At 69.2% G+C, this 55,175-nt stretch carries 58 protein-coding genes and 2 pseudogenes (1 of these 60 running past the window's edge); 40 read left to right on the plus strand and 20 right to left on the minus strand.

The features are described 5' to 3' along the window. Nucleotides 1-36 precede the first annotated feature (36 nt). The gene (locus P7A99_RS02790; protein ID WP_277792417.1) at nt 37-372 is read right to left on the minus strand and encodes a PRC-barrel domain-containing protein; all 336 of its coding nucleotides are present in this window, start codon (nt 370-372) and stop codon (nt 37-39) included. Between the two features lie 87 nt (nt 373-459). Between P7A99_RS02790 and P7A99_RS02795 the strand changes: the two genes are divergently transcribed. Then, on the plus strand, nt 460-885 hold the full coding sequence (locus tag P7A99_RS02795) for a (deoxy)nucleoside triphosphate pyrophosphohydrolase (protein WP_277792418.1): 426 nt from the start codon (nt 460-462) through the stop codon (nt 883-885). A 45-nt stretch (nt 886-930) separates the two neighbouring features. Next, on the plus strand, nt 931-2,334 hold the full coding sequence (locus tag P7A99_RS02800; protein ID WP_277792419.1) for a glycoside hydrolase family 43 protein: 1,404 nt from the start codon (nt 931-933) through the stop codon (nt 2,332-2,334). On the opposite strand, the gene P7A99_RS02805 is transcribed toward P7A99_RS02800, so the two are convergent. Together P7A99_RS02805 and P7A99_RS02810 are read right to left on the minus strand one after the other, a co-directional pair. Beyond that, on the minus strand, nt 2,327-3,385 hold the full coding sequence (locus P7A99_RS02805) for a winged helix-turn-helix domain-containing protein (protein ID WP_277792420.1): 1,059 nt from the start codon (nt 3,383-3,385) through the stop codon (nt 2,327-2,329). The two genes, P7A99_RS02800 and P7A99_RS02805, sit on opposite strands and share 8 nt — an antisense overlap. A gap of 195 nt (nt 3,386-3,580) precedes the next feature. After that, entirely contained in the window at nt 3,581-4,495 is a 915-nt protein-coding gene (locus tag P7A99_RS02810) for a methyltransferase domain-containing protein (RefSeq protein WP_277792421.1), read from the minus strand. A 52-nt stretch (nt 4,496-4,547) separates the two neighbouring features. Between P7A99_RS02810 and P7A99_RS02815 the strand changes: the two genes are divergently transcribed. The 5 genes and pseudogenes from P7A99_RS02815 to P7A99_RS25170 form a co-directional block, all read left to right on the plus strand. Next, the gene (locus tag P7A99_RS02815; protein WP_277792422.1) at nt 4,548-5,273 is read left to right on the plus strand and encodes a ComF family protein; all 726 of its coding nucleotides are present in this window, start codon (nt 4,548-4,550) and stop codon (nt 5,271-5,273) included. Between the two features lie 29 nt (nt 5,274-5,302). Further along, nucleotides 5,303-5,557, plus strand: a complete 255-nt coding sequence (grxC, locus tag P7A99_RS02820) for a glutaredoxin 3 (protein ID WP_101718258.1) — start codon at nt 5,303-5,305, stop codon at nt 5,555-5,557. Next, nucleotides 5,554-6,387, plus strand: a complete 834-nt coding sequence (locus tag P7A99_RS02825; protein ID WP_277792423.1) for a carbon-nitrogen hydrolase family protein — start codon at nt 5,554-5,556, stop codon at nt 6,385-6,387. The genes grxC and P7A99_RS02825 overlap by 4 nt, the downstream gene beginning before the upstream one ends. 18 nt (nt 6,388-6,405) lie before the next feature. Then, nucleotides 6,406-6,840 carry a DUF1178 family protein gene (locus tag P7A99_RS02830; RefSeq protein WP_277792424.1) on the plus strand — a complete coding sequence of 145 codons (435 nt, stop codon included), beginning with the start codon at nt 6,406-6,408 and terminating at the stop codon, nt 6,838-6,840. Nucleotides 6,841-6,853: 13 nt separating this feature from the next. Continuing rightward, a pseudogene (locus P7A99_RS25170) lies at nt 6,854-6,980 on the plus strand (hypothetical protein); the annotation flags it as partial. A 41-nt stretch (nt 6,981-7,021) separates the two neighbouring features. Here the strand turns inward: P7A99_RS25170 and P7A99_RS02835 are convergent. From P7A99_RS02835 to ubiG, 7 genes are all read right to left on the minus strand, one after another. Continuing rightward, entirely contained in the window at nt 7,022-7,720 is a 699-nt protein-coding gene (locus P7A99_RS02835) for a dienelactone hydrolase family protein (protein WP_277792425.1), read from the minus strand. A gap of 166 nt (nt 7,721-7,886) precedes the next feature. Then, nucleotides 7,887-8,198 carry a glycine zipper 2TM domain-containing protein gene (locus tag P7A99_RS02840; protein ID WP_277792426.1) on the minus strand — a complete coding sequence of 104 codons (312 nt, stop codon included), beginning with the start codon at nt 8,196-8,198 and terminating at the stop codon, nt 7,887-7,889. A 107-nt stretch (nt 8,199-8,305) separates the two neighbouring features. After that, a complete protein-coding gene (locus P7A99_RS02845) occupies nt 8,306-9,358 on the minus strand; it encodes a glycine zipper 2TM domain-containing protein (RefSeq protein WP_277792427.1) in 1,053 nt (350 codons plus the stop codon). A 120-nt stretch (nt 9,359-9,478) separates the two neighbouring features. Beyond that, complete coding sequence (locus P7A99_RS02850; RefSeq protein ID WP_277792428.1) at nt 9,479-9,856, minus strand: hypothetical protein; 378 nt, start codon at nt 9,854-9,856, stop codon at nt 9,479-9,481. A 50-nt stretch (nt 9,857-9,906) separates the two neighbouring features. Continuing rightward, nucleotides 9,907-10,311, minus strand: a complete 405-nt coding sequence (locus P7A99_RS02855; RefSeq protein ID WP_277792429.1) for a type II toxin-antitoxin system VapC family toxin — start codon at nt 10,309-10,311, stop codon at nt 9,907-9,909. Next, entirely contained in the window at nt 10,308-10,574 is a 267-nt protein-coding gene (locus P7A99_RS02860) for a type II toxin-antitoxin system VapB family antitoxin (RefSeq protein WP_277792430.1), read from the minus strand. The genes P7A99_RS02855 and P7A99_RS02860 overlap by 4 nt, the downstream gene beginning before the upstream one ends. A gap of 35 nt (nt 10,575-10,609) precedes the next feature. Next, on the minus strand, nt 10,610-11,386 hold the full coding sequence (gene ubiG, locus P7A99_RS02865; RefSeq protein WP_277792431.1) for a bifunctional 2-polyprenyl-6-hydroxyphenol methylase/3-demethylubiquinol 3-O-methyltransferase UbiG: 777 nt from the start codon (nt 11,384-11,386) through the stop codon (nt 10,610-10,612). Between the two features lie 172 nt (nt 11,387-11,558). Here ubiG and P7A99_RS02870 point away from each other — a divergent pair, with 172 nt between their 5' ends. From P7A99_RS02870 to P7A99_RS02930, 13 genes are all read left to right on the plus strand, one after another. Continuing rightward, entirely contained in the window at nt 11,559-12,806 is a 1,248-nt protein-coding gene (locus P7A99_RS02870; protein WP_277792432.1) for an aspartate kinase, read from the plus strand. Between the two features lie 101 nt (nt 12,807-12,907). Next, nucleotides 12,908-13,372 carry a hypothetical protein gene (locus P7A99_RS02875; RefSeq protein WP_101715045.1) on the plus strand — a complete coding sequence of 155 codons (465 nt, stop codon included), beginning with the start codon at nt 12,908-12,910 and terminating at the stop codon, nt 13,370-13,372. A gap of 155 nt (nt 13,373-13,527) precedes the next feature. After that, the gene (locus P7A99_RS02880) at nt 13,528-14,313 is read left to right on the plus strand and encodes an AraC family transcriptional regulator (protein WP_277792433.1); all 786 of its coding nucleotides are present in this window, start codon (nt 13,528-13,530) and stop codon (nt 14,311-14,313) included. A 69-nt stretch (nt 14,314-14,382) separates the two neighbouring features. Next, complete coding sequence (locus P7A99_RS02885) at nt 14,383-15,327, plus strand: DMT family transporter (RefSeq protein WP_277792434.1); 945 nt, start codon at nt 14,383-14,385, stop codon at nt 15,325-15,327. Between the two features lie 132 nt (nt 15,328-15,459). Continuing rightward, nucleotides 15,460-15,858 (plus strand): hypothetical protein, encoded by a 399-nt coding sequence (locus P7A99_RS02890; protein ID WP_277792435.1) that lies wholly within the window; start codon nt 15,460-15,462, stop codon nt 15,856-15,858. A gap of 179 nt (nt 15,859-16,037) precedes the next feature. Further along, nucleotides 16,038-18,302, plus strand: a complete 2,265-nt coding sequence (gene ptsP / locus P7A99_RS02895) for a phosphoenolpyruvate--protein phosphotransferase (RefSeq protein WP_277792436.1) — start codon at nt 16,038-16,040, stop codon at nt 18,300-18,302. 155 nt (nt 18,303-18,457) lie between these two features. Further along, the gene (locus tag P7A99_RS02900; RefSeq protein ID WP_277792437.1) at nt 18,458-19,525 is read left to right on the plus strand and encodes a helix-turn-helix domain-containing protein; all 1,068 of its coding nucleotides are present in this window, start codon (nt 18,458-18,460) and stop codon (nt 19,523-19,525) included. Between the two features lie 65 nt (nt 19,526-19,590). Continuing rightward, nucleotides 19,591-20,730, plus strand: coding sequence for a flavodoxin-dependent (E)-4-hydroxy-3-methylbut-2-enyl-diphosphate synthase (gene ispG, locus P7A99_RS02905; RefSeq protein ID WP_277792438.1), 1,140 nt, complete (start codon nt 19,591-19,593; stop codon nt 20,728-20,730). 88 nt (nt 20,731-20,818) lie between these two features. Further along, nucleotides 20,819-21,439, plus strand: coding sequence for a YajG family lipoprotein (locus P7A99_RS02910; RefSeq protein WP_277792439.1), 621 nt, complete (start codon nt 20,819-20,821; stop codon nt 21,437-21,439). Between the two features lie 133 nt (nt 21,440-21,572). After that, the gene (locus tag P7A99_RS02915) at nt 21,573-22,400 is read left to right on the plus strand and encodes a CsgG/HfaB family protein (protein WP_277792440.1); all 828 of its coding nucleotides are present in this window, start codon (nt 21,573-21,575) and stop codon (nt 22,398-22,400) included. Continuing rightward, nucleotides 22,400-22,702, plus strand: a complete 303-nt coding sequence (locus P7A99_RS02920; protein ID WP_277792441.1) for a hypothetical protein — start codon at nt 22,400-22,402, stop codon at nt 22,700-22,702. Before P7A99_RS02915 ends, P7A99_RS02920 begins: the two co-directional genes overlap by 1 nt. Beyond that, nucleotides 22,699-23,070 (plus strand): DUF4810 domain-containing protein, encoded by a 372-nt coding sequence (locus P7A99_RS02925; RefSeq protein ID WP_277792442.1) that lies wholly within the window; start codon nt 22,699-22,701, stop codon nt 23,068-23,070. Before P7A99_RS02920 ends, P7A99_RS02925 begins: the two co-directional genes overlap by 4 nt. Next, nucleotides 23,067-23,750 carry a DUF799 domain-containing protein gene (locus P7A99_RS02930; protein WP_277792443.1) on the plus strand — a complete coding sequence of 228 codons (684 nt, stop codon included), beginning with the start codon at nt 23,067-23,069 and terminating at the stop codon, nt 23,748-23,750. The genes P7A99_RS02925 and P7A99_RS02930 overlap by 4 nt, the downstream gene beginning before the upstream one ends. A 35-nt stretch (nt 23,751-23,785) precedes the next feature. Here P7A99_RS02930 and P7A99_RS02935 read toward each other — a convergent pair whose 3' ends face one another. Next, a complete protein-coding gene (locus tag P7A99_RS02935) occupies nt 23,786-25,168 on the minus strand; it encodes a PLP-dependent aminotransferase family protein (protein ID WP_277792444.1) in 1,383 nt (460 codons plus the stop codon). A gap of 96 nt (nt 25,169-25,264) precedes the next feature. On the opposite strand from P7A99_RS02935, the gene P7A99_RS02940 reads away from it, so the two are divergent. From P7A99_RS02940 to prfA, 5 genes are all read left to right on the plus strand, one after another. Continuing rightward, nucleotides 25,265-25,933: a LysE family translocator gene (locus tag P7A99_RS02940; protein ID WP_277792445.1), complete on the plus strand. Its 669-nt coding sequence runs from the start codon at nt 25,265-25,267 to the stop codon at nt 25,931-25,933. Nucleotides 25,934-26,002: 69 nt separating this feature from the next. After that, on the plus strand, nt 26,003-26,242 hold the full coding sequence (locus tag P7A99_RS02945) for a hypothetical protein (protein WP_277792446.1): 240 nt from the start codon (nt 26,003-26,005) through the stop codon (nt 26,240-26,242). Between the two features lie 55 nt (nt 26,243-26,297). Beyond that, nucleotides 26,298-26,774, plus strand: a complete 477-nt coding sequence (locus P7A99_RS02950; protein WP_277792447.1) for a molybdopterin-dependent oxidoreductase — start codon at nt 26,298-26,300, stop codon at nt 26,772-26,774. Nucleotides 26,775-26,832: 58 nt separating this feature from the next. After that, nucleotides 26,833-27,675, plus strand: coding sequence for an alpha/beta hydrolase (locus P7A99_RS02955; protein WP_277792448.1), 843 nt, complete (start codon nt 26,833-26,835; stop codon nt 27,673-27,675). Between the two features lie 113 nt (nt 27,676-27,788). Continuing rightward, complete coding sequence (gene prfA, locus P7A99_RS02960) at nt 27,789-28,850, plus strand: peptide chain release factor 1 (RefSeq protein WP_277792449.1); 1,062 nt, start codon at nt 27,789-27,791, stop codon at nt 28,848-28,850. A 166-nt stretch (nt 28,851-29,016) separates the two neighbouring features. Here prfA and P7A99_RS02965 read toward each other — a convergent pair whose 3' ends face one another. The 3 genes and pseudogenes from P7A99_RS02965 to P7A99_RS02975 form a co-directional block, all read right to left on the minus strand. Beyond that, nucleotides 29,017-29,541, minus strand: a complete 525-nt coding sequence (locus P7A99_RS02965) for a GNAT family N-acetyltransferase (RefSeq protein WP_277792450.1) — start codon at nt 29,539-29,541, stop codon at nt 29,017-29,019. A gap of 57 nt (nt 29,542-29,598) precedes the next feature. Further along, a pseudogene (locus P7A99_RS02970) lies at nt 29,599-29,690 on the minus strand (hypothetical protein); the annotation flags it as partial. A 6-nt stretch (nt 29,691-29,696) separates the two neighbouring features. Further along, nucleotides 29,697-30,944: a YihY/virulence factor BrkB family protein gene (locus P7A99_RS02975; protein ID WP_277792451.1), complete on the minus strand. Its 1,248-nt coding sequence runs from the start codon at nt 30,942-30,944 to the stop codon at nt 29,697-29,699. Nucleotides 30,945-31,030: 86 nt separating this feature from the next. Between P7A99_RS02975 and P7A99_RS02980 the strand changes: the two genes are divergently transcribed. Continuing rightward, nucleotides 31,031-31,795 carry an MOSC domain-containing protein gene (locus P7A99_RS02980; RefSeq protein WP_277792452.1) on the plus strand — a complete coding sequence of 255 codons (765 nt, stop codon included), beginning with the start codon at nt 31,031-31,033 and terminating at the stop codon, nt 31,793-31,795. Here the strand turns inward: P7A99_RS02980 and P7A99_RS02985 are convergent. Continuing rightward, nucleotides 31,792-32,745, minus strand: a complete 954-nt coding sequence (locus P7A99_RS02985) for a DUF1028 domain-containing protein (RefSeq protein WP_277792453.1) — start codon at nt 32,743-32,745, stop codon at nt 31,792-31,794. The genes P7A99_RS02980 and P7A99_RS02985 overlap by 4 nt on opposite strands. 256 nt (nt 32,746-33,001) lie before the next feature. Here P7A99_RS02985 and prmC point away from each other — a divergent pair, with 256 nt between their 5' ends. From prmC to P7A99_RS03025, 8 genes are all read left to right on the plus strand, one after another. Continuing rightward, a complete protein-coding gene (gene prmC / locus P7A99_RS02990; protein WP_277792454.1) occupies nt 33,002-33,871 on the plus strand; it encodes a peptide chain release factor N(5)-glutamine methyltransferase in 870 nt (289 codons plus the stop codon). A 253-nt stretch (nt 33,872-34,124) separates the two neighbouring features. Beyond that, nucleotides 34,125-35,225 carry a DUF4167 domain-containing protein gene (locus tag P7A99_RS02995; RefSeq protein ID WP_277792455.1) on the plus strand — a complete coding sequence of 367 codons (1,101 nt, stop codon included), beginning with the start codon at nt 34,125-34,127 and terminating at the stop codon, nt 35,223-35,225. 74 nt (nt 35,226-35,299) lie between these two features. Further along, entirely contained in the window at nt 35,300-36,331 is a 1,032-nt protein-coding gene (locus P7A99_RS03000) for a sensor histidine kinase (RefSeq protein WP_277792456.1), read from the plus strand. After that, nucleotides 36,331-36,669, plus strand: coding sequence for a response regulator (locus P7A99_RS03005; RefSeq protein ID WP_277792457.1), 339 nt, complete (start codon nt 36,331-36,333; stop codon nt 36,667-36,669). The genes P7A99_RS03000 and P7A99_RS03005 overlap by 1 nt, the downstream gene beginning before the upstream one ends. Before the next feature lie 61 nt (nt 36,670-36,730). Then, nucleotides 36,731-37,324 (plus strand): DUF4893 domain-containing protein, encoded by a 594-nt coding sequence (locus P7A99_RS03010; RefSeq protein WP_277792458.1) that lies wholly within the window; start codon nt 36,731-36,733, stop codon nt 37,322-37,324. A 203-nt stretch (nt 37,325-37,527) separates the two neighbouring features. Continuing rightward, nucleotides 37,528-38,277 (plus strand): M48 family metallopeptidase, encoded by a 750-nt coding sequence (locus P7A99_RS03015; protein ID WP_277792459.1) that lies wholly within the window; start codon nt 37,528-37,530, stop codon nt 38,275-38,277. Nucleotides 38,278-38,377: 100 nt separating this feature from the next. Continuing rightward, the gene (gene clpB, locus P7A99_RS03020; RefSeq protein WP_277792460.1) at nt 38,378-40,963 is read left to right on the plus strand and encodes an ATP-dependent chaperone ClpB; all 2,586 of its coding nucleotides are present in this window, start codon (nt 38,378-38,380) and stop codon (nt 40,961-40,963) included. A 430-nt stretch (nt 40,964-41,393) separates the two neighbouring features. Next, nucleotides 41,394-41,972 (plus strand): OmpA family protein, encoded by a 579-nt coding sequence (locus P7A99_RS03025; RefSeq protein WP_277792461.1) that lies wholly within the window; start codon nt 41,394-41,396, stop codon nt 41,970-41,972. Between the two features lie 121 nt (nt 41,973-42,093). Here P7A99_RS03025 and P7A99_RS03030 read toward each other — a convergent pair whose 3' ends face one another. After that, entirely contained in the window at nt 42,094-42,570 is a 477-nt protein-coding gene (locus P7A99_RS03030) for a tRNA (cytidine(34)-2'-O)-methyltransferase (protein WP_277792462.1), read from the minus strand. A gap of 203 nt (nt 42,571-42,773) precedes the next feature. Between P7A99_RS03030 and petA the strand changes: the two genes are divergently transcribed. From petA to P7A99_RS03045, 3 genes are read left to right on the plus strand one after another with little or no spacing between them, the layout of a single operon-like run. Continuing rightward, nucleotides 42,774-43,319, plus strand: a complete 546-nt coding sequence (petA, locus tag P7A99_RS03035; protein ID WP_277792463.1) for a ubiquinol-cytochrome c reductase iron-sulfur subunit — start codon at nt 42,774-42,776, stop codon at nt 43,317-43,319. 5 nt (nt 43,320-43,324) lie between these two features. After that, nucleotides 43,325-44,644, plus strand: a complete 1,320-nt coding sequence (locus P7A99_RS03040) for a cytochrome b (RefSeq protein WP_277792464.1) — start codon at nt 43,325-43,327, stop codon at nt 44,642-44,644. Between the two features lie 5 nt (nt 44,645-44,649). Then, complete coding sequence (locus P7A99_RS03045) at nt 44,650-45,504, plus strand: cytochrome c1 (protein ID WP_277792465.1); 855 nt, start codon at nt 44,650-44,652, stop codon at nt 45,502-45,504. A 207-nt stretch (nt 45,505-45,711) separates the two neighbouring features. On the opposite strand, the gene P7A99_RS03050 is transcribed toward P7A99_RS03045, so the two are convergent. The 4 genes from P7A99_RS03050 to P7A99_RS03065 all read right to left on the minus strand — a co-directional run bounded on the left by P7A99_RS03050 (nt 45,712) and on the right by P7A99_RS03065 (nt 50,502). Then, entirely contained in the window at nt 45,712-46,113 is a 402-nt protein-coding gene (locus P7A99_RS03050; RefSeq protein ID WP_277792466.1) for an OsmC family protein, read from the minus strand. Between the two features lie 28 nt (nt 46,114-46,141). Beyond that, complete coding sequence (locus tag P7A99_RS03055) at nt 46,142-46,885, minus strand: hypothetical protein (RefSeq protein WP_277792467.1); 744 nt, start codon at nt 46,883-46,885, stop codon at nt 46,142-46,144. A gap of 246 nt (nt 46,886-47,131) precedes the next feature. Then, complete coding sequence (locus tag P7A99_RS03060; protein ID WP_277792468.1) at nt 47,132-49,399, minus strand: beta-glucosidase family protein; 2,268 nt, start codon at nt 49,397-49,399, stop codon at nt 47,132-47,134. 65 nt (nt 49,400-49,464) lie between these two features. Next, entirely contained in the window at nt 49,465-50,502 is a 1,038-nt protein-coding gene (locus tag P7A99_RS03065; RefSeq protein WP_277792469.1) for a LacI family DNA-binding transcriptional regulator, read from the minus strand. A 105-nt stretch (nt 50,503-50,607) separates the two neighbouring features. Here P7A99_RS03065 and P7A99_RS03070 point away from each other — a divergent pair, with 105 nt between their 5' ends. The 3 genes from P7A99_RS03070 to P7A99_RS03080 all read left to right on the plus strand — a co-directional run. Continuing rightward, nucleotides 50,608-50,817 (plus strand): hypothetical protein, encoded by a 210-nt coding sequence (locus P7A99_RS03070; RefSeq protein ID WP_277792470.1) that lies wholly within the window; start codon nt 50,608-50,610, stop codon nt 50,815-50,817. 353 nt (nt 50,818-51,170) lie between these two features. Next, on the plus strand, nt 51,171-54,314 hold the full coding sequence (locus tag P7A99_RS03075; protein WP_277792471.1) for a TonB-dependent receptor: 3,144 nt from the start codon (nt 51,171-51,173) through the stop codon (nt 54,312-54,314). Nucleotides 54,315-54,481: 167 nt separating this feature from the next. Further along, nucleotides 54,482-55,175: the 5' portion of a tryptophan halogenase family protein gene (locus P7A99_RS03080; RefSeq protein WP_277792472.1), read on the plus strand. 845 nt of this gene lie beyond the right edge of the window; 694 of the gene's 1,539 nt are visible here — the first part of the coding sequence; its start codon is at nt 54,482-54,484; the stop codon falls past the right edge of the window.

Raw genomic sequence — 55,175 nt, forward strand, 5'->3', positions numbered from 1 at the left:
GGGGCGACAGCTCCCCCTTCAGGGGGAGCATCTTTTCTACCCCTCGAAATATCGCTCCACCTGCTCGGCCCAGCCGTAGGAGGTCTTCGACAGCTGGTCGCGGTCGTAGGCGGGGCTGTCCTTGAAGCGGTCCTTCGACAGGTCGGTGGCGTAGGCCTGGGCCTTGTCGTCGAAGGTCAGCATCCGCCAGGGCAGGGGGTGGTACTTGCCTCCGGTGAACAGGCCCGACGGCTCGACGGCGACATAGCGGCCGATCCCGGCGTCGCGGTCGACGAAGACCTCGCGGATGACGCCCAGCTTGTGGCCCTTGGGATCGGTGACCGCGACCCCGATCAGGTCGCCGCTCTTCACCAGCCGATCGTCCAGCGACATGGCGTTCCTCCTTGGCAATGCTCTCTGGGCAACGTTCGTCGCGCGCAGGGAGTTGCCAGGCTGGGCAAAGCCCGCGATGGATCGGGCATGACCATCGCCGCACCGCCCACCGACCGCCCCATCGTCCTGGTCGCCGCCGCCGCCCTGATCGACGTCGACGGGCGGGTGCTGATCTGCCAGCGCCCTGAGGGCAAGTCGCTGGCCGGCCTGTGGGAGTTTCCGGGCGGCAAGGTCGAGAAGGGCGAGGCGCCCGAGGAGTGCCTGATCCGCGAACTGCACGAGGAGCTGGGCATCACGGTGGCCCAGGCGTGTCTGGCGCCCTTCGTCTTCGCCTCGCACACCTACGAGAAGTTCCACCTCTTGATGCCGCTCTATCTGCTGCGGCGCTGGGAGGGGCTGGTCACGGCCAAGGAGCACAAGGCCATGGCCTGGGTGAAGCCCGACAAGTTGTCGGACTACGAAATGCCGCCGGCCGACATTCCCCTGGTCGCCTGGCTGCGGGACGTGCTTTAACTCAGACAAATCGCGCGAAGGCGCGAAGCGTTTGAGGAAACGACCGTGACGAACTTCGACCCCCAGCCTTCGCGACGCATTCTTCTAGCCGGCGCGGGGGCCCTGGGTCTGAGCGGCGTTGCGGGCGGCGCGCAGGCGGCGGAGGCCGCGCCGCTGCTCAATCCCATGGTGCGCCAGCGGGCCGACGCCCAGGTCTTCAAGCACACGGACGGCTACTACTACCTGACCGGCTCAGTGCCCGAGTACGACCGCCTGATCGTGCGCCGCTCGCGCACCCTGGCGGGCCTGGCGACCGCGCAAGAGGCGGTGATCTGGCGGCGGCCGACCGAGGGCAAGCTGGGCGGCTACATCTGGGCGCCCGAACTGCACTGGATCGACGGCGCCTGGCACATGTATTTCGCTGCCGGCGACAAGGGCCAGCCGTTCCGCATCCGCACCTACGTGCTGCGCTGCCAGGGCAGGAACGCCCTGACCGGAAGCTGGAGCCTGCTGGGCGAGGTTGCGACCCCTTGGGACAGCTTCAACCTCGACTCCACGATCTTCCACCACAAGGGCGTGCGCTGGTTCTGCTGGGCGCAGAAGGAGCCGGGGATCGAGACCAACAGCAACCTCTACCTCGCGCCGCTGGCCACGCCGCTGACCCTGGGCCGGCCGCCGGTGCGCCTGACCGTGCCGACGCTGGACTGGGAGGTGCGCGGCTTCAAGGTGGCGGAGGCGCCGGCCGTGCTGATCCGCAACGGCAAGGTCTTCATCGCCTACTCCGCCAGCGCCACCGACGACCGTTACTGCCTGGGCCTGCTGACCGCCGACGCGAACGCCGACTTGATGGCGCAGGCCTCGTGGGCCAAGTCGCCGGTCCCGGTGTTCGTCTCGTCGGAGGAAACCGGCGTCTGGGGACCCGGCCACAACTCCTTCACCGTCGACGAGCAGGGCCGCGACGTCCTCGTCTTCCACGGCCGCGACTACAAGACGATCAAGGGCAATCCGCTGTTCGACCCCAACCGCCACACGCGGGTGCAGCGCCTCTACTACAAGCCCGACGGAACGCCCGATTTCGGCGTGCCGGCCGGGGCGGGCGAGATCCCCGACCGCCTGTCGCCGCTGAACCGGCCGGGCGCGTTCCTGCGCGTCGAGGGCGATGTCGTGAGCGTAGGCGAGGGCGCGCTGGCGACCACGCAGGTGCGCCTGAAGGCCGGGGCCGGCGGCGCGGTGCGGCTGGAGCCGATCCTGCGGCCAGGCCAGGCGCTGGGGGTCAGGTCGGGCGAGGTTGTGGTCGCACCAGGCGACGAGGCCATCCCCTTCAAGCGCGTGCGGGGTCTGGCGGGCGGCAAGGGCGTGTCGTTCCAGACCCCGGGCGGCGGCTACCTGATGTACCGCGACGGCGCGATGCTCGTCGCGGTGGCGACCGACGCCAAGGCGCGTGCGGCGGCGACTTGGCTGGTCAGCTGACGGAGCGGGAACGGCGCGCGGCGAGCGTCATCGCGCCCACCACGCAGGCGCTAAACAGCAGGCCCTCCAGCGCGCCGGTCAGCACCAGGCTGATCGGCCCCAGGCCCTGCTCGCCCAGCAGTGCGCCGATAACGTCGAGGCGCAGGCGCGAGCCGGGGAAGCTGTCGGACAGCAGGTCCAGGCTGCCGGCCATCAGGCGTCCGCCCAGCAGGGTGACGACGGCGCCGGCGATCGCGCCGCACAGGCCGGCCAGGGCCATGCCGCGCCGCAGGCTCCGCTGACGCGCCAGACCCGCGCCGAGGCCGACCGCCGCGCCGATCGCCAGGCCTTCGAAGGCGCCGGCGATGCCGCCCGGCGCGCGGCCCAGCAGCAGATTGAAGGCGTCCAGACCCAGAAGCTTGAAGGCCGCGCCGATCAGCAGGCCGCCGATCGCGCCGCCGACGGCGTCTCGCCACCAGGGGCCGGGCGCGCGCCTGGAAATGGCGATCCCGAAGCCAACGCCCAGGCCGCCGGCCAGGCCCACCAGCACGCACAGGATCAGCATGACCAGCAGCACCGAGGCCGCGCCGGCCTGCGAGGCCTGGGCCGCGCCGGCGAAACCGTAGGCGATCCCGCCGATCGCGCCCGCCGCGCCGCCGCCGCCGGTCCCGGCCGCGCCCAGCAGCAGGGTGGAGGTCCAGGCGGGCCTGACGGCCGCTTGCGCTTGCGTCGCGGAGGCGACGACGGCGTCCCGCTCAAGTTGCTCGACCGGCGCCACGAAACGGTAGCCATGCTTGGGCACGGTGGCGATGAAACGCGGGGCGGCGGCGGGGTCGTCGAGCAGGCGGCGCAGGGTGCGCACGCACTGGGTAAGGGCTTCGTCGGTGACCGGAACGCCGGCCCAGACCTCGTCGAGGAACCGCTCCTTGCTGACCAGCCGCCCCTCCTCGCGGACCAGCAGGGCCAGGGCGTCGAGATAACGGGCGTTGAGCGCCAGGGTCTCGCCGTCACGGGTCAGCCGGCGGTCATCGAGATCGAGGGTGAAGCGCTCGAAGCGATAGCGGCCGGGCAAGGCGGGGTCCTGGAGTAGCGGGTCGCGGGGAGTATGCACGGGAAGGGGCGTGGCTCCAGACCCTCCCCCTGAAGGGGGAGGTGGCCCGGAGGGCCGGAGGGGGAAGTTTCTGCTGACGATGAGGCGGCGGCGGGCTCACAGGCCACGTCCCCCTCCGTCGGCTTCGCCGACACCTCCCCCTTCAGGGGGAGGGTCTTAAGACCCCGCCTTGTCGCCCGCCGGTTGCTCCTTCACCCCCAGCGCGTCGGCCAGGCGCATCTTGGCCGAGCCGGGGCGCAGGGGCTTTTGCTGGCTGTCGTGGGGCGCCCAGCCGGTGGCGGTGACGATCTCGAAGGTGGCGGGCACGCGGCCGTCGGCCTCGGCGAAACGCTCCTGGTAGATCTCCAGCGCCCGGAACAGCAGCTTGCGGGTCAGGGGCTTGCGCGAGCGGTCCAGCAGCACGCTGGTCTCGCCCATGCGGCGCAGGTCCTGCAGCAGGGCGATGGGGTGGGCGTAGCGCACCTTGACCCGGTCGACGTCGGCCACCGGCAGGGTGAAGCCGGCGCGTTGCAGCAGGCCCGCGGCGTCCACCGTGTCGGCGAAGGGCGAGACGCGCATGGAGACGCCGCCGGCGATCTCGTCCTCGGCGGCCATCAGCGACTGGCGAAGCTCGGTCAGGGTGGCCCCGCCGAACAGCGCGCCGATGAACAGGCCGTCGGGCCTCAGGGCGCGGCGGATCTGGATCAGGGCGCCCACCAGGTCGTTGGTCCAGTGCAGGGCGAGGGTCGAGACCACGAGATCCAGCGTCTCGTCGCCGAACGGCAGGCGCTCCTCGTCGGCGACCACCGTGGCGCCGCCGCGCCCGGCCAGCATCCGGGCCGACAGGTCGGTGTCGATCAGGAGGTCGATCTTGCCGGCCGCGTCGCTTTCCGACAGCGCCGCGCGGAAAGCGCCGTCTCGGCTTCCGAGATCGACGGCGACCGGAAACTCCCGCAGGATCGCCTCAAGCCGCATGACCGCGTCACCCGCGGCGCGCGCCTTGAGGAAGCCGGCCTGGCCGAAGTGCGGCGCGGCGCGATCGAGGCGGGCCCGCAGAAGGTCGCGGTCGAAGAGGAGGGGCGAACTGGTCATGCGGGCGGAACATGGCGATTCCTTCTCCCGATGGAAACCCGGGCCACGTCTTATGGGGCTCGGACGCGGTCTTCTGGACCTGATCCTGCCGCCACGGGCCTTCGATGGCGAGCCGGCCCTAACGCCGGGCCTTGCGGCCGGAGCGTGGAGTCGTATCGCCTTTCTCGATGGACCGGTCTGCGACGGCTGCGGCGCGCCGTTTCCGTTCGACCAGGGCGAGCCGCTGTGCGCCCTGTGCCTGGCGCGGCCCAGGGCCTTCGCGCGGGCCAGGGCCGCCTGCCTCTATGACGAACATTCCCGCGACCTCGTCCTGAAGCTCAAGCACGCCGATCGCACCGACCTGTCGGCCCTGTTCGCCCGCTGGATCTCGCGCGCCGCGCCCGACCTGCTGGAGGCCGCCGACGCGGTGGTTCCGGTGCCGATGCACCGCACGAGGCTTCTGCGCCGCCGCTACAACCAGGCCGCCGAGATCGCCCGGCCGCTGGCCCGTGCGGCGGGGCGGCCCTACCTGGCCGACGCCCTGGTGCGAAAGCGCGACACCGCCAGCCAGGGCGGCAAGTCGGCCGACGGCCGTCGCCGCAACGTCGCCGCCGCCTTCGCCGTGCCCGAGGCCAAGCGGCCCCTGGTCGAGGGAAAACGGGTGCTGCTGGTCGACGACGTGCTGACCACGGGGGCCACGGCGGAGGGCTGCGCGCGAGCTCTTCTGGCGGCCGGAGCATCGGCTGTCGATCTGACTGTCGTCGCGCGCGTTACAGAAATGAGAAGCCGTCCTATATGAGGGCGGGAATCCAACCCTTTGGAACCGAAATGGCCAAGGTCACCATCTACACCCGTCCCTTCTGCGGCTACTGCGCCCGCGCCCTGAAGCTGCTCAACGACAAGGGCGCCGACTTCACCGAGATCGAAGCCGGCATGGACCCCAAGCTGCGTCAGGAAATGATGGACCGCTCGGGCCGCAACACCTTCCCGCAGATCTTCGTGGGCGAGCAGCACATCGGCGGCTGCGATGACATGATGGCCCTCGAGCGCGAGGGCAAGCTGGACGGTCTTCTCGCCGCATGAGCCCGTCCGCGCCCCTGCGAGTCGGCCTGGTCCAGACCCGCACGCCCGCGACTCACGAAGCGGCGCTGGCCCATGTGGCCCCGCTGGTGCGTGAAGCGATCGGGCAGGGCGCGCGCTTCGTGCTGACGCCGGAGTGCACCAACGTCCTGCAGAAGGACCGCGCCAGGCTGCTGCCGACGCTGACGGCGCTGGAGGACGATCCGGTGGTGGGTGGCCTGCGGGCCATCGCCGCCGAGACCGGAACCTGGATCGACGTCGGCTCGGCCCTGGTGCTGCGCGAGGACGGCAAGGCTGCGAACAGGCAGGCCGTCCTCGACCCGACTGGCGCGATCGTCGCCACCTACGACAAGCTGCACATGTTCGACGTGCAGCTGCCCAACGGTGAGACGGCGAAGGAATCGGCGACCTACACCCCCGGCGAGCGGGCGGTGGTGGTCGACACGCCCCTGGCCGCCTTCGGCCTGACCATCTGCTACGACATGCGCTTTCCGGCCCTGCACCGGGCCCTGGCCCTGGCGGGGGCCAAGGTGATCACGGCGCCGGCCGCATTCACCCGTCCGACGGGCGAGGCTCACTGGGAGGTGCTGCTGCGCGCCCGGGCCATCGAGACCGGCTCGTTCGTGATCGCCGCCGCGCAAGGCGGTTTCCACGAGGACGGGCGCGGCACCTGGGGACGCTCGATCGCCATCGGTCCGTGGGGCGAGGTGCTCGGCAAACTCGATCACGACGAGCCGGGCGTGCTGATCGCCGACCTCGACCTTTCCGCCGCCGACAAGGCCCGCGCGGCCATCCCGGTCCTGGCCAACGCCCGTGCATTCACGGGTCCCTGACCCCATATCCGTAAGGCCATGATCAAGTACGCGCTCGCCTGTGACCACGCGCACGAGTTCGAAGGCTGGTTCGGCTCGTCCAGCGACTATGACGACCAGGCCGCCCGCGGCCTCGTCGAATGCCCGGTGTGCGGTTCGACCGGCGTGCGCAAGCAGATCATGGCCCCGGCCGTTGCAGGGACGAAGGCCCAGCGCTCGGCCCCCGAGCCCGACGCCCGCATGCGCGAGATGATGATGACAGCCATGAGCGAGGTGCGCCGCGAGGTCGAGGAGAACTTCGACTATGTCGGCGACCGCTTCGCCAAGGAGGCCCGCGACATCCACGAGGGCAAGTCCGAGGAACGCGGCATCTACGGCGAGGCCTCGCCCAAGGAGGTCAAGAGCCTGCTGGAGGACGGCGTCAGGATCGCCGCCCTGCCGCCCGCGCCGCCGAAGAAGACGGATGTGAACTGAACCTCGCCAACCCAATGCTCGTCATCCCGGCCGAAGCGCGCAGCGCGTAGAGCCGGGACCCAGGGGCCGCCGCTATGCGCCGGCAAGTGTTGGGGCGGACAGCCCAGCCGCCGCGCCCAGTCCCCCTGGGTCCCGGATAAGCCCTGAGGGCTTTCCGGGATGACGATAGAGGCGCGTGCGGCTAGCCCAGCTTTTCCTTGAAGAACGCCAGGGTGCGGCCGTTGGCCGTCTCGGCGTCGGTCTTGTCGTAGTGATTGCCGCCGGGGCGGGCGAAGGCGTGGTTACGGCCGGGATAGACGTGGACCTCGACGTTCGGGCGGCCGGCCAGAGCCTCGACGATGGTCGCGCGGGCTTCCGGGCCGATGAACTCGTCCTCGCCGGCCAGGTGCATCAGCAGCGGGGCCTTCACGCCGTCCGCCTCGCCGACATAGCGCTCGGTGCCGCCGCCGTAATAGGCCACGGCCGCGTCGGGCGCGCCGCGGGCCGCGCCGAGAAAGGTCATCAGCCCGCCCAGGCAGTAGCCCGTGAGGCCCACCTTGCCGTTTCCACCCTTGATGCCGCGAGCGGCCTCGACCGTCTTGAGCACGTCGACCGCGCCCTGGTCGAAGTCGTAGGCGGTGTAGATGTCGATGGCCTTCTTCCAGTTCTCCTCGCTGTTCTCCGACATCGAGAGGCCCGGCTCGACGCGCCAGAAAAGGTCGGGGCAGACGGCGATGAAGCCCTGCACGGCGTATTCGGCGGCGATCAGGCGGATGCCGGCGTTGACGCCGAAGATCTCCTGCACGACCACGACGACCGGCGCGGGCCCGCTGGTGTCGGGGCGCACGACCAGGGCCTGGAAGCTTCCGTCGTTGGTCTGGATGGTCAGGCTCTCGGCCATGGTCGTGCTCCTCGCGGCTGCGTGGGCGGACCATGGCGCGCGGCGGGACGGCGGGCTTGAACGATGTGGCTCCGCATCGGGCGTGGATCGACCGATCGGTTCAAGCTTTCACGAAAAAGCCCGCCCCCGAGGGGGCGGGCCATCCGACCAAAGCAGCAGGCTCCGCTTAGCGGTAGCGGTACTCGTAGTGGCAGTTCTTCTTGGAATTCTTCTTGGCGATCTGGTTGCCGGCCACCGCGCCGACCACGCCGCCGAGGATCGCGCCCTCGGTCTTGGCGCCGTTGCCGGCCACGGCCGCGCCGAGCGTGCCGCCGGTCAGGCCGCCGATCACCGTGCCCTTGTTGCGCGCCTTCTTGGTGCTCTTGCAGACGAGCACGCGTTCGCGGCGCTGCTGGGCTTCGGCGGCGGTGACGGCGACGGTGGAGGCGGTGAAGGCGAGGCTCACCGCGACGATCAAGGTTTTCATCTGGACGCGCATGGCGACCTCCGTTTGAGAGCGTTTGTTCTGTGTCCCTTGAAGGGAATAACGCCGAATCTCCGTGTCGGTTCTATGTCGGGCGCCCGACGCGGAGCTCGGCTTTAAGGTCAGCCTTCGAGGCGATAGCGGTTTTCGCTGTCGGGGCAGACGCGGACATAGCGGGTCTCGGTGCGGCCCTGGTACTCGGTCTGGGCCGGCGCCAGGCGGCACTTGCGCTCGCTGTAGCGGTTCCATTCCGAATAGCCGCCGGCCCGGTCGCGATACTCGGCGCTTTCGCGATAGGGCACGGTGTCCTCGTAAGACCAGTACTGACCACGGGTGTCGCAACGGGCCTTGGCGGCCGAGTTGCCGATCGCCGCGCCGACGCCTGCGCCGGCCAGGGCCCCGAGCACGGCGCCCTCGGTGCGGGCGTTGCGGGCGGCCACGTTGGAACCGATCACCGCGCCGGCCAGAGCGCCGATCACGCCGCCGGCGGTGGCGTTGCGCTTGGCGTCGTCGCGGCACGGGTCGGCATAGCCGCCAGACAGCCCCGAGCCGCCGGCATAGGCCGGGGGCGGCGGACCGTCGTCCCAGCGTCCGGCTTCATTGGGGTAGCGGCGGTCATAGGATCCACGGCCGTAGCGGCGGTCGTAGTCGTCGCGGGCCCGCTCATAGGCGGCGCGGTCGGCCTCCCACTGACGGCGCTGGGCGTCGTAGTCGTCGGCGTAGCGGTTGTCGTAGCCGCTGGTGTCGTAGCGGCGGGCCTCGTCCGGGTAGCGGCGGTCATAGGCGCCGCGGCCGTTGCGGGCGTCGTAGCGGTCACGGGCGCGCTCGTAGGCGGCGCGATCGGCCTCGAACTGGCGCTGCTCGCCATAATAGTCGTTGCTGGTCGGGTAGGCTGGCGTGCGCCAGCGGCGGGCCTCGTCGGGATAGCGCCGGTCATAGGCGCCCGAGCCATAGCGACGGTCGTAGTCGCTGCGCGCCCGATCATAGGCGGCGCGGTCGGCGTCGTACTGGGCCTGGCGGCTGTCGTAGTCGGCCCGGCGGGCCTCGTAGGACGAGCGCTGCTCCTCATAGGTGCGCAGCTGCTGCTGGTAGCCGGCGTCCTGAGCCAGCGCGGGCGCGGCCGTGCTGATGGCGACGGCGCCGGCCATCAGCCAAGCCATGCGGCGGGAAGTCATGGGGAAGTCTCCGTTCCGACGAACGAACCGACATCCCGCCCCACAAGACGCCGGTTCGGGTTCAAAGTCCCTGCGGCGGAATAAGCCTTGGCGAAGGCCAAGGTTCCCGAAAGCGGTGGATCAGTCGTTCAGCCAGGTGACGGCGAAGCGATCGCCCGTCCAGACGGCGACGGCCAGCGACGCTTCTTCCGTGCCGAACGCGAGGGCGGGGGCCTTCAGCTCGACCTTGCGCGGCTCGTCGGCGGCGCAGGGCGCGCCCACGTCCTTGGCGCAGGTGGTGGGGTAGGTTCCGGCCGGCTGGGCGGCGATGAAGAAGCCGGCGGTGTCGGCCACCATGGTGATGGTCTCGACCTTGCCCGGCGCCGCGCCGCGCTCGACCACCAGCATGTGGGCCCCGCCGCGCGGCTCCAGCCGCGCCTGGTCGGCCTTGCCGTCCCCATCGAAATCCCCGGCCAGGGTGGGCAGGGCGGCGGCGAGGGCGAACAGCAGGACGGACATGCGGGTACTCCGAGGGCTACAGCCGGAGGTTGGCTTTTGGCGGGGCGCCGTCAAGCCTCTTTCACGGCCGAACGCAGGTCGGTGCGCGCGAAGTCGTCGCCCTTGTAGAGCAGGGCGCCGCCGCCGTGGGTGACGGCGAGGGCGTAGGCGAAGCAGTCGCCGAGGTTCAGCTTGGCGGGCGTATGGCGGCCGAAGCGAACGAAGGCCTCGATGGCGAGGCGTACCTGTTCGGCGTCGGCGGGATGGATCTCGATCCGCAGCGCCCGGAGGAGGTGTTCGGCTTCCCGCCGTCCGATCTCTCCTCTGGAGACCTCGGCCTTGGCCAACATTTCCCAGTAGTTGACGGCCGACATCGCGTGGCCGTCCTGTTCGACATGAAGCCTGGCGGCGAATTCGACGGCTTCCGGTTCGCCCAGCAGTATGGCGACGATCGCGGAGGCGTCGACGACGATCAACGCGGCAGGCCGTCGGCGTCGTAGAAGTCTGCGTCGGATGGCATGGGCGCTCGTTCGGGGAGGGCCCTGAAGCGGGCCGCGATCCGCGCGACCTCGTCGAGATCCACGGAGGGCGCACGCGGTTGGTCGGCCCGATCCCGCTCCAACGTCGCGAGCACCGCCGCGTCGATGGCCTCCGACAGGCTGCCGCCGCGCCGACGTGCAAGCTCGCGGACATGGTCCACGACCCGGCTTTCGATCTCGATGGTCTCGAACTTGGTCATCGCGGTGGGAAACATACCGCGAACCGCGTTCTGCGTCACGCCGCCGGCTTGGTGACCGTCATCATGTAGTTGATGTCGACGTCGGTGGAGCGGCTCCAGCGGCCGGTCAGCGGATTGTAGGCGACGCCGAACGGGCCGTGCATCTCGACCGGTTCGCCGGCCATGAAGGCGCGAAGCTCCTCGGGCTTGAGGAACTGCTTCCATTCGTGGGTGCCGGGCGGCACCCAGCGCAGCACGTACTCGGCGCCGATCTTCGCCAGGGCCAGGGCCTTGAGCGTGCGGTTCAGGGTGGCGACGATCATCAGGCCGCCGGGCTTGAGCAGCTGCGAGCAGGTGCGCAGGAAGGCGCCCGGATCGGCCACGTGCTCGATGACCTCCATGGTCAGCACCACGTCGAACGGGCCCGCGCCCTCGGCCAGCAGCTGCTCGGCGGTGGCGGGGCGGTAGCCGATGGCGAGGCCCTGCTCGGCGGCGTGGGCCGCGGCGGTCTTGATGTTGTTTTCCGAGGCGTCGATGGCCGTGACCGAGAAGCCCAGGCGGGCCATCGGCTCGGACAGCAGGCCGCCGCCGCAGCCGATGTCGATCAGGGACAGGCCCTCGAACGGGGCGCGGTCATTGCCGTCGCGGCCGAAGCGCTCCAGCGCCTGCTCGCGGATGAAGGCCAGCCGGCAGGGATTGAACACGTGCAGCGGCGCGAACTTGCCTTTCGGGTCCCACCACTCGGCGGCGATCGCCGAGAACCGCGCCACGTCGGCGGGGTCGATGCTCCAGTTGGGCGTGCTTCCTGCGGTGTCGGGGGCGGCGCTGGTCATGGCCCGGTATCTAGCACGGCCAATTTTTCGCGCCATGCTGCGAGAAAAAAGACACCTGCGCGACATTGCCGTTGCGCCGAGGCCCCGCTAGAAGGCGCGGGCTTGCGCGGAAGGATGGGTTCCGGCCGCGCAGGCGCAAGAAAAAACCGCTTTGGTTCGAGGATTTAGAGACGTGTCACGTCTGGTGATGAAGTTCGGCGGCACCTCGGTGGCCGACCTGGAGCGCATCCGCCGGGTGGCGCGCCTGGTCGCCGCGGAAGTCGCCACGGGCAAGCAGGTCGCCGTCGTCGTTTCCGCCATGTCGGGCAAGACCAACGAACTGGTCGCCTGGACGGACGGAGCCGGCCGCGCCGCCGCTGGCCTGCCGGAGTCTGACGACGAGTACGACGCCGTCGTGGCGTCGGGCGAGCAGGTGACCGCCGGCCTTTTGGCCATGACCCTGCGCAACATGGGCCACAAGGCCCGTTCGTTCCTGGGCTGGCAGGTTCCGATCATCACTGACGAGGCCCACGGCCGCGCCCGGATCGAGGAAATCCCGCCCGAGAACCTGGAAGAGTGCTTCGAGGCCGGCGAGATCGCCGTCATCGCCGGCTTCCAGGGCGTGACGCCCAAGCGCCGCATCACCACGCTGGGCCGTGGCGGTTCTGACACCAGCGCCGTGGCCATCGCCGCCGCGGTGAAGGGCGCCTGCGACATCTACACCGACGTGGACGGGGTCTACACCACCGACCCCCGGATCGAGAGCAAGGCCAAGCGCCTGGCCAAGATCAGCTACGAAGAGATGCTGGAAATGGCCTCGCTGGGGGCCAAGGTGCTGCAGACCCGTTCGGTCGAGATGGCCATGGCCCATCGCGTCCCGGTGCGGGTGCTGTCGAGTTTCGTCGAGCCGGGCGAAGCCCCGGGCCAAGGTACGATCGTCTGCGACGAGGAAGAAATCATGGAAAAGCGCATCGTCTCGGGCGTCGCCTACAGCCGCGACGAAGCCAAGATCACCCTGCTGGGCCTGCCCGACCATCCGGGCGTGTCCTCGGCCATCTTCGGCCGCCTGGCCGACGCCAACGTCAATGTCGACATGATCGTGCAGTCGCGCGCCCGCAGCGCCGACACCGCCAACATGGAGTTCACCGTCGGCAAGCGTGACGCCACGCGCGCCCTGGAGATCGTCCGCGGCGCGCAGGCCGAGATCGGCTTCGAGGACGTGGCCGTCAACGAGGACGTGGCCAAGGTGTCGGTGATCGGCGTCGGCATGCGTTCGCACGCCGGCGTCGCCCAGTCGATGTTCGCGGCCCTCGCCGAGAAGAACATCAACATCCAGGTCATCTCGACCTCGGAGATCAAGATCTCGGTCCTGATCGACGCGGCCTATACCGAGCTGGCCGTCCGCGCCCTGCACGCCGTGTACGGCCTGGACCAGCTGTAAGGATACCGGCTCCCTCGAACCCGAGCGGTTCGAGGGAGCCGATCGTTGCCTAAACGTCGTGCTCTGACGTTATGGAAGGCGCACCAGCCTTCGAGAGTCCCATGCCCGACGTCTTCAAGTTCGATCCCGCCGCCAAGACGGTGACCTTCCACGGCGACGCCGGGCTCGAGCTGCTCTACGACCTGCTCCTGCGCGCCAAGTTCGGAGACGGCTACGAGAAGCCGCTCTTGATCAGTCCCTGGCTGGCGGCCCTGCTGCGCCAGCTGGACCAGGCCCTGCCCGACGACGGCCAGTGGTTCCCCGAAAAGCCCGGCCAGCCGATCTTCGACACCGACGACCTGCTGGCCATGGGCGACGCCGTCATCGAGGAAGGCCACACGGTCGGCTGGTGGACCATGACCGAGCCGGAAAAGCGCGACTACCTGCGCAACGTCATCGCCGCCCCGCATCCTCTGACCGACCTGCAGGTCGAGTTCATCGAGAGCGACATCGACGCGGCCCTTCAGCAGGCCCGGCGCCTGGTCATGGACGCCGAGGAGCCCCTGGCCCTGCCCGGGCACGGCTGACCCCATTTTGCTTTCCTGGGCCTCGTGCCCAGGATCCATCGTCCCGCCGCTTCTGATATCGGCGCCCTTGGCTACCACGCGGGCGGAAAGCGTCCGGCGGCTCACAGTCTGGCGCGACCATGGGCCCTAGGCACAAGGCTAGGGAAGCGGGACTTTTGTCGTCGTGGAGGGTGGGACGTCTCTATTCCCGGCGCTACAACACCACCATGGGTCACGACCTGAACGCCCCCGCGGAGCTGTCCTTCCGGCGCTACAGCGTCGAGGCGATCTCGCACGCCCACGACTTCGACCAGATCGTGCTGCCGCGTCGCGGCGTGCTGGAAATCGAGATCGACGGCAAGGGCGGGCGGGTCGATCCGGGCAGCGCCGCGGTGATCCCGCCGGGCACGCGCCATGTCTGCGCCGCCGACGGCGAGAACCTGTTCGTGGTGGCCGACATCGGCGCCTCTCTCATGGCGCCGTTCGAGCGCCTGCGCGAAAAGCCGTTCGCCAACGTCACCAGCCCGGTGCGCGGCCTGCTGTCGTTCCTGGCGGGCGAGGCGCCGGGCGGCATCGACGACGGCGTCGCGGGCCTGTGGACGCCGCTGCTGCTGCGGGGCCTGTCGAGCGGTCCGATCGCCGTCGATCCGCGCCTGGCCCGCGCCGCGGCGATGATCGAGGCCCGCTACCACCAGCCGCTGACCGTCCGGGATCTGGCCGCCGAGGCCGGGATGAGCCAGAGCCGTTTCTTCGACCGCTTCGCCGCCGCCTACGGCGCGACCCCGCACGCGGCCCTGACCGACGCCCGGCTGCGGGCCGCCCAGCACCTGCTGGACGATCCGACCCTCTCGGTGGCGGAAATCGCTCTGCGCACTGGCCACGGCGACCAGAGCACGCTGACGCGGCGGATGAAGGCCGTCCTGGGCGTCACGCCGGCGGCCTGGCGCAAGGGGCGCCGCTAGGAGCCTTCGCCCGATCTTCGGGAGTTTTCGCCAAAGCCACGGCTTCGCGCGCCTGCTAGGTCCGGCCCCATGATCAGTCCCCGGAACCTTTTGCTCGGCCTCGTCTACGGCCTCTTCGCCGGCGCCCTGTGGGGCGGGGTGTTCCTGGCCCCGAAGCTCTTGGACGCCTTCACGCCGCTGCAGATGACCGCCGGGCGCTACATCGCCTATGGCCTGGCGGCCGCCGTGCTGTTGGCGCCGACGTGGAAGTCGGTGATGGCCCGGATGGACGCCCGCGACTGGCGCGACCTGGCTGGGCTGAGCCTGCTGGGCAACCTTGTCTACTATGTGGGCCTGTCGATCGCGGTGCAGACGGCGGGCGTTGCCCTGGCCTCGCTGATCATCGGCCTGCTGCCGGTGACCATCACCCTGATGGGCGCGAAGAAGGGGGAGGGCACGCCCCTGAAGTCCCTGGCTGGGCCGCTGGCCCTGATCGTCGCCGGCGGGGTGTGCATCAACGTGGCGGTGTTCACTTCCCCATCCGGCGCGCCGGTTGGCAAGCTGATCCTGGGCGTTGCGGGCGCTGCCCTGGCCCTGGCGGTGTGGACCGTCTACGCCGTCTGGAACGCCCGGCGCCTGGCCGCCACGCCGAAGTTCAACAGCCACGAATGGTCGTTGCTGACGGGCCTAGCCACGGGGCTGCTGTCGCTGGTGCTTGTGGTCCCGGCCTTCATGCTGGGCGGCGAGAGCCATCCGCCGGCCGCCTGGACCTGGTTCTGGATGGTCAGCTTCGCCGTGGCCATCGGCGCCTCGGTGATCGGCAATGGTCTGTGGAACGCCGCCAGCCGCGTGCTGCCGCTGAGCCTGTCGGGCCAACTGATCGTGTTCGAGACCCTGTTCGCACTGCTGTACGGTTTCCTGCACGAGGGCCGCTGGCCGCACCTGCTGGAGGGGGCTGCGATCGTCCTGATGCTGGCCGGGGTGATCTGGTCGGTGCGGCTGCATCGCCCGGCGGCGGTTCACGCGGCGGAGTAGGAAGGTTGTTCGAAACCTGACGCGAACATGAACGGGCGCGTTCAGACTGGGTTCAAACGGCAAGGCTCATAAAGGCCATCAACAGCGCCGCCCTCGGGATTGGCGACGCTTCTGGAACAAGGAGCACATGCCATGAAGACCTTCGGTAAGTTCAGCAAGATCGCCATCAGCGCCGCCATCGCCGGCGCTCTGGTCCTGCCCGCCTCGGCCGCCTTCGCCGGCGACCGCGGCAAGAGCAACAAGACCGAGCGGGCGATCCTGGGCGCTGTCCTGGGCGGCGCGGCCGGCGCCATGCTGGGCGACGGCGACGGCGGCGCGATCGCGGTCGGCGCCCTGGCCGGCGGCGCCATCGGCGCGGCCACCGCCACCGACAAGCGTCATCACCGCTACAGCAGCCGCTATGACGACCGCCGCCCGTACTACAGCAACAACCGCTACGGCTATAACGACCGCTACGACCGTCGCGACAACCGTCGCTACCAGGGCGATCGCTACAACACCGGCTACGACTACTACGGTCAGCGCCGCTAAAGCTTCGCCGCTGACAAGCTAGGCAGAGCGTCGCCCCTTTTCGGAGGGGCGGCGTTTTTTGCGCTTAAGGGTCGAGAAAAACGCCGCGCTCACTGTGCGGCGCGCGAAATCTGCTATAGCGCCCATGAGAGACGACGCGCTTGCCCGCGTCGGAACCAAGGGAGCGCACGACAGGCGACATGGCAGGCCCCGGCATCGCCGTTCGAGGACCCAGAAGCCTGCTTCGCCAGATCCGCGAGGCCATGGCCGGCGGCGGACCCGCCCAGGCCAAGCTCGACATGGTGGTGCGCACCATCGCCATCTCGATGGTGGCCGAAGTCTGCTCGATCTATCTGCGCCGCGCCTCGGGCGATCTGGAGCTCTTCGCCACCGAAGGTCTGTCGCGCGACGCCGTCCACGTCACCCGCATGAAGCCGGGCGAAGGCCTGGTCGGCGAGACCATGCGCCTGGGCCGGCCGCTGAACCTGTCGGACGCCGCCAGCCACCCGTCCTTTTCGTACCGTCCGGAAACGGGGGAAGACCCCTATCACGCCTTCCTGGCCGTGCCGCTGCTGCGCGGCGGCCGGGCGATCGGCGTGCTCGTCGTCCAGAACCGCACCGAGCGGGTCTATGAGGACGAAGAGGTCGAGGACCTGCAGATCATCGCCATGGTGCTGGCCGAGATGGTCAGCTCCAGCGAGCTCCTGGGCGCCGACGAGCTCAAGGACGTCGAGCTGGCTCCCCACAAGCCCGAGCGGCTGAAGGGCTCGCGCTTCGCCGAGGGCCTGGCGTACGGCGTGGCGGTGCTGCACGAGCAGCCGGTGGCCCCCGAACAGCTGCTGTCGGACGACGCCCTGGCCGAGGAGGCGCGGCTCTCCTACGCCATCGAGGCCTTGCAGACCCAGATCGACGAGATGCTGGAGGGCCAGCACGGCCTGGTCGGCGCATCGTACGAGGTGCTCGAGACCTACCGCCTGTTCGCCCATGACCGAGGATGGAATCGCGGCCTGCAGGAGGCCGTGCGCTCGGGCCTGACCGCCGAGGCGGCGGTCGAGCGGGTGCGTTCGGAGCATCGCGCTCGCCTGGGCCAGGCCCGCGACCCCTATCTGCGCGAGCGGCTGCACGACCTGGAAGACCTGAACGACCGGCTGCTGCGCCACCTGTCGGGTGACGTCCACGCCGTGCGCCAGCTGCCCGAGGACGCGATCCTGATCGCCCGCAACCTCGGCCCGGCCGACTTGCTGGAATACGACCGCACCAAGCTGAAGGGCATCCTGCTCGAGGAAGGCTCGGCCGCCAGCCACGCCGGCATCGTGGCCCGGGCGCTGGATATCCCGTGTGTTGGCCGCCTGGCCGGCCTGCGCGACCGGGTCAGCGAGGGCGATCCCGTGGTGGTCGACGCCGAGACGGCCGAGGCCTGGCTGCGGCCGCGCCCGGACGTGGTCAAGGCGCTGAAGGCCCGGATGGAGGTCCGCGCCCAGCGCAAGGCCGAGTTCGCCCGCCTGCGCGATACGCCCGCCTTCACCCGAGACGGCTCCAAGATCACCCTGCTGATGAACGCAGGCCTGGCCGTCGACCTCGACATCCTGGGCGAGACCGGCGCGGAGGGCATCGGCCTGTTCCGCACCGAGTTCCAGTTCATGGTCGCCGAGGAAATGCCGCGGCTGGAGGCCCAGACCTCGCTCTACGAGAAGGTTCTGGAGGCGGCCGACGGCATGCCGGTGACCTTCCGCACGCTCGACCTCGGCGGCGACAAGCTGCTGCCGTACATGGAGCTGGAGCGCGAGGACAATCCGGCCCTGGGCTGGCGCGCCGTGCGCATGGGCCTGGACCGTCCGGCCCTGCTGCGCCTCCAGATCCGCGCCCTGATCAAGGCCGCCAACGGCCGCGAGCTGCGGATCATGTTCCCGCTGGTGGCCAATGTGGACGAGTTCCGCGCCGCTCGCGGCTTTGTCGACCAAGAAGTGGCCTGGGCGCTGAAGCGTGGCCGGCCCGCGCCCGCCCGTCTGGACGTCGGCGCCATGGTCGAGGCCCCGTCGCTTCTGTGGCATTTGGACGCGCTGCTGCCGATGACCGACTTCGTCTCGGTCGGCACCAACGACCTGATGCAGTACCTGTTCGCCGCCGACCGGGGCAATCCGCGGGTGTCGGACCGCTATGACCCGCTGTCGCCGGCGGCCCTGCGGGCGCTGAAGACCATCCAGCAGGCCTGTGAGGACACCGGCACCCAGGTCTCGGTCTGTGGCGAGATGGCGGGGCGTCCGCTAGAGGCTTTCGCCTTGGTGGCCTTGGGTTTCGACCGCCTGTCCATGCCGCCCGCCGGCATCGGGCCGGTCAAGCAGATGGTGCTGTCGTGCGATCGCGAGGCCGCCCGGCGCAATGTCGAGGCCCTGCTGAAGGGCTCCGGCGGCTCTCTCCGGGGCGAGATCGAAACCTTGGCACGGAAGCTTTATGTCGCCGTCTAGACTGATGGCCGGTTAACCTTGCGGCCAAGTTTAGCTCATTGAATCCGGCCACTTACTTTGATATCCACAATCGAATGTTAACGAATGCCGGCTAGAGTCGGCGTAAATCGGTCGGACTCTCGTGCGACGCGAATTTCTGGGGTGATCTGTTCGTCATGCCGCTCGACACGGGCACGGTGAGCCATTTGAGCCTGGTCGCTGAAGGCGATCGTGACGACACGGCCGCGCCGCCGGCGCAGCCGTCGGTCGACCATGGCGTCGACCTGGGCGAGGCGCTGCGCGCCGCCCGTCTTTTCCACGGCATGACCCTGCAGGACGTGGCCGACGCCACGCGCATCCGCCAGGCCTATGTCGAGGCGCTGGAGGACATGCGGCTGGACGAGCTGCCCTCGCGTCCGTTCACCATCGGCTACATCAAGGCCGTGGCCGGCCTGCTGCGGCTGGACCCCGAGGCGGCCGTGGCCCGCTTCAAGCTGGAAGCCCATGACGACGCCGAGCCGCTGCGCGCGCCGATCGGCGTGCATCGCCAGCGCGACCCGCGCCTTGGCCTGCTGCTGGTGGGCGGCCTGCTGGTCGGCGGCGCCATCGTGTTCTGGAATGTCGCCCAGCGCGCCATGACCCACGACGCCGAGCCTCGGACCCAGGTGGCCTCGCAGGCGGCGCCCGCCGCGCCGACGACGCCGACCGCCCAGGCTCAGGCCGGCGGCGCCGTATCGCTCGGCGCGCCGCTGCCGGCGCCGGCCGAATCGACCACGCCCGCGCCCTATGTGACGCCCGGACTGGAAGCCGCCGCCGCCGCCGGCGGTTCGGCCGACGCCGTGGCCGCCGCCGCCAAGGCCCGCAAGGAAGCCGAGGCCTTGGCCGCGCCCGAGGCGATCGCCAACCTGGGCGCGCCGTTCAAGGGCAAGGGCGCGATGTACGGCGCGGCCCCGGCCGATTCGTCGGGCGTCATCCTGCAGGCCCGCAAGTCGACCTCGCTGGTCGTGCGCGGCGCCGACGGGGCCGTCCATTTCACGCGCTGGCTGTCGGCCGGCGACGCCTTCCGCGCGCCGCGGACCCCGGGCCTGGTGGCCGATGTCTCCGAGCCGGCCTCGATCGACGTCTTCACGGGCGGCGTCCTGACCGGCCGCCTGTCGGCGCCGCAGACCCAGCTGTCGAAGCTGGTCCCGGCGCCGCCCAAGCCCGTCGCCGCGCCGGCCCAGGCTCCCGCGCGTCCGCAGTGAGAACGGTGGGGCGTTTCCAACGCTCCGCCCTTCTATCCGTCGCCAAGACCCACTAGATTGCCGCCATGGCCGCAGACCACACCCACGTCCGTCCCTGGCGCATGATCGAGCGTCGCAAGTCGCGGAAGATCCGCGTCGGCAGCGTGGAGGTCGGCGGCGATGCGCCGATCTCGGTGCAGTCGATGACCAACACCCTGACCAGCGACGCGGTGGCGACGCTGAATCAGATCCGCCAGCTGGAGGAGGCCGGCGCCGACATCGTGCGGGTCAGCTGCCCCGACGTGGAAAGCACCGAGGCCTTCAAGATCATCGCCCGCGAGGCGAAGGTCCCGCTCGTGGCCGACATCCACTTCCACTACAAGCGCGGCATCGAGGCGGCCAAGGCTGGCGCGGCCTGCCTGCGGATCAATCCGGGCAATATCGGCAGCCCCGACCGGGTGCGCGACGTGGTCAACGCCGCCAAGGATCACGGCTGCTCGATCCGCATCGGCGTCAACGCCGGCTCGCTGGAGCGGGAGCTGCTGGAGCGCTACGGCGAGCCGTGCCCCGAGGCGATGGTCGAGAGCGCCCTGAACCACGCCAAGATCCTGCAGGATCACGACTTCCACGAGTTCAAGATCTCGGTGAAGGCGTCCGACCCGTTCCTGACCGTGGCCGCCTACCAGCAGCTGGCCGAGGCCATCGACTGCCCGCTGCACCTTGGCGTCACCGAGGCCGGCGCCCTGCGCACCGGCACGGTCAAAAGCGCCATCGGCATGGGCTCGATGCTTTGGGCCGGCATCGGCGACACCATCCGCGTGTCGCTGGCCGCCGACCCGGTGGAAGAGATCAAGGTCGGCTTCGACATCCTGAAGTCGCTGGGCCTGCGCCACCGCGGCGTCAACATCATCGCCTGCCCGTCGTGCGCGCGTCAGGGCTTCAACGTCATCAAGACGGTGGAGACGCTGGAAGAGCGCCTGGCCCACATCTCCACGCCCATGTCGCTTTCGATCATCGGCTGCGTGGTCAACGGTCCGGGCGAGGCCCTGATGACCGACATCGGCTTCACCGGCGGCGGGGCCGGGGCGGGCATGATCTACATGGCCGGAAAGCCCGACCACAAGCAGTCCAACGAGGGCATGATCGACCACATCGTCGAGCTGGTGGAGAAGAAGGCGGCCGAACTTCAGGCCGCCAAGGACGCCAAGGCGATCGCGGCGGAGTAGTCCAATTCTTTATAGTTGACTCAAGGTTGTATTTTTCCGGAAGATCGCTCTAGGCCGTCTTGGCCCTAGTGCATTCCGGGGGGAGCGCTTGAGGATCTTCGCAGCCTTGGGGCTCTGCCTGAGCTTGGGCGCCTGCGCCCTCGTGGAAGACGTCGTTCCGATTTCCCACGCGGTCTCCGGCGTGACGGCCACGCCCGGCGCCGATGCGATCAGGGTCGCCGTCGTCGCCGTCGATTCGCGCACCGAGCATCAGGAGCGCATCTCGGCCAAGATCAACGGCTACGGCGCGGAGATGGCCGCCATCCGTCTCGACGGCGAGGTGACGGACGTCGTGCGCGAGGGGCTGCTCGTCGAGCTGCGAAGCCGCGGCTACCATCTGGCCGATGGCGGCGCGCGGATCGAGGTGAAGGTCGCCACATTCTACAACACCTTCACCAGCGGCTTTCTGGCGGGCAGGGCCGACGGCAAGGTCGATCTGCTGGTCACCGTGGCGCCCGAAGGCGCTGAGCCGCTCTACACGCGGGCGCTCAAGGGAAGGGGCCGAAAACCCATACAGGTCGCCAGCGGAAAGAACGCGGCGGCCGCCCTGAGCGCGGCCATGGCCGATGCGCTTCAGGTGCTTTTCGGGGATCCGGCCTTCATCAAGGCGCTCCAGGACGCAGGGGCAATCAAAGCGGTATCCGCGTCCCGAGACTCTTCTTTTGATTGACTTTTCCTGCGGGCGTGGCACGCCTGCACGGTCAAGTTTGGGGGCAATCATGAGACTATTGTATGCGGTGGCCGCGCTCGCGGTTATCGCAGGACCGTGTTCTGCATACACGCAGGATGCGGAGCGACCCGCCGTGGCGGCCAGCCAGCCGCTGCTGAAGCGCAAGGTCGCGATCGGCCGTTTCACCAATTCGACTCGCTACGGCAAGGCGCTGCTGCTCGACGCCGAGCGTGATCCGCTGGCGGACCAGGCGTCCGACATGCTGACCAGCCGCCTCGTCGATTCCGGCAAGTTCATCGTCTTCGACCGCGGCGATCTCGATGGCCTGCAGCGCGAGCAGCAGGCCGCGGGTCTCGACGGCAAGCTGGTGGGCGTCGACGCCCTGGTGGTCGGTTCGGTCACCGAGTTCGGCCGCAAGGTCGAGGGCAAGTCGGGCTTTCTGAATTCGAAGATGCGCCAGGTCGCCAGCGCCACCGTCGAGGTGCGGCTGGTCGACGTGCGCACCGGCCACGCCTTCTTCAGCACCAAGGGCACGGGTTCGGCCAGCGTCGAGGTCGGCGAGGTCGCGGGCTTCGGCTCCAAGGCCGGCTACGACTCGACCCTGAACGACAAGGCCATCTCGGCGGCGATCTCCGACCTGATGACCAACGTGCTGCAGAAGCTGGAGGAACGCCGCTGGTTCAGCGACGTGCTTCAGGTGCGCGGAACCCAGGTGTTCATCTCCGGCGGTCCCAGCCAGGGCCTGAAGGTGGGCGACCGACTGAAGCTGGAAACCCGGGGCGAGACCCTGACCAGCGCCCAGACCGGCCTGCCGATCCGCCTTCCGGGGCAGCCGATCGCCACCCTGGAGGTGGTGTCGTTCTTCGGCGACGACAGCGCCTCGGAAGGGGCCGTCGCCCGCGTCGTCGACGGCGCCGTCGCCGGCGATCCGAAAACCCTGCTCGTCGTGGAGGCCCGCTGATGAGGATCCTCGCACCCATCGCCCTGGCGCTGGCCCTCGCCGGCTGCGCCTACCCCGTCTCGACCGTCGAGCAGGGCGCGGCGGCCAGCGGCCTCTACGTGAAGTTCGCTCCCGCCGGCGCCACGCTGGAAGTCGACGGCGCGCCCGCCGGCCAGGCGGTCGTGTTCGACGGCAAGAAGGCCGTCTACCCGGTGTCGCCGGGCAAGCATCGCGTCGTCGTCCGTGGAGCGGGCGGCGTCGTCTACGACAAGGACATCTATGTCGGCGCCGGATCCAAGGTCGCCGTGGAGATCACCCAATGATCCGTAAAATCGTGAGCTGGGGCCTGGTGGCCTCGGCGGTTCTTTCGCTGGGCGCCTGCGCCACCCCGGCCCGCTTCGAGTGGGGCGGCTACGAGGGCGCGCTCTACACCTACGTCAAGAAGCCCGACCGCCGTCCCGGCTACCGCGAGGCGCTGGAGACCGCGATCGCCAAGGGCCGCCAGACCGACCGCGTCGCGCCCGGCCTGCTGGCCGAGCTGGGCTATCTCTATCTCGAGGACGGCGACACGGCCCGCGCCGTGCCGCTGTTCGAAGAAGAGATGCGCCGCTTCCCCGAAGCCAAGCCGTTCATGACCAGCGTCATCGAACGCGCCAAGACCATGAACCAGACGGCGGAGGTCAAGTCGTGATCAGCCTGAAGAAGACCCTCCGCCTGCTGGCCCTGGCCGGCGTCGCCGCCTCGCTGGCCGCCTGCGTCACCCCGCCCAAGCCGAAGAACTACGCGACGTTCCGCACGGAGAACCCGCGAAGCATCCTGGTGGTGCCGACCCTGAACAACACGGTCAGCGTCACCGCGCCGGAGTTCTTCCTGTCGACGATCAGCCGGCCGTTCGCCGAGCGTGGCTACTATGTCTTCCCGGCCCACATGGTGAAGAAGGTGCTGGAAACCGACGGCCTGTCAGACGCCGGCCTGGTGCACGGCGCCGATCCGCGTCGCCTGGGCGCGCTGTTCGGGTGCGACACCGTGCTGTTCGTGACCATCCAGCAGTGGGACTCCAAGTACGTCGTGCTAAAGACCACGACGACCGTGAAGTTCGACTACGCGCTGAAGAGCTGCAAGACGGGCGCGATCGTCTGGGAAGACACCCAGACCATGGCCTACTCGCCGCAGGGCAATTCCAGCGGCAATCCGCTGGCCGACCTGATCGCCGCCGCTGTCACGGCCGCGCTCGAGAAGGGGGCGCCGAACTACATGCCGCTGACCATGCAGGCCAACGCCCTCGCGGCCGGCCTGCCTGGGCACGGCCTGCCGGCCGGCCCCTACCGGCCCGAACTGCACGGCAAGGACCAGGCGCAGTTCCCGAACTGACGACCTGACACGGCTCTGGCGGGGCCTTGGCCCCGTCAGATCACCGGCCGGGAGCGCTCGTCGACGTCGGCCAGGGCCGCTGCGACGATGCGCAGGCCGGTTTCCAGTTCATGACGATCGGCGGCCGCGCCCAGCGCCAGGCGCACGCCCGTGACCAGGCCCGGCTCGACGATCGGGGCGGCCGGCGGGGTTACTTCGGCGCCGCCGCGCAGGGCGCGACCCGCGAGACGCTCGGCCTCCAGTTCGCTCATCGGCAGCCACAGGTGCGGAACCGTGGGCGAGGCGGGGTTGGCCAGGGCGGCGCCCAGCACCGAGCGGGCCAGGGCGACGCGGGCGGCGGTCTCTTCGAGGATCTCTGCCAGGATGGCGTCGGCCGTGCCGTCCTCGATCCACTGGCCGGCGATCAGCATGCCGAAGCCCGGCGGGGCGTAGGCGATGGCGCGCATGGTCTCCAGGATCCGTTCCAGGGCCGCTTCGCTGGGCGCCAGCACGAAGCCGGCGCGCAGGCCCGGCGCCAGGGTCTTCGACACGCCCGAGACGTGGAAGGTGCGCTCGGGCGCCAGCATGGCCAGCGGCGGCGGCGCCCCGGGCGCATAGGCGCCGTAGATGTCGTCCTCGATGATGGTCAGGTCCAGACGTCGCGCGACGGCGACGACAGCCTCGCGGCGGGCCAGCGACATGATCCGGCCCGTGGGGTTCTGCAGGGTCGGCAGCAGGGCCACGACCCGGGCGCCGGTACGCCTGGCGGCTTCTTCCAGCGCCTCCGGGATCACGCCCTCTTCGTCCATGGCTACGCCTTGCAGGCGATAGCCGGCGTGGGTCGCCAGGGCCTTCACGCCATGGAAGGTCGAGGCCTCGCACAGCACCACGTCGCCGGGGCGCACGGCCGCGCCGAAGGCCAGGGCCAGGCCCTGCTGGGCCCCGGCGCAGCAGGCCAGGCGCGTCCAGTCGGCGGTCTCGAAGCCCGCGCTGCGGGCCAGCCAGGCGGCGGCGGCGCGACGGTGCCGCTCCAGCCCGGCGGCGGGGGCGTAGTCCAGGTGATCGGCCAGGTCCGGCCGCCGGCGCAGGCGCTGCATCGTCTCGCCGATCGCCCGCGCCGCCGGCCAGTTCAGGGCGACGTTCTGGGCCAGGTTGATCGGGCCCTCGCGTCGACGCGGGCTGGCGATCGCGCCCGGCGCGTTGACGAAGCTGCCGCGGCCGACATGAGCGCTGACCAGGCCCGCCTTCTCGGCCTCGACATAGGCCCGGGTCACCGTGCCCAGGCCCAGGCCCAGGCGGTGGGCCAGGTCGCGCTGCGGCGGCAGGCGGGTCCCGGCCGGCAGGGCGCCGGACTCGACGTCGGAGCGCAGGGCCTCGACCAGCCGCTCGTAGATCGGGGCGTCGCCTTCGGGCAGGGCGGGGGTCCAGGGAGCGGTCATCGGCGCGGTCCGGCTATATTGTCACTGTATCAATATAAGTTTTGACTCATGTATCAATCGAAATCATCACCGTGACATTCCGCCAGGGAGGTCCCGATGACGCCGCAACTGATCCTCGCCTTCGTGCTGTTCGCCTTCGCCACGGCCGGCACGCCGGGCCCCAACAACATGATGCTGCTGGCCTCGGGCGCGAACTTCGGCTTCCAGCGTACGATCCTGCACATCCTGGGGATCAGCCTGGGTCTGGGCGTCATGGTGCTGGCCATGGGCTTTGGCCTGGGCGGCGTATTCAAGGCTTGGCCGGTGCTGCACGAGATCCTGCGCTGGGTGGGCGCGACCTATATGCTGTGGCTGGCCTGGAAGATCGGCGCCGCCAAGGGCGTCTCCGACCGCGAGGCGGGCAGCAAGCCCATGGGGTTCTGGGCGGCGGCGGCCTTCCAGTGGGTGAACCCGAAAGCCTGGGCCATGGCGCTCGGCGCGGTGACCACCTATGCGCCGGAGGGCGGCGGGGTCATGGTCGTCCCGCTGCTGGCGGGCCTGTTCATGCTGGTCGGCGCGCCGTGCAGCGCCGCCTGGGCCGGGTTCGGCGTCGCCCTGCGCCGGTTTCTCGACCGGCCGGCGATCCTGCGGACCTTCAACGTGACCATGGCCGTGCTGCTGGTCGTGTCGCTGTACCCGACCCTGTTCGGCGGCCATGCGCCCAAGGCTGCGGACCGTGATCTCGCCCTGGCGTCCAAGCCGCTGGTGTTCGGCTGGCGGGGCTGAGCTTTCCAAGCTCGACCATCATCTTGCTCTGACGCAGGTTGCGCGTCCGCAAGGTGATGGGGGATTCGCATGCCGGACTTGGGCGAGAGGATATTCAGGCGCTTCGCCAGGCTGTTCGGCGCGATGTGCTTTGTCTACGCCGCACTCAGCGCCGCGCAGAAGACGCTGCACGACCTGAGCCCCGACCGCTTTCCCGACGCCGGCGGCCTCGACAAGTTCCTGATCTTTCTGGCGCTAGGCTATTGCCTGACCCTGCTGGCGCGGATCGACGAGAAGCTCGATCGGCTCAAGGCCGACCGCCAGGGCTGACTTGCGTCGGAGCGCGGGCGGGGGTCAGATCGCGGCCGTTCACGGAGCCCCTGTCATGCGCCTCGCCGCCGCCATCGTCGCAACCGTTCTGGCGCTCGCCCCAGCAGCCCTGGCGCAGGACCTGAAGGTCGTCGTCCAGGGGCGCGACAGCATCGTCCTGAGCCCCGCTGACCTGGCCGCCCTGCCGCGCGGCAAGGCGACCATGGTCGAGGGCGGCAAGAGCGCGGTCTACGAGGGCGCACTGCTGAACGCGGCCCTGGTGCAGGCGGGCGTGGTGCATGGCGACCGTCTGATGGGCCGCTACCTGAACCAGGTGGTGCTGGTGAAGGCCGCCGACGGCTACGTCTCGATCCTGTCGCTGGCCGAGACCGACCCGTTCTACCGGACCAACCCCGTGGTCATCGCCGACCATAAGGACGGAGCGCCGCTGGACGCCCGCGAGGGCCCGTACCGCGTCGTGGTGGACGGCGACCTCAAGCCGTCGCGCTCTGCGAGGCAGGTGACGACCATCGAGGTGAAACCGGCCTTCTGAGCCTGGACAATCGGGGCGAACCGCCGAAGCCTGCGCGCCAAACGATAGTGGGGCTTTCGTGACCAAGCTTATCCTGAACCGCCGCGGCCTGCTGGCCGCGACCCTGGCCTTCGCGGCCGCGCCGGCGCTGGCGTGGGCCGAGACGGCGATCTCGACCACCACCCTCAAGGTCGACGACCGCGACGTCGAACTGACCATCCTGCGTCCCGACGCGCCCAAGGGGATCATCATCTTCTCGCACGGGGCGGGCGGCTGGCCGGCGCCGTACAAGGCGCTGCTCGAGCTGTGGACAGCGGCGGGCTTCATGATCGTCGCGCCGCTGCACGTCGATTCCCAGAAGCACCCCAAGCGTGCCGACTATGACCTGAAGGCGGCCTTCATGCTGCGCCTGGCCGACCTGGCGGCCGCCACGGACTATGCCGAGAAGGCCGCGCCGGGCCTGCCGATGGCCTCGGCCGGCCACTCCTACGGCTCGCTGATGTCGCTGATCCGTGCAGGCGCGCTGGAGGGCATGATCCCAGCCCAGGACCCGCGCACCAAGGCCGCCCTGTGCTTCTCCAGCCCGGGCGTCATCAAGGGGCTGATCGGTCCGACCTCGTACGCAAGCGTCAAGAAGCCCGTGCTGATGGTCACCGGCGACCAGGACGTGCTGCCCGGCATGATCGCCGACTGGCACGAGCATCTCTATCCGTTCGAGACCAGCGCGCCCGGCGAGAAGTACCTGTGGGTCGGCAAGGGGATCGGCCATGGCCTGGCCTATCACCCCGAGGCGCCGGGCTTCGCCGAGTCCTCGGCGCTCAGCGTGGCTTTCCTGAAGGCCAAGGTGCTGGGCGACAAGACCGCCGAGGCGGTGCTGGCCGCCCAGGGCTCGACGGTCCTGGCGGACTGGAAGACGCGCTAGCACAGAAGGCGGATGCTCCCCGCGCCACTGGGGGAGCATCCGGCTCCATTCCCTTCCACCCCGAAAAGGCATAGAGAGACCGGCCCAATCCTTCAGCCGTGCGATCTCTTCCCTTGCGACTGCCCCAGGCCCGCCTCGACCAGGTTCTCGACCGTTTCCGCGAAGTGGAGGCGCGCATGGGCGCGGCCACCGACGGCGGCGAGATCGTCAAGCTCTCCAAGGAGCACGCCGAGCTGCGGCCCGTGGCCGAAGCCGTCGAGCGCCTGGCCAAGCTGACCGCCGAGCGCGCCGAGCTGGACGAGATGGCCGCCGATCCGGAAATGGCCGCCATGGTCCGCGACGAGATCGTCGCCCTGGACGAGAAGTTGCCAGTCATGGAGCGCGAGCTGGCCTTGATGCTGGCCCCCAAGGACAAGGACGAGAACGCCTCGGCCATCCTGGAAGTGCGCGCCGGCACGGGCGGCGACGAGGCGGCCCTGTTCGCCGGCGACCTCTTCCGCATGTACCAGCGCTACGCCCAGAACCAGGGCTGGCGCGTCGAGGTCGACAGCATCTCCGAGGGCGAGATGGGCGGCTTCAAGGAAATCATCGCCTCGATCACCGGCGACGGCGTGTTCGGCCGGCTGAAGTTCGAGAGCGGCGTGCACCGCGTGCAGCGCGTGCCGGAAACCGAGGCCCAAGGCCGCATCCACACCTCAGCCGCCACGGTGGCGGTGCTGCCCGAGGCCGAGGACGTCGAGATCGAGATCAAGGAAAGCGATCTGCGGATCGACACCTACCGCTCGTCGGGCGCCGGCGGCCAGCACGTCAACAAGACCGACTCGGCCGTGCGCATCACCCACTTGCCCACGGGCGTGGTGGTGACCTCGTCGGAAAAGAGCCAGCACCAGAACCGCGCCCGGGCGATGAAGAACCTGAAGGCCCGGCTCTACGACATGCAGCGCGAAGCGCTGGACACCGCCCGCTCGGACGCCCGCAAGAGCCAGGTCGGCAGCGGCGACCGCTCGGAACGCATCCGCACCTACAACTTCCCGCAAGGGCGGGTCACCGACCACCGGATCAACCTGACCCTCTACAACCTGTCCAAGGTGATCGAGGGCGAGGCCCTGGACGACGTCATCAACCCGCTGATCGCCGAGGACCAGGCCGCGCGCCTGGCGAGCTTGGAAGATTAAGGTCCTTCTCCCCTTGCGGGAGAAGGTGTCGGCGAAAGCCGACGGATGAGGGGTTTCTCAGAAATCAGACGCCGCGACGGCCGGTCGGCTTTCGCGGCTTTTCTGTGCGTGCGACCCCTCACCCGACCTCCTTCGGAGGCCACCCTCTCCCGCAAGGGGAGAGGGATCAGATGGATTTCTCCATCACCACGAACGCCAGATCGTCCCGCAGCGGCTTGCCGAAGCGGTCGTCGCCGTGGGGGAAGGGGCGGGTTTCGCCGGTGAGGGCGTAGCCGCGGCGTTCGTACCAGGCGATCAGGGTGTCGCGGATGTGGACCACGGTCATCTGCATGCGGCCCGCGCCGCGTTCCTTGGCATAGGCCTCGCCGGCGGCCAGCAGGGTGCGGCCCAGCTGCCGGTCCTGCAGGTCGGGGCGGATGGTCAGCATGCCCAGGTACCAGACCCCGGCCTTGGCCGGCTCCAGCCAGACGCAGCCCAAAATGGGGCCGTCCGCATCGTCGCGGGCGGTGAGGATCAGCGCCTGGGGCGCCGCGGCCAGGTCGGCGCGCAGGCTTTCCAGATCGATGCGCTGACCGTCGATATAGCCGGCCTCGGTGGTCCAGCCGGCCTGGGCCCCCTGGCCGCGATAGGCGGAATTGACCAGGGCGACGAGGGCTTCGTGTTCGGAAGGTTGGGCGGGGGCGAAGATCATGGCGGCGAGCTAAGCCATGCGTCGGCGGGCTTGCCAAGCGGTCGTCGTCCAGCGTGAACCTCGCCCTTCGACAAGCTCAGGGTGAGGTTCAGGTCCGGCGTGGCGGTCCATTCGAAATCCTCATCCTGAGCCTGTCGAAGGACGAGGATTTCGCATCACTGTTCTGGCGGCGGCGTCTTCCTGCCCATCCGCGTGGCATGCCCCCAGTAGCGGCCGCCGATCCGCTTCACCGTGCCGGCCTCGCGCTTGATCATCTCCCAGGGATGGAAGGCCAGGCCCACGGTGTCGGCCATGGCCGCCCCGCGCGCGCCCATCGGCTTTTCGGGGCCGGTGGTGGAGTCGTGGGCGGTCTGGTGCTCGATCTCGGCGTTGAGCTCGGCCCCCACCAGCACGGTCATTATCGAGAACCACACCCAGACCATGAAGGCGATCACCGCGCCGAGGGGGCCATAGGTGGCGTCGTAGTGGGCGATGCGGTTGACGTAGATCGAAAAGCCCAGCGAGCCGACCAGCCAGGCGGCCGCGCCGAACAGCGCCCCCAGCACCACCCAGCGCCAGCGCGGGCGGGCCCGGCAGGGCGCGAAACGATAGAGCATGGCGAAGGCCAGGGCCGTCACCAGCCACACCGCCAGCCAGCGCAACGGAATCCAGAAGGCCGAGATCGCGCCCAGCCCCACCCGCTCCAGCACGATCGGCATGGCGATCAGCACCGCGGCGATGAACACCGCATAGAGCAGGGCGCACAGGGTGAAGCCGTAGGTCAGCAGGGTCTTGCCGACGAAATTGCGCTTCTCGTCCTCGTCATAGGCGACGTTCAGGCCATCGAAGAGCGCCTTCATGCTGGCGTTGGCGCTCCAGATCGACAGCAGCAGGCTGACCACGAAGGCCACGCCCAGCTTGCCGCCCTCCTGGCCGGCCAGGCGCAGCATCTGCTCGCCGACGATCTGGACGACGCTGGCGGGAAAGACCGTGGCCATTTCCTGAAGCTGCTTTTCCACGGCCGCCACGTCGGCGAACAGGCCGTACAACGAGACGAAGGCGCCGATGGCCGGAAACAGGGCCAGCAGGGTGTAGAAGGTCACGCCGCCGGCCACCGACGGCAGCTTGTCGACACTGATCTCGCGCGCCGTGCGCCAGAGAATGTCGCGCCAGCCCAGCAGCGGAATGCCGTGCGGATGGCGGGCGGCCCGACCGCGCCGGGGCTCGGCCTGGTCGAATTCGTGCGGCGGCAGCACGCGGTCTTCCGACAGGCCCGGCGGCGGCGCGTGCGGTTCGACCTGGGGCTCCAAGCGCTTGGGAAAGGCGAAGGGCGCGACCGCCAGCAGCAGGATCCAGGGCGCCAGGTGATAGGGCCGCGAGGCCAGCCACGACCTTACGGGGCGTCGCGGCGTGGTGTCGGTCATGAGCAGGCCTCCCTTCAGGTCAAATCCGCCAAGTCGCCCGGTGTTCCCGCCTTGCAAAGCTCGCCCGTCGCGACCACCTTGCCGCCATGCAAGCCCAGGTCGCCTCGCTCTATCGTCATCCCGTCAAGGGGTTCACGCCCGAACGGCTGGAGGCGGCCACCCTGAAGGCCGGCGCCTGCTTCCCCTGCGACCGGCTGTACGCCGTCGAGGACGGCCCCAGCGGCTTCGATACGGACGCACCGGCGCACCTGTCGAAGATGAAGTTCACTGTGCTGGCCAAGATCCCGGCCGTGGCCAGGGCTCGCACCGCCTATGACGAGGCCAGCGGGGTTCTGACCGCCTCGGCCGAGGGGCTGGCGCCGTTCGCGGGCGATCTTGCCAGCGACGAGGGCCGGCGCGGCTTCGAGGCCTGGCTGGCCGCCCTGCTGGGCGACGAGGCGAAAGGCCCGCTGCGGGTGGTGGAAGGGCCCGGCGCGCACCGGTTCATGGACAGCAAGCAGGGCTTCGTCTCGATCGTGAACCTGGCCAGTGTGCGCGACCTCGCCGACAGGCTCGGCCGCCCGGTCGACCCGCTGCGCTTTCGCGCCAACCTCTATGTCGAGGGCTGGCCGGCCTGGGTCGAGAACGGCTGGACGGGCAAGACCGTGAAGATCGGCGATGCGACGGCGGAGGTGCTCAAGCCCATCGTTCGCTGCGCCGCCACCCATGTCGACCCGGTCACCGCCGAGCGCGACATCGAGGTGGTGAAGGCCCTGTTCGACAACTACGGCCACACCTTCTGCGGCATCTATCTGAACGTCACCGCCGGCGGGGCGGTGGGGCAGGGCGATGCGGTGGTGGTCGAGGCCTAGAAGCGGCTCAGCGCCGGGTCCTCGCGGACGGGCGCGAACAGCGGGTCGTCGCGCTCCATCTTCGCCCATTTCGGATTGAGACGGTGCATGCCTACGAGCGCCTGGACGGCGCCGGCGCGGTCGTCCATCGACATTCGCAGGCGCGCGGCGCGACGCCAGATGCGGTCCCAGTCGCCGCCCAGGGCGATGGCGGCGGCGATCTGGCTCCTGGCGACGTCGGGTCTTTCGCTGCGCACGGCGCGTTCGGCGGCGGCCAGCCGTTCGTTGGCCTGGCGCAGGTTCAGCAGGCGGCGAAGCTCGGCGACCGGCGCGCGCGCGGCGTCCACCCGCAGATCGACATCGCTCCAGCCGCCCTCGACGGTGCGCACCAGCAGGGCGGCCGACATCTGGCCGGTGGTCTGGCCGCCCGCGGCCTCGCCTGCTTCCAGGGCGGCCATCAGGCGGTCGGCCAGGGGGCCGCTGGCCTGGGCGAAGGCGGCCTTCATCGCCTCCAGAACCTCAGCGCCCGCCAGGCCGTTGCCCTGGACGCTGAAGCCTTCCCGGGCCTGGTGTCCCGCCCAGGCCTCGGCGGCGGCCTCGGCGCCGGTGTAGGCGAAGGCTTGGCCGTCGGGCGCGACCACGGCGACCTGCCGCCAGCTCTGATCCTGGCCCTCGAAACCGCCGTCCTCGGCCAGCAGGGTCGTCACGACCGCTTGCGGATCCTGGCCGCGCGCCAGCAGGGAAAGCCCCTTGGGGCCGTAGTTCGGATTGGTCTCGAACTGGGTGACGACCGCGCCGACCCCGCCTTGCGCGTAGGCCACGCTGGCGCCGACGGCGAGGTTGTTGGTGGCGACGGCCACGCCGCAACTCTTCTGGGCGTCGCAGGCGGCGATCGAGAAGGTGGCCGCGGCGGGCGTAGCCAGGGCGACGAGGCCGCAACCGGCCAGGCCCGCGAACATCGAACGCAACACGTCTTCACCCCCTGATCCCCAGGGTGCGACTGTTCCGGCGGCGCCGCGGCGCTGTCACGTGAAAACGGGTTCATGCGGGGCGCAGGCGGCCTTGCCCCGCAAGGATTTCGGGTTCCCACTGGAGGAGACCAGAGGGCTGCACGCAGCAGGTCCGAACAAGCAACAGCGCATCGCCGTCGCTAATCCATCTGCAATCCCGCCCTCGATCTCGCCCCCGATCTCGCATTGGAGGCCGCGACGCGTTATTGGAGCCGCCATGACCCTTACCCTCGTCAAAGCCTGGAACGGCGCCAAGGAGCGCCTGAAGGAAGCCGGCATCGATCAGCCCGCCATCGACGCGCGCCTGATGCTGGAAGTCGCCGCCGGCGTCAGCCGCACCGACATCATCACCGACCCCTACCGCGAGCTGACCGCCGAGCAGCTGGCCACGCTGGACGAGTACCTGGCGCGCCGCGCCCGCCGCGAGCCGGTCAGCCACATCATCGGCCGCAAGGGCTTCTGGAAGATCCTGCTGTCGGTGACCAAGGACGTGCTGACCCCGCGTCCCGAGACCGAGGTCATCGTCGACGAGGTGCTGAAGGCCTTCCCCGAAACCATGGCCTTCAACATGCTGGACCTGGGCGTGGGCTCGGGCTCGATGCTGCTGGCGATCCTGGCCGAGCGCCCGGCCGCCAAGGGCCTGGGGATCGACATCTCCGAGGAGGCCCTGGCCGTGGCGCGCGAGAACGCGGCCAATCTGGACCTCGACGGCCGCGTGGCGCTGATGCGCGGCGACTGGACGACGGGCCTGGGCGACGCCTCGTTCGACGTGGTGGTCTCCAACCCGCCCTACATTCCCACCGCCGATATCGACACCCTGGAGCCGGAAGTGCGCGACCACGAGCCGCGCCTGGCCCTGGATGGCGGGGCCGACGGTCTGACCGCCTACCGCGCCCTCGCTCCCGAGATCCTGCGCGTGCTCAAGCCGGGCGGCCTGTTCTGCGTCGAGATCGGTTTCGACCAGTCAGCCGACGTGGAGATCCTTTTCAAGGCCGCCGGCGCCCAGAACGTGCGGACGGTCAAGGATCTGTCCACCCACGACCGTGTTGTCACGGGCTTCAAAAACCCCTTGGAAACGCCGGCGTGAGGCGGTAGACGAAAAAGGGTCTCCTTCCAAATCGCCGGGTGACGGGAAGAGCGGTCGTTTCGACGGCCGCTAGACACATCCGGCAGGCGCGAACGGCCGACGAGGCCGAAAGCCGCGCCCGATCCGGACGGAGACTCTACGGAAACCCAGGTCTCAAGAACATCGAAGGCGAGCCCGAGACGGGCGCACCCAGTCTCAAGAGACCGAATACCGATCGGGCTAGAGTGTCCAGATCGGACAGGTTTAGAAGAAGATGAGAGATTTCAAGGGCATGAAGCGCCAGCGTGGCCGCAACAACCGCGGGGGCGGTGGTGGCAAGCCGCAGCAGCACAACGCCAACCGGGCCTTCGATTCGAACGGTCCCGACGGCGTGAAGGTCCGCGGCGCGGCCCAGAGCGTCTACGAAAAGTACCAGCAGCTGGCCCGCGACGCCTCGTCGTCCGGCGACCGGGTGCTGGCCGAGAACTACCTGCAGCACGCCGAGCACTATTTCCGTGTCCTGCGCGCCATCCAGCCGAATCGTCCGGTCAGCGACATCATCGGCAAGGACGCCTATTCGGCCTACGAGATCGACTTCGAAGCCGAGCCGGAAGAGGCCCCCGAAGCCCCGCCGGCCGCCGAGACGCCCGCCGAGGGCGCGGAAGGCGGCGAGGGCGGCGAAGGCCAGGGCGAGCAACGCCGCGACCGCAACCGCGACCGCTTCGAGAACCGTGATCGTGACCGCAACCGCGATCGTGACCGCGATGGTCAGCAGGGCGAAGGCCGCCGCGACCGCTGGCGCGACCGCGACGACCGCGACCGCAACCGCGATGATCGTCCCCGTGACGACCGTCCTCGCGAGGATCGTCCTCGTGATGATCGCCCGCGCGAAGACCGCTTCCGCGACCGCGACGATCGCCCCCGTGATGACCGTCCGCGCGAAGAGCGCCAGCCGCGCGAGGACCGCCCGGCGGCCGAAGGCGGCGAGTTCCAGGGCGAGGCCCGCGAAGGCCGCCGCTCGCGCCGCGACCGCGATCGTGACCGCAACCGCGATCGCGACCGTGGCGAGCGCGATCCACTGGCCGTGATCGAGCCGGAAGCCGCTCCGCTGGGCGGCGAGGCGCAGGCGACCGAAAGCTCGCCGGTGCTGCGCGGCCAGGACGGCGCGGTCAGCCACGCCCCGGCGTTCCTGGGCCGCAAGTCCGAGCCCAAGCCCGCCGCCGAACCCAAGGCCGAAGCCGCCCCGGCGGCCGAGGCCCCCGCCGCTCCGGCCCCCGAGGCCGCAGGCGAAGAGGTCAAGAAGCCCCGCCGTCGCCGCGCCCCGCGCAGCTTCGAAGGCGGCGATTCCCCGGCTCCCGAGTCGGAAGACGCCTGATCTCATCCGCCGCGAGGACTTGGCGGCGGATCAACCCATAGGCTAGGCTCCTCTGGACCACAGGGGAGCCAGCCATGGGCGGGCGTGGAGCACAGTCCGGCGGCGCGGGCGAAGAGGCCCGCTATCGCGCCATCGTCGACACGGCGGTGGACGCCATCGTCGTCATCGACGAGCACGGCCGCATAGAAGCCTTCAATCCCGCCGCCGAGCGCCTGTTCGGCTATGCGGCCTCCGACATGATCGGATCCAACGTCAACGGCCTGATGCCCGAACCGCATCACGCGGCCCACGACGGCTATCTCGACACCTACCGCCGCACCGGCGAGCGCCGGATCATCGGCATCGGCCGCGAGGTGTTCGGCCGGCGGCAGGACGGGTCGACCTTTCCCCTCGAGCTTTCCATCGCTGAATGGCGGTCGGGCGGGCGGCGGTTCTTCACCGGCGTGATGCGCGACGTCACCGAGCGCAAGCGGGCCGAGGAACTGCAGCGGCTGCTGGTCAACGAGCTCAATCACCGGGTCAAGAACACCCTGGCCACCGTGCAGTCGGTGGCCGGCCAGACCCTGCGCAACGCCGCTGACCTGGGCGACGCGCGCGAGTCGCTGACGACCCGCCTGCTGGCCCTGGCCCGCACCCACGACATTCTCACCCGCGAAAGCTGGGACGGCGCCGACCTGCACGACATCATGGCCGGACTGGTGGACTCCTACGGCGACGCCTCGCGCTTCGAGCTGGCCGGGCCGCCCGTGCGGCTGTCGCCCAAGACCGCGCTGTCGCTGTCGCTGGCCCTGCACGAACTGACCACCAACGCCGCCAAGTACGGAGCTCTGTCGCAATCGACGGGGCAGGTGCGGGTGGTCTGGAGCCGGGAAGGCGAGGGCGACGACGAGCGGCTGCGCCTGCTGTGGCGCGAGACCGGCGGTCCGCCGGTGTCGCCGCCCGAGCGCCAGGGCTTCGGCAGCCGCCTGATCACCCGTGGCCTGGCCCTGGAACTCGACGGCGAGGCGGCGCTGGACTACCCGTCCGAGGGCGTGGTCTGCACCATCGTCGCCCGCATCCGCCGCCGCCCGGCCGCCCAGCCGGCGCCGGCCAGGGGAGCCGCCTGATGCGCGTGCTGATCGTCGAGGACGAGATCATGGTCGCCATGCTGGTCGAGGACCTGCTGACCGACCTGGGCTGCGACGTCACCGGCCCGGCCGTCTCGGCCGAGACGGCGGTCGAGGCGGCCCGGCGCGAGGTGGTCGACTTCGCCCTGCTGGACGTCAATCTCGACGGCGGCACCTCGTTCGCGGCGGCCGACGTGCTGCGCGAGCGCGGCGTGCCCTTCGCCTTCGTCACCGGCTACGGCGACCAGGGCGTGCGGCCCGACCTGCGCGACGCCCCGATCCTCAGCAAGCCGGTCGATCCCCGGCAACTGGCCCGCACCATCGCCGCGGCCCGCTGAGGCGAACCCTCCTGCCGCTGGCGAGTTACCTGTGCTCCTTCGACGTTCCCTGGAGCCGCCCATGCGCGCCGTCGCCGCCTTCGCTCTGTCCTTCCTGGCCGTAACCCCCGTCCTGGCCGCCTCGGGCGACTGGCGGCGCGATGCGACGCGCGAGGACATGCAGCGGATCGAGCGGCTCAACTCGGCCTGGGAAGGCGCGCTGTCCGAGGCCCGGCGGGGCGGCCATGCCCGCGACCTGCGAGCCCTGGGCGCGCTGGTCGAACCGCGCGCAGCCCTGCCGCGCCCGCAACCGACGCCCGGAAACTACCAGTGCCGCACGATCAAGCTGGGCAGCCCGGGCGGTCGGGGCCTTCCTTATGTCGCCTACGGCTGGTTCCGCTGTCGCGTCGAACTGACGCCGGGCGGGGATCTCGTGCTGGAGAAGACCACGGGTTCGCAGCGCCAGGCCGGCAACCTCTATCCCGACAGCGACCGGCGCCTGGTGTTCCTGGGCGCGGTGGCCTGGGGCGACCGCGAGGGCCGGGCGACCTACCGCCGCGATCCCGAGCGCGACCAGGCCGGGGTGTTCGAGCGGATCGGTCCCAACCGCTACCGGCTGGTCATGCCCTGGCCCAAGCAGGAGTCGAAGCTCGACATCCTCGAACTGAAGCGCTGACGAAAAGACCCTCTCCCCGTGGGAGAGGTGTCCGCGAAGCGGGCGGAGAGGGGAGAGACGTCTGACCTTCCAGCGCCTCGAAAGCTGGAAACGCCCCCCTCCGGCCCTCCGGGCCACCACCCCCAGAGGGGGAGGATCTTTGTTGCCAGGCACGGGCCACGCGCCTTAAGTCGGGCCCTCGACAACAATAACGCGAGCCGTCCATGCGCCTTCGTCCGTCGCTGGTCATGATCGCCGGCCTGATGCTTTCGGGCTGCGCCTACAACGCCGAGCTTGGCCGCGACCAGTTCGCCATGGTCGACGAGGCCAGCCTGGCGCGGTCGGGCGAGGCGGCCTGGGAGCAGACGCTGCGGACCAGCAAGGTGTCGAAGGACGCGCGGATGAACGCCCGGGTCACCACGGTGGGCCAGCGGATCATCGAGGCCGCGGGCCTGGCCAACCGGCCGTGGGACTATGTCGTGTTCGACAACGACACCCCCAACGCCTTCGTGCTGCCGGGCGGCCATATCGGCGTCAATTCGGGTCTGGTGCGCCTCGTCGACAACGACGACCAGCTGGCCGCCGTGCTGGGCCACGAGGCCGCCCATGTGCTGGGCCGGCACGCCGCCGAGCGCTATTCGCAGCAGATGAGCACCCAGCTGGTCCTGGCCATCGCCCAGGCGGCGGCCGGGGGCGGGGGCAGCGACGGCGGCCGGGCCGTGGCCTCGCTGGGCGGGGCGGGGGCGCAGATGGGCTTTCTGCTGCCGTTCTCGCGTAAGCACGAGCTGGAGGCCGACCGCATCGGCGTCGACATCATGCAGCGCGCCGGCTACCGGCCGCGCGAGGCCGTGACCCTGTGGCGCAAGATGCAGGCCCAGGGCGGCTCGGGCCGGCCCGAGTTCGCCTCGACCCACCCGTCGGACGCCACCCGCATCCAGGCGCTGGAAAACTATCTGGCGAGCCAGGGCTGGTGAGCCTTGTGTGGCTCTAGGGTCACACTACATCCCCTGACGGACCGGGTCGTGCTCATCAGAGGCGACCCGGTCTGATCCGCCTAGTGAAGGGGACGCCAACTTGAAGATCGACATCTATTCCGACCGCGCCAAGCAGGCCGTGCAATCCGCGCAGAGCCTGGCCCTGGCCCGTGGTCACCAGCAACTTGGGCCCGAGCACCTTCTGAAGGTGCTGCTGGAAGAAAAGGACGGGCTTTCGCGCACCATCATCGCCAACGCCGGCGGCCGCCCCGACGCGGCAGACGCCGCCGTGGACGCGATCCTGGCCAAGAACCCGCGCGTCGACGGCGCCGGCGGCCAGCTCTACATGAAGCCCGACACCGCCCGTGTCTTCGCGGCCGCCGAGGACGGCGCCAAGAAGGCCGGCGACGCCTTCGTCACCACCGAGCGCCTGCTCGTCGCCATCGCCAAGGACGGCGCCGACAGCGCCAAGGCGCTGAAGGACGCCGGCGTCTCTGCCCAGAGCCTGGAGACCGCCGCCGCCGCCCTGCGCAAGGGCCGCACCGCCGACAGCGCCAACGCCGAGGAAGGCTATGACGCCCTCAAGCGCTACGCCCGCGACCTGACGGCGGCGGCCCGCGACGGCAAGATCGATCCGGTCATCGGTCGCGACGAAGAGATCCGCCGCACCATCCAGGTCCTGTCGCGCCGTACCAAGAACAACCCGGTGCTGATTGGCGAGCCGGGCGTGGGCAAGACCGCCATCGTCGAGGGCCTGGCCCAGCGCATCGTCAACGGCGACGTGCCCGAAAGCCTGAAGGACAAGAAGCTCTTGTCGCTCGACATGGGCAGCCTGATCGCCGGCGCGAAGTATCGCGGCGAGTTCGAGGAGCGCCTGAAGGCCGTGCTGGCCGAGGTGACCGCCGCCGAGGGCTCGATCATCCTGTTCATCGACGAGATGCACACGCTGGTCGGCGCGGGCAAGAGCGACGGGGCGATGGACGCCTCCAACCTGCTCAAGCCCGCCCTGGCGCGCGGCGAGCTGCACTGCGTGGGCGCCACGACGCTGGACGAGTACCGCAAGCACGTCGAGAAGGACGCCGCCCTGGCGCGCCGGTTCCAGCCGGTGTTCGTGCAGGAGCCGACGGTGGAGGACACCGTCTCGATCCTGCGCGGCCTGAAGGAAAAGTACGAGGTCCACCACGGTGTGCGCATCTCGGACTCCGCCATCGTGGCCGCCGCGACGCTGTCCAACCGCTACATCGCCGACCGCTTCCTGCCCGACAAGGCCATCGACCTGGTGGACGAGGCGGCCAGCCGCGTGCGCATGGCGATCGACTCAAAGCCTGAGGAGCTCGACGAGATCGACCGCCGCCTGGTGCAGCTGAAGATCGAGCGCGAGGCTCTGTCCAAGGAAACGGACGCCGCCTCCAAGCAGCGGCTGGAGAACCTGGAGGTCGAGATCGACGACCTGCAGTTCCGCTCCGACGAGATGACCGCCCGCTGGAAGGCCGAGAAGGACAAGGTCGGCGGTGCGGCCCAGGCCCGTGAAGCCCTCGACCGCCTGCGGGCCGACCTCGCCAACGCCCAGCGCGCCGGCGACTTCGCCCGCGCCGGCCAGATCCAGTACGGCGAGATCCCGGCGCTCGAAAAGCGCCTGGCCGACGCCGAGGCCGGCGAGAACGGCGACAAGGCGCTGACCCCCGAAGTGGTCGACGCCGAGCAGATCGCCGCCGTCGTCAGCCGCTGGACCGGCGTGCCGGTCGAGAAGATGCTGGAAGGCGAGCGCGAGAAGCTGCTCCAGATGGAGGTCGCCCTGCGCTCGCGCGTGGTCGGCCAGGACGAGGCCCTGGAGGCCGTGTCCGACGCCGTTCGCCGCGCCCGCGCCGGCCTGCACGATCCCACGCGGCCGATCGGCTCGTTCCTGTTCCTCGGTCCTACCGGGGTTGGCAAGACCGAGCTCACCAAGGCCCTGGCCGAGTTCATGTTCGCCGACGAGCATGCGATCACCCGCATGGACATGTCGGAATACATGGAAAAGCACTCGGTCAGCCGCCTGATCGGCGCGCCTCCCGGCTATGTCGGCTACGACGAGGGCGGGGCGCTGACGGAAGCCGTCCGTCGCCGTCCGTACCAGGTGGTGCTGTTCGACGAGATCGAGAAGGCCCACCCGGACGTCTTCAACGTGCTGCTGCAAGTGCTGGATGACGGCCGTCTGACGGACGGGCAGGGGCGGACGGTCGATTTCCGCAACACCATCATCATCATGACCTCCAACCTCGGCGCCGAGTTCCTGGCCAACCAGGAGGACGGGGCCGACGTGGAAGAGGTGCGTCCGCTGGTCATGACCACGGTGCGCGGCCACTTCCGTCCGGAGTTCCTGAACCGGATCGACGAGATCATCCTGTTCAAGCGGCTGGACCGCTCGAACATGAGCGACATCGTCCGCATCCAGCTTGGTCGGGTGGAGAAGCTGCTGGCCGATCGCCGCATGACCCTGGCGCTGGCGCCCGAGGCCCTGCAATGGCTGGCCGACAAGGGCTATGACCCGGTCTATGGCGCGCGCCCCCTGAAGCGCGTGATCCAGAAGGAGCTGGTCGACCCGATCGCCCGCAGGCTGCTGGCGGGCGAGCTGGAGGATGGCGGCGTCATCGCCGTCGGTGCCGACGACGCCGGCCTGTCCTTTGGCCGGGCGACGCTTCAGTAGGCCCCGGCGAGAATCCGACGAGAAGCGCGCTCCGGTCCTCCGGGGCGCGCTTTTTCGTTTGCGGTGGCGCGAAAGCTCCCTACATCTAGAGGGAGAGCCGGGGCGGATGTCCTGGCCGCCGGCGCCGCTTTCCCGATTCCCCAGGGGCGCGCCCAGGGCCCGAGTCGAGGGCCCCAGAGCCTTCGCTCCCCCGCAAAAATCTTCCTAGAACTGAAAATAATTTATGGAACCAAATCGCGGTTCGAACGATCGCGCGCGGTCAATAAAGTGACCATGAACATTGGCTGCAAGCTGCGCCAATCGCGACAAGAACACGCCTATTTTTCGCCTCTGTCACCTGACGGTTTCGTAATGCGAAAGCTGAACGACCCGGATGAGTGCGTAGGTCCAAGGTCAAGCTTTCTTGGATCAATAGGAGAAGATGCGAACAATGATCGGCCAAGTCAAAGGCAGCTTGAAGATGGCGACGGTCGTCGCGCTGGTGGCTGGGGGCCTGGCGGTCAGCGGCTGCGCGACGAAGAAGTACGTCAACACTCAGGTCGGAGCGGTGAACACGCGGGTGGACGGTCACGACACCCAGATCTCTGAGCTGGATAAGACGTCCCGCGAAGCCCTCGATCGCGCGACTGCCGCCGGCAAGCTCGCCGAAGGCAAGTTCATGTACTCGATGGTCCTGTCGGACGACTCCGTGAAGTTCCCGACCGACCAGGACGCCCTGTCCCCCGAGGCCGAACAGCGCCTGGCGGACTTCGCGGCCAAGCTGAAGGAAGAGAACAAGAACGTGTACCTGGAAATCCAGGGCTACACCGACGCCACGGGCGAGCAGGACTACAACGAAAAGCTCGGCCAGCGCCGCGCCGACGCTGTGCGCAAGTTCCTGTCGCGCCAAGGCGTGGCCCTGAACCGCATGGCGACGATCTCGTACGGCGCAGAAGATCCCGTGGCCCCGAACGAGACCAAGGAAGGCCGGGCGCAAAACCGCCGGGTCGTGATCATGGTGCTGGCCTAAGCCTCAAGGGCTTGGCCGCCAAGGGCGCCGAGCGCGGGCGAAGACTCCACACCTTGCCCGCCGCTCGCGTCCGAGCGCCGATGGTTAAACTTGGGCGGTCCCGGAAACGGGGCCGCCTTTTTTACGTTTGCAGCGTGCTCAGAGACGGGAAGCCGCCCGTCTGGCGCAGGGCCTCGGCCAGGGCCATGCCGGCGGTCACAGAGACGTTCAGCGAGCGGGCCTGGGCGCGTAGCGGGATCACCACCCGGGCGTCGACGGCGGCGTGAACCTCTTCCGGGGCGCCGCGACTCTCGTTGCCGAACAGCAGGGTGTCGCCGGCCTGGAAGGCGAAGTCGTGGAAGCTCTGGTCGCCCCGCGTGGTGAAGAGCACCAGGCGCCCGTGGGCGCGCTGCGGCGCCTGAAGGAAGGTTTCCCAGGAATCGTGGCGGGTGAGGTGCGCCAGCGGGCCGTAGTCGAGGGCCGCGCGCTTCAAGCTCTTGTCGTCCAAGGGAAAACTACAGGGCTCGATGACGTCGAGCCCCACGTCCAGGCAGGCCGAAAGCCGAATCGCCGCGCCCACGTTCTGGGGAATGCCGGGTTGAAAAAGCGCGAGACGCATTCTAACGAAACCAACCATGGGGCTAGTAGGGGCATTGCTGCACATCGAATAGGGCTTGCGAACTCTGTTCGCCCATCCGATAGGGAGCGTGCCCCTTGTGGCGAAGATCCGCTCGCGGGTCGAGGTAAAGATATCGCGCCGAATGGCGCATTTCCTGGTCTGGCCGTTCGCGCGGTTGGACGGATTTCGAAGGGTGGAACAAGGTGGCCGACACCGCCGTGGGCGCAAAGACCGAGTCTGGGTCCGATCCCAGCCGACGCGATTTCATTTACATTGCCGCGATCACCGCCGCCGCCGGCGGCGCAGCGGCGCTTGCCTGGCCGTTCATCGACCAGATGAATCCCTCGGCCGACACGCTGGCCCTGGCCTCTACCGAGTTCGACCTGACCAAGGTCGCCGACGGCCAGCAGGTGACGCTGAAGTGGCGGGGTAAGCCGCTCTTCGTGCGCAACCGCACCCCGGCCGAAATCCAGAAGGCGGTCGCCGACGACGGCGTGTCGATGAAGGATCCCCAGAAGGACGCCGACCGCGTGAAGCCGGGCAAGGCCCAATGGCTCGTGCTGATCGGCTCGTGCACTCACCTGGGCTGCGTGCCCACCTTCGGCGGCGGCGACTTCGGCGGCTGGTTCTGCCCGTGCCACGGCTCGCACTACGACACGTCGGGTCGCATCCGTAAGGGTCCGGCCCCGCTGAACCTCGCGGTTCCGGAGTACGAGTTCCTGTCCGACACCAAGGTCAAGATCGGGTAAGCCAGATGAGCGGACATTCGACCTACCAGCCGAAGACCGGTTTCGAGCGCTGGCTCGACGCCCGTCTCCCGATCGTGCGCCTGGGCTACGACAGCTTCGTCGACTACCCCACCCCGCGTAACCTGAACTACTGGTGGACTTTCGGCGGCATCCTGTCGCTGTGCCTGGCCAGCCAACTGATCACCGGCATCATCCTGGTGATGCACTATACCCCCAGCGCCGACCACGCCTTCGCCAGCGTCGAGCACATCATGCGCGACGTGAACTACGGCTGGCTGATCCGCTACATGCACGCCAACGGCGCGTCGATGTTCTTCATCGCCGTCTATGTCCACATGCTGCGCGGCCTCTACTACGGCTCGTACAAGGCGCCCCGCGAGGTGCTGTGGATCCTGGGCTGCGTGATCTACCTCTTGATGATGGCCACGGCCTTCATGGGCTACGTGCTGCCCTGGGGCCAGATGAGCTTCCACGGCGCCGTCGTGATCACCAACCTGTTCGGCGCCCTGCCGATCGTCGGTCCGTCGATCACCACCTGGCTGTGGGGCGGCTTCGCCGTCGACAACGCCACGCTGAACCGCTTCTTCTCGCTGCACTACCTGCTGCCGTTCATGATCGCGGGCGTCGTGATCCTGCACATCTGGGCCCTGCACGTGGTCGGCCAGAACAACCCGACCGGCGTTGAGCCCAAGTCGAAGGCCGACACCCTGCCCTTCACCCCGTATGCGACGGTGAAGGACGGCTTTGCGATGAGCGTCTTCCTGATCCTCTTCGCGACCTTCGTCTTCTATCTGCCGAACGCCCTGGGCCATGCCGACAACTATGTCGAGGCCAACCCGCTGGTGACGCCGGCGCACATCGTGCCCGAATGGTACTTCCTGCCGTTCTACGCGATCCTGCGCGCCGTGCCGGACAAGCTGATGGGCGTTCTGGCCATGTTCGGCGCCATCGCCTGCCTGTTCGCCCTGCCGTGGCTGGACACCTCGAAGGTGCGCTCGATGCGCTACCGCCCGACCGCGAAGCTGTACTTCATCATCTTCGTGGTGGCGTGCTGCATCCTGGGTCTCTGCGGCGCCAAGCTGCCGGACGATCCGGTGCTGGGTCACTTCAAGACCTTCACCCTGGGCGACGCCGACCTGAACAGCTTCGTGTGGCTGAGCCGCTTCGCGTCGCTCTACTACTTCGCGTTCTTCCTGGTGATCCTGCCGGTGCTGGGCCTGGTCGAGAAGACCCTGCCGGTGCCGGACTCCATCGCCTCGCCCGCCCTGTCGCACCCGGCCGCCGCGCCGGAGCAAGCGACCGCCGCGCCTGAAATGAAGGGCTGATCCCGATGCTGCGCAAACTCTCCGTCATCGCAGCGGTCGCGGGTCTGATGGCGTCGTTCGCCGCCGCCCCGGCCCTGGCCGCCGGTCACCCGCTGGAACCGGAAAAGATCCACTGGTCGTTCAACGGCCCGTTCGGCAAGTTCGACCAGGCCCAGCTGCAACGCGGCTACAAGGTCTATCGCGAGGTCTGCTCGTCGTGCCACTCCATGAAGCTGGTCAGCTTCCGGAACCTCGGCGACAAGGGCGGCCCGTTCTATAACGAGAAGTACCCGAACTCGAACGACAACCCGTGGGTCAAGGCGATCGCCAAGGAGTTCGAGGTCGCCGACATCGACTCCGAAACGGGCGACGCCATCAAGCGTCCGGCCACCAGCGCCGACCGCTTCCCCTCGCCGTTCCCGAACGAGGCCGCGGCCCGCGCCAGCAACGGCGGCGCGTTCCCGCCGGACATGTCGCTGCTGGCCAAGGCCCGCACCGGCGGTCCCGACTACATCCACGCCATCGTCACGGGCTACAAGAACCCGCCGGCGGGCCTGAAGGTCGGTCCGGGCCAGCACTACAACCCGTACATGCCGGGCGACCTGGCGGCCTACTGGAGCGGTGACCACGCCCACGTTCCGCCGGGCGGCTTCATCGCCATGGCCCCGCCGCTGACCTTGAACGGCGTCACCTTCGACGACGGCACCAAGGCCACGGTCGACCAGCAGGCCCGCGACGTCTCGGCCTTCCTGATGTGGGCCGCCGAGCCCAAGCTGGAAGAGCGCAAGCAGACGGGCTTCGCGGTGATGATCTACCTGATCCTCTTCGCCGGGCTGCTCTATGCGAGCTACCGCAAGGTCTGGAAGAACGAGTCGCACTGAGCGGCGCGTTCAGACTGGAAATGAAGAAGGGCCCGGCGGCGACGCCGGGCCCTTTTTTACTCCTCCCTCGCGAAGCGGGGGAGGTGGCGCGGCGCTATCAGCGCCGTGACGGAGGGGGCGAGGGACAGAGCGCCATGCGCGCCGCCGCCCCCTCCACCACTTCGTGGTCCCCCTCCCCCGCAGGCGGGGGAGGAGCAGGCCGGCCAGTCAGGAGGCGGCCTTTTCCAGCACCGTGTCGATCCCGAACCCGCTCTTCAGCGCCAGGGTCACCGGGGTGCGCTCGACCACGTCGCGCAGGCGGGCGATGGCGGCGTCGTCGAGGTCGCCGGTGGCCGAGACCTTGCGGTCTATGCGGGGCTTGTCGCCGCTGTTGTCGAGCGTCAGCGTGGTCTCGATGGTCACCTCGCCCCAGCCCTTGCGGTCGGCGTACATGCGCAGGGTGGTGGCGGTGCAGGCCGCAAGGCCCGCCAGCACGAAGCCGAAGGGCGGCGGGCCGGCGTCCTGGCCGCCGAGGGCCGGGGGCTCGTCGCCGACCAGCTTGTGGCCGTTGACGTCGAGCTGAATGGTGTGGCGCGGATTGGCGGTGACGGCGTGAACACGCGAGCCCATGGGAAACTCCGTATTGGATGAGGAGGCTTTAGGGCGTCAGCCACAGGGCGTGGGCGGCCGTGTCCAGCCGCAGCCGGCCCCGGGCCAGCACCTCGACGCCCAGGGCGCCGACGACGCCGGGCGGCAGGTCGCCGGCCTTCACCGCGCGAGCGCGGGGATAGAGCCGGCCGTCGAAGGTAAGACCCGCCACCGTGCCGGCCGGCGCCTGGCGTGGTCCGTCGGCCGGTCCGCGGGCGCGCAGGGCGCCCGCCGACGCTGTGTCGAGGGCGAAGGGGCCCCGGACGCTCGAGAAGCCGTCGGAGGCGCTGGCGCGCACCGTCGGCACCCCGCCGACCATCTCGACCGGCAGGGCGGGTCCTGAGGGGCGCGAGAGGCCGTCGGCGGGCTCCAGCCACAGCCGGCAGGGCGAGAAGTCGATCACCACCGTGTAGCGGGCCAGGATGTCGGCCCCGATGACCCCGGCGATGGGCGCGACGAAGCCGACGCCGCGATAGTCGAGATCGGCCACCGTCACCGGCTGGGCGGGAAGGGCCTGTCCAGCCACGCGGACGGGCAGGGAGAGGTCGGTGGCCTCGAAGCCGCCGGCCTGGGCCTTGGTGTTGTGCAGCATGGTGTGGGGCGCCGACAGGTCGATGACGAAGTCGCCGGTCATGTCGCCGACCGCTGCGGGGGCCACGACCGCGCCGTTCTCGAACCAGCAGGCGGTCTCGCCGGCCCGCGCGGCGGCGGCGGTCGCGAGCGTCAGGGCCAGGGCGAGAAGCGGAGCGCGCATGGGGGGCAGACTAGAGCGGTGGGGGCGGGGGTGGAAAGCGTCGGGTGGGTGACCGAGCCATAGCCCCTCGCATCGCGCATGGCTTGAACGGAAAGAGGGCAGACGCATCGCGCCCGCCCTCTTCAGGATGCTCCCCCTGAAGGGGGAACTGTCGCGAAGCGACTGAGGGGGAAGTGACAGCGGCGTCTCAGCAGCCGCTTCCCCCTCCGGCCCTCCGGGCCACCTCCCCCTTCAGGGGGAGGATATTTACTTCCGCAGCCCCACCGGCACGCTCTGCGCCGCGACGGCCGCCGTGGCGCGCGCCGAGATCGCGGCGGACGAGGCCCCCAGCTGCACCTCGTAGTCGCCGGCCGCGACCTTCCAGCCGTGGGCCTTCTCGTCCCAGGTGGCCAGCAGGCGCGGGTCGACCGCCAGGGTCACCGTCTTGCTGGCGCCAGGGGCGAGCTCGACCTTCTCGAAGCCGGCCAGGCGACGCGGGGCCTCCCAGCCGCCGGCCTTGGGCGCGACATAGACCTGCGGCACGTCCTTGCCGGCGCGCTTGCCGGTGTTGGTGACCTTGAACGACACGCTCAGCTGGCCGCCGGCGCTCGAGGTCTTCAGGTCCGAATAGGCGAAGCTGGTGTAGGACAGGCCGTGGCCGAACGGGAACAGCGGCTTGAGGCCCTTCTTGTCGAACCACTTGTAGCCGACGGCCGCGCCCTCGATCGAATAGTCGACCGCGAACAGGGCGTCGGGCTTCTTGGGGTCGCCGTCGAGCTTGGGACGCGGCAGTTGGGCCTCGCTGGCCGGGAAGGTCACCGGCAGGCGGCCGGTCGCGTCCACCTCGCCGGTGAGCACGCGGGCGATGGCCTCGCCGCCGCTGGTGCCGGGGAACCAGGCCTGCAGCACCGCGCCGACGTCGCCCAGCCACGGCATGGTCACCGGGCCGCCGGTCTCGAGCACCACGACGGTCGGCTTTCCGGCCTTGGCGGCTGCGGCGATCATGGCGTCCTGGTTCTTGGGCAGGGCCAGGGACGGCACGTCTTCCGACTCGGTGGTCCACTGGTCGGCGAAGACGATGACGAGGTCGCTGTCGGCCGCCAGCTTGGCGACCGCGGCGGCGTCCTTGCCGTCGTTGTAGGTGAACTTCGCCTGGGGGCTGCGCGCCTGCAGGGCCTTCAGCGGCGAGGACGGATAGTAGATCACCGGGCCCGGCCAGGTCTTGGGCTCCAGCCCCTGCACGGCGCGGCCGCCGGCCGGATAGACCTGCGACGAGCCGCCGCCCGACAGCACGCCGACATCGGCATAGGCGCCGATCACGGCGACTTTCTGGGCCTTCAGCGCCAGGGGCAGCACGCCCTTGTCGTTCTTCAGCAGGACCATGCCTTCCTCGGCGTCGGCCTGGCTGACCTTGCCGTTGGCGGCCAGATCGATGGGCGCGATCTTCACCGGATGGTCGACCGCGCCGCTGGCGAACAGCGAGCGGACGATGCGGCGGGCCATGTCGTCCAGGCGCGCCTGGCTGACCGCGCCGCTGGCCAGATCGGCCTTCAGCACGCCGGCCAGGAAGGGCTGCTTGTCAAAGGCGTCGCCGGCCGATTCCTGGTCCAGACCCGCGTTGACCGACTTGGCGCCCGAGTGCACGGCGCCCCAGTCGGACATCACGTAGCCCTTGTAGCCCCAGTCCTGCTTGAGCACCTTGTTCAGCAGCCAGTCGTTCTCGCAGGAATAGTGGCCGTTGACGCGGTTGTAGGCGCACATCACCGAGTGCGGGTCCGACGCCTCCATGGCGATCTGGAAGGCCAGCAGGTCGGAGGTGCGGGCGTCGGCGTCGCCGATCTTGCTGTCGACCACGAAGCGGCCGGTCTCCTGGGCGTTCAGGGCGTAGTGCTTGATCGTCGAGACGATGTGGTTGGACTGGATGCCCTTGATCTGGGCCCCGACCATCACGCCGGCCAGCAGCGGGTCCTCGCCGCCATATTCGAAGTTGCGGCCGTTGCGCGGCTCGCGGACCAGGTTCACGCCGCCGGCCAGCATGACGTTGAAGCCCGAGTCGCGGGCCTCCTTGCCGATCATCGCGCCGCCCTTCTCGGCCAGAGCCGGGTTCCAGGTGGCCGTGGTGGCCATGCCGGAGGGCAGGGCGGTGCGCTCGCGGAACTGCGCCGCGCTGCCTTGGGTGGCCACGCCGATGCCGGCGTCGGTCTCGAACTGGGCGGGGATCCCCAGGCGCGGCAGGCCCGGCACATAGCCGGCTGAGCCGGGCAGCGAGGCTTCGATGCGCGTGTACTTGGGCTTCATGTCGGCGCCGAAGTAGCCGTAGACCAGGGTCAGCTTCTCGTCCTGGGTCATGGCCTTGACGGCCAGGTCGGCGCGCGTGTCGGCGTCGAGCTTGGGGTCCAGCCACGGCTGGCCGGCCGGGGCGGCGGCGGGCGCGCCATGGCCCGCGTGGCCGGCATGGCCCTGGGCGAGGGCGGGGAGGCCCATTGTGGCGATGGTCAGGGCCAGGGCGCTGGCGCGCCAGAGACGCGAGTTCATTCTACCTCCCACTCGTATGATCTTGGCCGGCGAGCCGGCGGATGGTTCGCTGACGGAGCGCTCCGTCAGCTGGTCTTGCCCGGCGGCCGCTTTCGGGCCGGGCCGGTGGATTCGCGGACCACCAGGGTGTGCTGGGCCAGGAACGGGCTGGGGCGGATGCCCGAGTCGCTGCTGTTCCAGGCCGCGAAGGTCTGCAGGGCGCGCAGGGCCATCGGCTCGAACGGCTGGCGGATGGTGGTCAGGGTCGGCCAGATGACCCCGGCGATCGGCGCGTCGTCGAAGCCGACCACCGACAGGTCGTCGGGAATGCGCAGGCCGCGGCGCTGGGCCTCCATGCAGGTGGCGGCGGCCATATCGTCATTGGCGGCGAAGATCGCGGTCGGCGGCTCGTCGATGTCGAGCAGCAGCTTGGCCGCGTCCATGCCGGTCTTGAAGGTGAACTCGCCCCCGACGATCAGCTCCGGCGCCGGGCGCGGCAGGCCGGCGGCGGCGTAGGCCTCGAAGAAGCCGTTGCGGCGATGGGTGCTGGCGGCATGGTCGGGGTGGCCGGCGATGTGGCCGATGCGGGTGTGGCCCAGGCTGAACAGGTGCTCGACCACCTCGCGGGCGGCGGCGCGGTCGTCCATGGCGATGGCCGGGAAGTTGGGATCGGGCGTGGTCGGCGAGATCAGCACGCAGCGCACGTCCAGCTCGCGCATCAGCGCCTTCAGCGGGCCGAAGTCGCATTCGGGCGGCAGCAGGATGACTTCGCGGATGCCGCCGTCCTCGATGAAGGCGCGGATGCGCTCGTGCCAGCCGACCACCGGGCCGTCGAACAGCTCCACGGTCAGGTGACGGCCTGTCTCCAGGCAGGCCAGCAGCAGGGCGTGGTGGGTGCGGGTGTGATAGCCGCCGCTGGGGTCGCCCATCAGCACGCCGACGGCCGAGGCGCCTTGCGCGCGGAAGTGACGGGCCACGGCGCTGGGCTGGTAGCCGAGGGCGGCCATGGCCTCGCGGACCTTGTCGCGGGTCTTGGTGGTGACGCTGGCGTGGTCGTTCATCACGCGCGAGACGGTCTTGGCCGAGACGCCAGCCCGCTTGGCCACATCGTGAATCGTCGTCATTCGTGAAGACCCGCACCCGCCTTGGCCGCGTGGCGCGCATCCCCCGGCAGGGGGCGGCCCGACGGCTCCCGAGCACCAGCCATACCGCAGCCCAATCGGCTTGTCATGCGATGGGACATGGAGTGGTCAAAAAATGTCCTCGTCGTGGACATTTGTGTGGTCATTTTGAATGTCCGTCAGGTCAACTGGCTGGCGATGGAAACGCTTCCGATTCCCGTTCCGGTAAAAATCGATGTCGAGACACTCGTGTGCGGACACGCGGTGATTGCTCGCTCATGGGCGCTTGTCAGCGCTGTCCTTTTCGGCTTCTGGTGATGCGTACTTGAAAAATATACATGCAAAACAATGGGTAAGCGGATTGCGGGTGGTCCCGGTTGGCGGCTGATTGCGCCGTGGCAACGCTTCGCAACCCGCTGATTTCCGGAAATGACAACGTTGACATTCTTGTTGACTTGATTGGGACATTTGGGAATGTTGCCGCCGTGACCGGCGTCTGAGGGCCGGATCGCAGCACCGTTCCGGCGCCGGGGGTCGCCGACAGGACAATCACCGGGCCGAGGCCGCCGAAGCAGGTTGGCATGAAGGTCTAGGCCCGGCTCGAGACCCACCGCGGCGTCAAAAGGCGTCGCGGCCCGAACGCAAGAACAAGACATTGGGGAGCGATCGACTTGACCACACTACGTAAGAAGTCCGTCTGGACTCGCGGCCTGACCCTGGCCCTTCTGGCCGGCGCGTCGCAGGCCGTCATCACCACATCCGCCCTGGCGCAGACCGCCGGCTCGACCGAAGAGACCGCCGTCGACGAGATCGTCGTCACCGGCGTGCGCGGCTCGCAGCTGAAGTCGGTCGACGTCAAGCGCCGCGAGGCCTCGATCGTCGACGCCATCTCGGCCGAGGACATCGGCAAGCTGCCCGACGTCACCATCGCCGACTCGCTGCAGCGCATCCCGGGCATCCAGATCCAGCGCAACGCCGGCGAAGGCGCCACCGTCAACATCCGGGGCCTAGCCCAGGTCATCACCCTGCTGAACGGCGAGCAGTATCTCAGCGCGGGCAACATGGGCTCGGCCCAGCCCAACCTGCTGGACGTGCCCTCGCAGCTGATGAACCAGGTGCTGGTCTACAAGTCGACCGACCCGAACAACGCCCTGTCGGGCATCTCGGGCACCATCGACCTGCGCACCCGCCGGCCGTTCCAGATGCAGGAAGGCTTCACCTTCGCCGGCGCGGCCGAAGCCCAGCGCGGCGAACGCACCAAGGAAGACGACTACCTGGCCAATATCCTGGCCAGCTGGCGCAATGACCGCGTCGGCCTGCTGGTCTCGGCCGCGCAGAGCAAGTCGAACCTGGGCAACAACTTCTCGGGCGCCGTCTCGCTGTCGGGCAACAACGACTGGGGCGGTTCGAACCCGAACAACTTCCTGTCGCCGCACGGCTTCGAAAGCTTCAACCGCGTGGTCGAGCGCAAGCGCACCGGCGTCAACGTGTCGTTCGAGGCCGACCTGGGCGAGGGCTTCACCCTGGTGGCCGAGGGCTTCTACGCCAAGCTCGACGAATATAACCGCGCCGCCGGCATCAACATCTCCAACCGCTGGGACGGCGGCGCCTTCGGCAACTGGACCCGTCCCACCGACTTCGAGCAGACCGGCGTCAGCGCCCCGCCGCCTGGCCCGGCCCCGATCGGCGGCAACGGCCGTCCGTGGCTGGCGGTCAGCGAGTACGACATCGACGCCTGGTGGGTGAACTCGTTCACCGTCAACCGCGTCACCAAGTCCGAGAGCAAGAACTACAATCTCGAACTGAAATACGACAACAACGGCCCGTTCAGCTTCGAGGCCCGGGCCATTCGCGCCAACGGCGACCGCCTGAGCATGAACGGCCAGGCCCAGGGCGACCTCAGCAATTGGCAGTACGCGCCTGACCGCTTTACGCTGTTCCGCAACGCCCAGGATCGCACTCGCGGCACCTTCTATCCGAAGGCCATCTGCGACCAGTATCCCGCTAGCCAGCGCAGCAACGCCGTCGCTGGCTCAGCCGGCGGCTGCTACCTGAACCCGAACCCGCTGGGCTACGGCCAGAACCCGCAGCTGCACTACGACGTCAGCGGCAAGAGCCCGGTCTGGAGCGGCTTCGACACGCCGATCTCGGGCGGCCTGGGCGCGGGCAAGTCCCTGCGCGACTACATGGCCAACAAGGACAGCTACGCGATCGGGGCCTTCTCGTCGGAAGGCAACAACGAGGTCTCGTCGGACATGAACGTGTTCCGCGCCGACGGCCACTACAAGTTCGACGACAAGCTGCTGGGCTTCATCACCAAGGTCGACGCCGGCGTTCGCCAGAGCGACCGTTCGGTCAGCGTCGAGCAGTTCCACCTGTTCTCGGGCTTCTACGGCGGGGTTCCCGGCGCGGTGCAGGCCAACGGCACGCCCGTGCCGGCCGGCGGCTGCATGGCTCAGTGGAAGGCCATCGACGTCGTCATGAACCAGAACCAGTGCCAGGCCGGCGAGTTCGTGCCCAACCCGGTCACCGGCGTGCCGGAGTTCCAGGGCTACACGGTCAACCGTCCGACCAAGCTGACGACCTACAACAACGCCATCTGGGTCAACAACCTGGGCGGCGTCACCAAGGGCATGCCCGGCTTCTGGGCCATCGACCCGCGTGACTTCGACGACGTGCTGGCCTTCCAGAAGAAGGTGTTCGGCGACGCCGTCCGCGTGCAGGTGCCCGGCCAGACCTACGACGTCGACCTGAAGGAACAGAGCGCCTACGGCGCCGGCGCCTTCGAGATCGGCCAGCTGTCGGGCGACTTCGGCCTGCGCGTCATCCAGACCGAACTGCTGGTGAAGCAGAACCTGACCGGCGACGTCATGAACTACGGCGACACCAACGCCGACGCCGGCGACACGGTCACCCGCCGCAAGTACACCGACTGGCTGCCGTCGTTCAACGCCACCTACGACCTGACCGACAACATCAAGCTGCGCTTCGCCTACTCCAAGACGATGCAGCCGCTGGATCTGGGCAGCTACGGCGGCGGCCTGTCGATCTTCACCGCCGACTGCGGCGCGACCATGCCGAACGTTCGCTGCGTGACCGGGGCCAGCGCCTCGGGCAACCCGAACCTCGATCCGTGGCGTTCGCAGAACTTCGACGGCGCGATCGAGTACTACTTCGGTCGGGCCTCGATGCTGAACATCTCGGCCTTCAAGCTGAAAATCGACAGCTTCGTCACCGGCGGCACGATCAAGGGCAGCTTCCCCGACCAGGACGGCGTCGTCCGCCGCGAGGTCGACGTGTCGCTGCCGCTGCAAGGCGACGGCGGCGAGGTCTCGGGTGTCGAACTGGGCGCCAAGATCGCCTTCACCGACATCATCCCGGACGTGCCGATCCTGAAGAACTTCGGCGTCGACACCAACTACACCTACTCGCCCAGCGAGGAGTCGCGTCTGGACCTGAAGGGCGACAAGCTGCCGTTCTTCGACAACTCCAAGCACCAGTTCAACCTGGTCGGCTGGTACCAGGACGACAAGCTGCAGGCGCGCGTGGCCTACAACTACCGCACCGACCGCCTGTCCGGCACCATGGGCGGTGGCGGTCAGCGGGTGATCCCGATCTACCAGGGCTCGACCGGCTATGTGGACGTCAATGTCAGCTACGACGTCCGCAAGAACGTGACGGTCTATTTCAACGGCTCGAACGTCACCGGCGAGATCGAGGACTACTACCTGCGTTTCGCCAAGGGCAAGGAACAGTATTCGTCGCAGAACGAGTTCGAGCCCCGCTACACCCTCGGCATCCGCGCCAAGTGGTGATCTGAAGCCTTCCTCCCTGCGCCCGTCGTGGCGGCCCTTCGGGGTCGTCACGGCGGCTCTTTTTGTTTGGGAAGGCAGCTATCCAACGGCGCATTCGGGCGCCAGTTTCGCGGTCCGGGCCATCGGCGTCCCAGGGCGCCGATTTTCCGGTTCGGGGAGGACCGGCCATGAGCGAAGACGTCCGCAAGGGGCGCATCCGCAGCATCGTCATCGTCGGCGGGGGCACCGCCGGCTGGATGGCGGCCGCGAGCCTGCGTCGCCACTTCGGCAAGGCGCCGATCGACATCACCCTGGTCGAAAGTTCCGAGATCGGCACGATCGGGGTGGGCGAGGCGACCATCCCCACCATCCGCAATTTCTACCAGTCTCTGGGTCTCGACGACCTGGAGGTGCTGCGCGCCACGCAAGGCACCTGCAAGCTGGGCATCCGCTTCAAGGACTGGATGGCGCCGGGCTCGGCCTTCATCCATCCCTTCAGCCTGTACGGCCAGGACCTGAACGGGGTGCCCTTCCAGCACTACTGGCTGAAGGCCCGCAGCGCCGCCGACGTCGGCGAGATGGGCGAGTATTCGCTGGGCGCCAGCCTGGCGGCGGCGGGCAAGTTCACCGTGCCGGCCGCCAATCCGCCGTCCAGCCTGTCGGTGTTCGACTGGGCTCTGCACTTCGACGCGGCCCTGTTCGCCCAGCTGATGCGCCGTGTGGCGCAGGCCAACGGCGTCAAGCGCATCGACGCCAAGGTCGTGAAGGTCAACCTGCGTCCCGAGGACGGCTTCGTCGCCTCTCTGGACCTGCATACGGGGCAAAGCCTGGAAGGCGATCTCTTCATCGACTGCTCGGGGTTCCGCGGCCTGCTGATCGAGG

Origin of the sequence: Caulobacter endophyticus (assembly GCF_029543245.1) — a bacterium.
GTDB lineage: Bacteria > Pseudomonadota > Alphaproteobacteria > Caulobacterales > Caulobacteraceae > Caulobacter > Caulobacter endophyticus_A.

Coding starts and splice junctions, on each gene's coding strand:
- P7A99_RS02835 (WP_277792425.1), bottom strand. CDS start 7,720: ATGGCCGAGAGCCTGACCATCCAGACCAACGACGGAAGCTTCCAGGCC.
- P7A99_RS02920 (WP_277792441.1), top strand. CDS start 22,400: ATGAGGATCCTCGCACCCATCGCCCTGGCGCTGGCCCTCGCCGGCTGC.
- P7A99_RS03050 (WP_277792466.1), bottom strand. CDS start 46,113: ATGGGCTCGCGTGTTCACGCCGTCACCGCCAATCCGCGCCACACCATT.
- P7A99_RS02790 (WP_277792417.1), bottom strand. CDS start 372: ATGTCGCTGGACGATCGGCTGGTGAAGAGCGGCGACCTGATCGGGGTC.
- P7A99_RS03065 (WP_277792469.1), bottom strand. CDS start 50,502: ATGACGACGATTCACGATGTGGCCAAGCGGGCTGGCGTCTCGGCCAAG.
- ptsP (WP_277792436.1), top strand. CDS start 16,038: ATGGCAGGCCCCGGCATCGCCGTTCGAGGACCCAGAAGCCTGCTTCGC.
- P7A99_RS02940 (WP_277792445.1), top strand. CDS start 25,265: ATGACGCCGCAACTGATCCTCGCCTTCGTGCTGTTCGCCTTCGCCACG.
- P7A99_RS02830 (WP_277792424.1), top strand. CDS start 6,406: ATGATCAAGTACGCGCTCGCCTGTGACCACGCGCACGAGTTCGAAGGC.
- P7A99_RS02845 (WP_277792427.1), bottom strand. CDS start 9,358: ATGACTTCCCGCCGCATGGCTTGGCTGATGGCCGGCGCCGTCGCCATC.
- P7A99_RS03025 (WP_277792461.1), top strand. CDS start 41,394: ATGATCGGCCAAGTCAAAGGCAGCTTGAAGATGGCGACGGTCGTCGCG.
- ispG (WP_277792438.1), top strand. CDS start 19,591: ATGGCCGCAGACCACACCCACGTCCGTCCCTGGCGCATGATCGAGCGT.
- P7A99_RS02935 (WP_277792444.1), bottom strand. CDS start 25,168: ATGACCGCTCCCTGGACCCCCGCCCTGCCCGAAGGCGACGCCCCGATC.
- P7A99_RS02890 (WP_277792435.1), top strand. CDS start 15,460: ATGAAGACCTTCGGTAAGTTCAGCAAGATCGCCATCAGCGCCGCCATC.
- P7A99_RS02810 (WP_277792421.1), bottom strand. CDS start 4,495: ATGACCAGTTCGCCCCTCCTCTTCGACCGCGACCTTCTGCGGGCCCGC.
- P7A99_RS03000 (WP_277792456.1), top strand. CDS start 35,300: ATGGGCGGGCGTGGAGCACAGTCCGGCGGCGCGGGCGAAGAGGCCCGC.
- P7A99_RS02885 (WP_277792434.1), top strand. CDS start 14,383: ATGATCAGTCCCCGGAACCTTTTGCTCGGCCTCGTCTACGGCCTCTTC.
- grxC (WP_101718258.1), top strand. CDS start 5,303: ATGGCCAAGGTCACCATCTACACCCGTCCCTTCTGCGGCTACTGCGCC.
- P7A99_RS02950 (WP_277792447.1), top strand. CDS start 26,298: ATGCGCCTCGCCGCCGCCATCGTCGCAACCGTTCTGGCGCTCGCCCCA.
- prmC (WP_277792454.1), top strand. CDS start 33,002: ATGACCCTTACCCTCGTCAAAGCCTGGAACGGCGCCAAGGAGCGCCTG.
- ubiG (WP_277792431.1), bottom strand. CDS start 11,386: ATGACCAGCGCCGCCCCCGACACCGCAGGAAGCACGCCCAACTGGAGC.
- P7A99_RS02815 (WP_277792422.1), top strand. CDS start 4,548: ATGGGGCTCGGACGCGGTCTTCTGGACCTGATCCTGCCGCCACGGGCC.
- P7A99_RS03070 (WP_277792470.1), top strand. CDS start 50,608: ATGCGATGGGACATGGAGTGGTCAAAAAATGTCCTCGTCGTGGACATT.
- P7A99_RS03015 (WP_277792459.1), top strand. CDS start 37,528: ATGCGCCTTCGTCCGTCGCTGGTCATGATCGCCGGCCTGATGCTTTCG.
- P7A99_RS02840 (WP_277792426.1), bottom strand. CDS start 8,198: ATGCGCGTCCAGATGAAAACCTTGATCGTCGCGGTGAGCCTCGCCTTC.
- P7A99_RS02980 (WP_277792452.1), top strand. CDS start 31,031: ATGCAAGCCCAGGTCGCCTCGCTCTATCGTCATCCCGTCAAGGGGTTC.
- P7A99_RS02900 (WP_277792437.1), top strand. CDS start 18,458: ATGCCGCTCGACACGGGCACGGTGAGCCATTTGAGCCTGGTCGCTGAA.
- P7A99_RS03005 (WP_277792457.1), top strand. CDS start 36,331: ATGCGCGTGCTGATCGTCGAGGACGAGATCATGGTCGCCATGCTGGTC.
- P7A99_RS03045 (WP_277792465.1), top strand. CDS start 44,650: ATGCTGCGCAAACTCTCCGTCATCGCAGCGGTCGCGGGTCTGATGGCG.
- P7A99_RS03010 (WP_277792458.1), top strand. CDS start 36,731: ATGCGCGCCGTCGCCGCCTTCGCTCTGTCCTTCCTGGCCGTAACCCCC.
- P7A99_RS02875 (WP_101715045.1), top strand. CDS start 12,908: ATGCCCGACGTCTTCAAGTTCGATCCCGCCGCCAAGACGGTGACCTTC.
- P7A99_RS02945 (WP_277792446.1), top strand. CDS start 26,003: ATGCCGGACTTGGGCGAGAGGATATTCAGGCGCTTCGCCAGGCTGTTC.
- P7A99_RS02995 (WP_277792455.1), top strand. CDS start 34,125: ATGAGAGATTTCAAGGGCATGAAGCGCCAGCGTGGCCGCAACAACCGC.
- P7A99_RS02850 (WP_277792428.1), bottom strand. CDS start 9,856: ATGTCCGTCCTGCTGTTCGCCCTCGCCGCCGCCCTGCCCACCCTGGCC.
- P7A99_RS02975 (WP_277792451.1), bottom strand. CDS start 30,944: ATGACCGACACCACGCCGCGACGCCCCGTAAGGTCGTGGCTGGCCTCG.
- P7A99_RS02860 (WP_277792430.1), bottom strand. CDS start 10,574: ATGACCAAGTTCGAGACCATCGAGATCGAAAGCCGGGTCGTGGACCAT.
- P7A99_RS03060 (WP_277792468.1), bottom strand. CDS start 49,399: ATGAACTCGCGTCTCTGGCGCGCCAGCGCCCTGGCCCTGACCATCGCC.
- P7A99_RS02825 (WP_277792423.1), top strand. CDS start 5,554: ATGAGCCCGTCCGCGCCCCTGCGAGTCGGCCTGGTCCAGACCCGCACG.
- P7A99_RS03040 (WP_277792464.1), top strand. CDS start 43,325: ATGAGCGGACATTCGACCTACCAGCCGAAGACCGGTTTCGAGCGCTGG.
- P7A99_RS02925 (WP_277792442.1), top strand. CDS start 22,699: ATGATCCGTAAAATCGTGAGCTGGGGCCTGGTGGCCTCGGCGGTTCTT.
- P7A99_RS03055 (WP_277792467.1), bottom strand. CDS start 46,885: ATGCGCGCTCCGCTTCTCGCCCTGGCCCTGACGCTCGCGACCGCCGCC.
- P7A99_RS02965 (WP_277792450.1), bottom strand. CDS start 29,541: ATGATCTTCGCCCCCGCCCAACCTTCCGAACACGAAGCCCTCGTCGCC.
- P7A99_RS03030 (WP_277792462.1), bottom strand. CDS start 42,570: ATGCGTCTCGCGCTTTTTCAACCCGGCATTCCCCAGAACGTGGGCGCG.
- P7A99_RS02795 (WP_277792418.1), top strand. CDS start 460: ATGACCATCGCCGCACCGCCCACCGACCGCCCCATCGTCCTGGTCGCC.